This is a genomic window from Paenibacillus anaericanus (assembly GCF_003994475.1).
In the GTDB taxonomy this organism is placed as follows: domain Bacteria; phylum Bacillota; class Bacilli; order Paenibacillales; family Paenibacillaceae; genus Fontibacillus; species Fontibacillus anaericanus.
The window spans coordinates 115,344-173,014 of sequence record NZ_RZNY01000004.1 but is presented as its reverse complement, the minus strand read 5'-3'; the positions used below and the strand labels follow the sequence as shown (position 1 = coordinate 173,014).

The 57,671-nt window shown below is 42.1% G+C and carries 51 protein-coding genes and 1 pseudogene (1 of these 52 only partly in view); 45 read left to right on the top strand and 7 right to left on the bottom strand.

Going from position 1 to position 57,671, the window contains the following annotated elements:
- Positions 1 to 104 carry the 5' end (the start) of a MarR family winged helix-turn-helix transcriptional regulator gene (locus EJP82_RS07045; RefSeq protein WP_127191335.1) on the bottom strand. Its footprint begins 346 nt before the window's first position, so only the first 104 of its 450 coding nucleotides appear in the window; its start codon is at positions 102 to 104; its stop codon lies beyond the left edge, outside the window.
- 195 nt (positions 105 to 299) lie between these two features.
- On the opposite strand from EJP82_RS07045, the gene EJP82_RS07040 reads away from it, so the two are divergent.
- The 11 genes from EJP82_RS07040 (at position 300) to EJP82_RS06990 (ending at position 11,521) form a co-directional block, all read left to right on the top strand.
- Positions 300 to 1,049, top strand: coding sequence for a GTP pyrophosphokinase (locus EJP82_RS07040; protein ID WP_127191334.1), 750 nt, complete (start codon positions 300 to 302; stop codon positions 1,047 to 1,049).
- 89 nt (positions 1,050 to 1,138) lie between these two features.
- Positions 1,139 to 2,242, top strand: a complete 1,104-nt coding sequence (locus EJP82_RS07035; RefSeq protein WP_127191333.1) for a DNA alkylation repair protein — start codon at positions 1,139 to 1,141, stop codon at positions 2,240 to 2,242.
- A 103-nt stretch (positions 2,243 to 2,345) separates the two neighbouring features.
- Positions 2,346 to 3,185, top strand: a complete 840-nt coding sequence (locus tag EJP82_RS07030) for a DegV family protein (RefSeq protein ID WP_127191332.1) — start codon at positions 2,346 to 2,348, stop codon at positions 3,183 to 3,185.
- Positions 3,186 to 3,322: 137 nt separating this feature from the next.
- Complete coding sequence (locus EJP82_RS07025; protein ID WP_127191331.1) at positions 3,323 to 4,465, top strand: sensor histidine kinase; 1,143 nt, start codon at positions 3,323 to 3,325, stop codon at positions 4,463 to 4,465.
- Entirely contained in the window at positions 4,462 to 5,094 is a 633-nt protein-coding gene (locus EJP82_RS07020) for a response regulator (protein ID WP_127191330.1), read from the top strand. Before EJP82_RS07025 ends, EJP82_RS07020 begins: the two co-directional genes overlap by 4 nt.
- Before the next feature lie 118 nt (positions 5,095 to 5,212).
- On the top strand, positions 5,213 to 6,145 hold the full coding sequence (locus EJP82_RS07015; RefSeq protein ID WP_127191329.1) for an ABC transporter ATP-binding protein: 933 nt from the start codon (positions 5,213 to 5,215) through the stop codon (positions 6,143 to 6,145).
- Positions 6,146 to 6,197: 52 nt separating this feature from the next.
- A complete protein-coding gene (locus tag EJP82_RS07010; RefSeq protein WP_127191328.1) occupies positions 6,198 to 7,466 on the top strand; it encodes an ABC transporter permease in 1,269 nt (422 codons plus the stop codon).
- A complete protein-coding gene (locus EJP82_RS07005; protein WP_127191327.1) occupies positions 7,466 to 8,569 on the top strand; it encodes an ABC transporter permease in 1,104 nt (367 codons plus the stop codon). The genes EJP82_RS07010 and EJP82_RS07005 overlap by 1 nt, the downstream gene beginning before the upstream one ends.
- 197 nt (positions 8,570 to 8,766) lie before the next feature.
- Positions 8,767 to 9,279: a peptide-methionine (S)-S-oxide reductase MsrA gene (msrA, locus tag EJP82_RS07000; RefSeq protein WP_127191326.1), complete on the top strand. Its 513-nt coding sequence runs from the start codon at positions 8,767 to 8,769 to the stop codon at positions 9,277 to 9,279.
- 42 nt (positions 9,280 to 9,321) lie between these two features.
- On the top strand, positions 9,322 to 10,011 hold the full coding sequence (locus EJP82_RS06995; RefSeq protein WP_246054002.1) for an HAD family hydrolase: 690 nt from the start codon (positions 9,322 to 9,324) through the stop codon (positions 10,009 to 10,011).
- Positions 9,995 to 11,521, top strand: coding sequence for a prenyltransferase (locus EJP82_RS06990; RefSeq protein ID WP_170220143.1), 1,527 nt, complete (start codon positions 9,995 to 9,997; stop codon positions 11,519 to 11,521). Before EJP82_RS06995 ends, EJP82_RS06990 begins: the two co-directional genes overlap by 17 nt.
- A 143-nt stretch (positions 11,522 to 11,664) precedes the next feature.
- On the opposite strand, the gene EJP82_RS06985 is transcribed toward EJP82_RS06990, so the two are convergent.
- Positions 11,665 to 12,714, bottom strand: coding sequence for a 2,3-butanediol dehydrogenase (locus tag EJP82_RS06985; protein WP_127191323.1), 1,050 nt, complete (start codon positions 12,712 to 12,714; stop codon positions 11,665 to 11,667).
- Between the two features lie 284 nt (positions 12,715 to 12,998).
- Here EJP82_RS06985 and EJP82_RS06980 point away from each other — a divergent pair, with 284 nt between their 5' ends.
- Positions 12,999 to 14,027 (top strand): LacI family DNA-binding transcriptional regulator, encoded by a 1,029-nt coding sequence (locus EJP82_RS06980; RefSeq protein ID WP_127191322.1) that lies wholly within the window; start codon positions 12,999 to 13,001, stop codon positions 14,025 to 14,027.
- Between the two features lie 125 nt (positions 14,028 to 14,152).
- Here EJP82_RS06980 and EJP82_RS06975 read toward each other — a convergent pair whose 3' ends face one another.
- A complete protein-coding gene (locus EJP82_RS06975) occupies positions 14,153 to 14,515 on the bottom strand; it encodes an iron-sulfur cluster biosynthesis family protein (protein ID WP_342773675.1) in 363 nt (120 codons plus the stop codon).
- A gap of 218 nt (positions 14,516 to 14,733) precedes the next feature.
- On the opposite strand from EJP82_RS06975, the gene EJP82_RS06970 reads away from it, so the two are divergent.
- The 13 genes and pseudogenes from EJP82_RS06970 to EJP82_RS06910 all read left to right on the top strand — a co-directional run bounded on the left by EJP82_RS06970 (position 14,734) and on the right by EJP82_RS06910 (position 28,806).
- A complete protein-coding gene (locus EJP82_RS06970) occupies positions 14,734 to 15,540 on the top strand; it encodes a DUF427 domain-containing protein (protein WP_127191320.1) in 807 nt (268 codons plus the stop codon).
- A 153-nt stretch (positions 15,541 to 15,693) separates the two neighbouring features.
- A complete protein-coding gene (locus EJP82_RS06965; protein ID WP_127191319.1) occupies positions 15,694 to 16,431 on the top strand; it encodes an IclR family transcriptional regulator in 738 nt (245 codons plus the stop codon).
- Between the two features lie 255 nt (positions 16,432 to 16,686).
- Positions 16,687 to 17,424, top strand: a pseudogene (locus tag EJP82_RS06960) (ABC transporter ATP-binding protein); the annotation flags it as partial.
- A 48-nt stretch (positions 17,425 to 17,472) separates the two neighbouring features.
- The gene (locus EJP82_RS06955; RefSeq protein ID WP_127191317.1) at positions 17,473 to 18,123 is read left to right on the top strand and encodes an ABC transporter permease; all 651 of its coding nucleotides are present in this window, start codon (positions 17,473 to 17,475) and stop codon (positions 18,121 to 18,123) included.
- Positions 18,124 to 18,151: 28 nt separating this feature from the next.
- The gene (locus EJP82_RS06950; protein ID WP_127191316.1) at positions 18,152 to 19,087 is read left to right on the top strand and encodes an ABC transporter substrate-binding protein; all 936 of its coding nucleotides are present in this window, start codon (positions 18,152 to 18,154) and stop codon (positions 19,085 to 19,087) included.
- Between the two features lie 22 nt (positions 19,088 to 19,109).
- Complete coding sequence (locus EJP82_RS06945; protein WP_127191315.1) at positions 19,110 to 20,468, top strand: LLM class flavin-dependent oxidoreductase; 1,359 nt, start codon at positions 19,110 to 19,112, stop codon at positions 20,466 to 20,468.
- A gap of 9 nt (positions 20,469 to 20,477) precedes the next feature.
- Positions 20,478 to 22,148 carry a thiourocanate hydratase gene (locus EJP82_RS06940; RefSeq protein WP_127191314.1) on the top strand — a complete coding sequence of 557 codons (1,671 nt, stop codon included), beginning with the start codon at positions 20,478 to 20,480 and terminating at the stop codon, positions 22,146 to 22,148.
- The gene (locus EJP82_RS06935) at positions 22,141 to 23,250 is read left to right on the top strand and encodes a thiohydantoin desulfurase (protein WP_127191456.1); all 1,110 of its coding nucleotides are present in this window, start codon (positions 22,141 to 22,143) and stop codon (positions 23,248 to 23,250) included. Before EJP82_RS06940 ends, EJP82_RS06935 begins: the two co-directional genes overlap by 8 nt.
- Positions 23,243 to 24,772, top strand: a complete 1,530-nt coding sequence (locus tag EJP82_RS06930) for an HAL/PAL/TAL family ammonia-lyase (RefSeq protein ID WP_127191313.1) — start codon at positions 23,243 to 23,245, stop codon at positions 24,770 to 24,772. Before EJP82_RS06935 ends, EJP82_RS06930 begins: the two co-directional genes overlap by 8 nt.
- 302 nt (positions 24,773 to 25,074) lie before the next feature.
- On the top strand, positions 25,075 to 25,896 hold the full coding sequence (locus tag EJP82_RS06925) for a DUF427 domain-containing protein (RefSeq protein WP_127191312.1): 822 nt from the start codon (positions 25,075 to 25,077) through the stop codon (positions 25,894 to 25,896).
- Positions 25,897 to 25,924: 28 nt separating this feature from the next.
- Positions 25,925 to 26,836, top strand: a complete 912-nt coding sequence (locus tag EJP82_RS06920) for a DMT family transporter (protein ID WP_127191311.1) — start codon at positions 25,925 to 25,927, stop codon at positions 26,834 to 26,836.
- 376 nt (positions 26,837 to 27,212) lie between these two features.
- Positions 27,213 to 27,875, top strand: a complete 663-nt coding sequence (locus EJP82_RS06915) for a TVP38/TMEM64 family protein (protein ID WP_127191310.1) — start codon at positions 27,213 to 27,215, stop codon at positions 27,873 to 27,875.
- 178 nt (positions 27,876 to 28,053) lie between these two features.
- Positions 28,054 to 28,806, top strand: a complete 753-nt coding sequence (locus EJP82_RS06910; protein ID WP_127191309.1) for an HAD-IIB family hydrolase — start codon at positions 28,054 to 28,056, stop codon at positions 28,804 to 28,806.
- A gap of 195 nt (positions 28,807 to 29,001) precedes the next feature.
- On the opposite strand, the gene EJP82_RS06905 is transcribed toward EJP82_RS06910, so the two are convergent.
- Positions 29,002 to 29,940, bottom strand: coding sequence for a tyrosine-type recombinase/integrase (locus tag EJP82_RS06905; RefSeq protein WP_127191308.1), 939 nt, complete (start codon positions 29,938 to 29,940; stop codon positions 29,002 to 29,004).
- Positions 29,941 to 30,232: 292 nt separating this feature from the next.
- On the opposite strand from EJP82_RS06905, the gene EJP82_RS06900 reads away from it, so the two are divergent.
- From EJP82_RS06900 to EJP82_RS06875, 5 genes are all read left to right on the top strand, one after another.
- Entirely contained in the window at positions 30,233 to 31,687 is a 1,455-nt protein-coding gene (locus tag EJP82_RS06900; protein ID WP_127191307.1) for a glycogen synthase, read from the top strand.
- A 545-nt stretch (positions 31,688 to 32,232) separates the two neighbouring features.
- Positions 32,233 to 32,412, top strand: a complete 180-nt coding sequence (locus EJP82_RS06890; RefSeq protein ID WP_127191306.1) for a transcriptional regulator — start codon at positions 32,233 to 32,235, stop codon at positions 32,410 to 32,412.
- A 214-nt stretch (positions 32,413 to 32,626) separates the two neighbouring features.
- Positions 32,627 to 33,604 carry a carbohydrate kinase family protein gene (locus EJP82_RS06885; protein ID WP_127191455.1) on the top strand — a complete coding sequence of 326 codons (978 nt, stop codon included), beginning with the start codon at positions 32,627 to 32,629 and terminating at the stop codon, positions 33,602 to 33,604.
- Between the two features lie 181 nt (positions 33,605 to 33,785).
- Entirely contained in the window at positions 33,786 to 34,541 is a 756-nt protein-coding gene (locus EJP82_RS06880) for an N-acetyltransferase (RefSeq protein ID WP_127191305.1), read from the top strand.
- A 224-nt stretch (positions 34,542 to 34,765) separates the two neighbouring features.
- Positions 34,766 to 36,361, top strand: coding sequence for an alkaline phosphatase family protein (locus EJP82_RS06875; protein ID WP_425464326.1), 1,596 nt, complete (start codon positions 34,766 to 34,768; stop codon positions 36,359 to 36,361).
- Positions 36,362 to 36,510: 149 nt separating this feature from the next.
- Here EJP82_RS06875 and EJP82_RS06870 read toward each other — a convergent pair whose 3' ends face one another.
- Both EJP82_RS06870 and EJP82_RS06865 read right to left on the bottom strand, forming a co-directional pair.
- On the bottom strand, positions 36,511 to 37,446 hold the full coding sequence (locus tag EJP82_RS06870; RefSeq protein ID WP_246054000.1) for an alpha/beta hydrolase: 936 nt from the start codon (positions 37,444 to 37,446) through the stop codon (positions 36,511 to 36,513).
- A 77-nt stretch (positions 37,447 to 37,523) separates the two neighbouring features.
- Positions 37,524 to 38,855, bottom strand: a complete 1,332-nt coding sequence (locus EJP82_RS06865; RefSeq protein ID WP_127191303.1) for a metallophosphoesterase — start codon at positions 38,853 to 38,855, stop codon at positions 37,524 to 37,526.
- Between the two features lie 275 nt (positions 38,856 to 39,130).
- Here EJP82_RS06865 and EJP82_RS06860 point away from each other — a divergent pair, with 275 nt between their 5' ends.
- The 11 genes from EJP82_RS06860 (at position 39,131) to EJP82_RS06810 (ending at position 53,829) form a co-directional block, all read left to right on the top strand.
- Positions 39,131 to 39,856: a DUF421 domain-containing protein gene (locus tag EJP82_RS06860; RefSeq protein ID WP_127191302.1), complete on the top strand. Its 726-nt coding sequence runs from the start codon at positions 39,131 to 39,133 to the stop codon at positions 39,854 to 39,856.
- Positions 39,857 to 39,983: 127 nt separating this feature from the next.
- A complete protein-coding gene (locus EJP82_RS06855; protein ID WP_127191301.1) occupies positions 39,984 to 40,385 on the top strand; it encodes a CHRD domain-containing protein in 402 nt (133 codons plus the stop codon).
- Positions 40,386 to 40,749: 364 nt separating this feature from the next.
- Positions 40,750 to 41,316, top strand: coding sequence for a maltose acetyltransferase domain-containing protein (locus EJP82_RS06850; protein ID WP_127191300.1), 567 nt, complete (start codon positions 40,750 to 40,752; stop codon positions 41,314 to 41,316).
- A gap of 20 nt (positions 41,317 to 41,336) precedes the next feature.
- Positions 41,337 to 42,554: an MFS transporter gene (locus EJP82_RS06845; protein ID WP_127191299.1), complete on the top strand. Its 1,218-nt coding sequence runs from the start codon at positions 41,337 to 41,339 to the stop codon at positions 42,552 to 42,554.
- A 230-nt stretch (positions 42,555 to 42,784) separates the two neighbouring features.
- Entirely contained in the window at positions 42,785 to 44,230 is a 1,446-nt protein-coding gene (locus EJP82_RS06840) for an SWIM zinc finger family protein (protein WP_127191298.1), read from the top strand.
- 24 nt (positions 44,231 to 44,254) lie between these two features.
- Positions 44,255 to 45,988 (top strand): HEAT repeat domain-containing protein, encoded by a 1,734-nt coding sequence (locus EJP82_RS06835; protein ID WP_170220140.1) that lies wholly within the window; start codon positions 44,255 to 44,257, stop codon positions 45,986 to 45,988.
- Positions 45,989 to 46,009: 21 nt separating this feature from the next.
- On the top strand, positions 46,010 to 47,107 hold the full coding sequence (locus EJP82_RS06830; protein WP_127191296.1) for an AAA family ATPase: 1,098 nt from the start codon (positions 46,010 to 46,012) through the stop codon (positions 47,105 to 47,107).
- The gene (locus tag EJP82_RS06825; RefSeq protein ID WP_127191453.1) at positions 47,104 to 49,506 is read left to right on the top strand and encodes a DUF5682 family protein; all 2,403 of its coding nucleotides are present in this window, start codon (positions 47,104 to 47,106) and stop codon (positions 49,504 to 49,506) included. The genes EJP82_RS06830 and EJP82_RS06825 overlap by 4 nt, the downstream gene beginning before the upstream one ends.
- 3 nt (positions 49,507 to 49,509) lie before the next feature.
- Positions 49,510 to 50,733 carry a VWA domain-containing protein gene (locus tag EJP82_RS06820; RefSeq protein ID WP_127191295.1) on the top strand — a complete coding sequence of 408 codons (1,224 nt, stop codon included), beginning with the start codon at positions 49,510 to 49,512 and terminating at the stop codon, positions 50,731 to 50,733.
- 290 nt (positions 50,734 to 51,023) lie between these two features.
- Entirely contained in the window at positions 51,024 to 52,400 is a 1,377-nt protein-coding gene (nhaC, locus tag EJP82_RS06815; RefSeq protein ID WP_127191294.1) for a Na+/H+ antiporter NhaC, read from the top strand.
- A gap of 274 nt (positions 52,401 to 52,674) precedes the next feature.
- On the top strand, positions 52,675 to 53,829 hold the full coding sequence (locus EJP82_RS06810) for a D-alanyl-D-alanine carboxypeptidase family protein (protein WP_127191293.1): 1,155 nt from the start codon (positions 52,675 to 52,677) through the stop codon (positions 53,827 to 53,829).
- 87 nt (positions 53,830 to 53,916) lie between these two features.
- On the opposite strand, the gene EJP82_RS06805 is transcribed toward EJP82_RS06810, so the two are convergent.
- Positions 53,917 to 54,726, bottom strand: a complete 810-nt coding sequence (locus EJP82_RS06805) for a C40 family peptidase (protein WP_170220139.1) — start codon at positions 54,724 to 54,726, stop codon at positions 53,917 to 53,919.
- A 234-nt stretch (positions 54,727 to 54,960) separates the two neighbouring features.
- On the opposite strand from EJP82_RS06805, the gene EJP82_RS06800 reads away from it, so the two are divergent.
- From EJP82_RS06800 to EJP82_RS06785, 4 genes are all read left to right on the top strand, one after another.
- Positions 54,961 to 55,863, top strand: coding sequence for an SDR family oxidoreductase (locus tag EJP82_RS06800; RefSeq protein WP_127191291.1), 903 nt, complete (start codon positions 54,961 to 54,963; stop codon positions 55,861 to 55,863).
- A gap of 245 nt (positions 55,864 to 56,108) precedes the next feature.
- A complete protein-coding gene (locus EJP82_RS06795) occupies positions 56,109 to 56,618 on the top strand; it encodes a hypothetical protein (RefSeq protein WP_127191290.1) in 510 nt (169 codons plus the stop codon).
- A gap of 178 nt (positions 56,619 to 56,796) precedes the next feature.
- Positions 56,797 to 57,177 (top strand): hypothetical protein, encoded by a 381-nt coding sequence (locus tag EJP82_RS06790; protein ID WP_127191289.1) that lies wholly within the window; start codon positions 56,797 to 56,799, stop codon positions 57,175 to 57,177.
- Positions 57,155 to 57,640 carry a nitroreductase family protein gene (locus tag EJP82_RS06785; protein ID WP_127191288.1) on the top strand — a complete coding sequence of 162 codons (486 nt, stop codon included), beginning with the start codon at positions 57,155 to 57,157 and terminating at the stop codon, positions 57,638 to 57,640. Before EJP82_RS06790 ends, EJP82_RS06785 begins: the two co-directional genes overlap by 23 nt.
- Positions 57,641 to 57,671 lie beyond the last annotated feature (31 nt).

The following is a 57,671-nucleotide window of genomic DNA, read 5'->3' as shown; positions in this document are numbered from 1 at the left end:
CTTTGTACCAAGGACAGATCGCAACCCCCAACACTGCAACAAACTTTGTTGAGTAGGCCGAACCGACGAGTCATCAATTGAAACTGTTCACGTGCGTTATTCATAAAAATCACCTCATGCAATAGTTATAATCTATTTACTTGTAAAATGCAACTAAATATCAGTGCTGTTGATTTCATTTCAAGTTCTATTTAAAATAGAACATATGCTTTTTTTCACAAAGATAAATAGTGATAGGATAGAAGGACGAGATAGTTACTATATATTGTTTATGAACCACACTGAGAGGAAGGCAACAAATGAACCCGCTGCAAATCGAGAAAATAAAAGGTATGAGAACTGAAATTACCCGGTTTATGATGATGTATAAATTCGCTATAAATGAAATAGAGACTAAGATTGATATTTTAAAGGATGAATTTCATTTCTTGCATGACTATAATCCGATTGAAAACAGTAAATCCCGTGTTAAATCCTTTGAGAGTATTATGAAGAAATTATACAGAAAGGGTGGAGAACCTTCACTAACCTATATTAGAGAAAATATTAGAGACATCGCTGGAATACGTATAACGTGTTCATTTGTCTCTGACATTTACCGGATCAGCGATATGTTGAGTAATCAAAGTGATCTAACCATAGTAGAAGTTAAAGACTATATTAAAAATCCAAAACCAAATGGATACAAAAGTCTGCATGTTCTAGCAAAGGTTCCTATATTTATGTCTGATCGGCAGGAAGAAGTATATGTTGAGATTCAAATCCGCACGATGGCCATGGATTTCTGGGCAAGCTTAGAACATAAAATCTATTATAAATTTAATCAAGAGGTACCTGTAAGCTTTCTGGAAGAACTAAAAGAGGCAGCTGATTCTGCAGCTTCCCTGGATCAAAAAATGGAACGACTTCATCATGAGATTAATGCCATAAAGGTAGAGAAATCAGAGGAGGGAGATATCTTAAAAGAAATCAATCAGTTGCTGGTTAATAATCAGCAAATTTCAATACCGAAACAATTATTAGAATTGCTAAATGTGGAACAAAAGTAAGCTATTAAAGTGAAGCAAGTTGTATAATAGAAATATTGTGTGGTTAGCTCGATTTAATACAAAATTGCTTTAATAGTAGGAGGGCAACGATGCCGGAACCTTTAAAGGCCATGTACAACGAAGAGTTTCTGCGGGAATTTAGCAAGAAGATAGTTTCTGTCTACAGTTCCTTTGAGACGGACAAATTCATCGCTACGGTGATGGATGATACATGGGATGAGCTAGAGCTAAAGGCACGGATGCGGAGGATTGCGCAGACACTTGGAACACATCTGCCGGATCGGTATGAAGAGGCGCTGGACGTGTTGTTTGCGATTGATGAGAGTTGTGTTGGATTTCCATATTTGTTCTTTCCCGATTTCGTAGAGGTATTTGGTCAGGCGGAAGAGCACTGGGAACTTTCCATGAAAGCACTGGAACGATTCACTTCGAAGTCCTCTGCGGAATTTGCTGTAAGATCGTTCCTGCTGCGAGATCCGGAGCGTATGATGTCACAAATGATGATCTGGGCGAAACATTCAGATGAGCATGTACGTCGTCTAGCAAGTGAGGGATCAAGACCTCGTCTACCTTGGGGACAAGCACTTCCGATGTTCAAGCGTGATCCAGCGCCAGTACTTCCCGTACTGGAGTTATTGAAAGCAGATCCATCACTTTATGTCCGAAAGAGTGTTGCCAACAACCTTAACGATATAGCGAAGGATAACCTTTCGGTTGTTGTGGACATCGCTCAGCGCTGGAAAGGCGAACATCCGCATACCGATTGGATCGTGCGACATGGATGTCGAACCTTAATCCGCAAATCCGTGCCAGAGGTTATGGCGTTGTTTGGTTATGCGGAATCGGATGGTGCGACTTCGCTTACATCCATGGCTTCATTGACTGTGGAGCCGTCTGTACTTACGATTGGCGGGAGCTGTGAGCTACACTACGAACTTCGCATCCGTGAAGGAGATCAAGCGCATCTGCGTATTGAGTACGGGATCGACTTTGTGAAAGCAGGAGGACGTACATCACGTAAATCATTCTTACTAAGTGATAAGACTGTACCCGGCGGATCTCTGCTAAAGGGAACACGGACACATCGCTGGGCGGATCTGACGACTCGCCGTCATTATCCAGGTGAGCACCAGATTGTGCTACTGGTGAACGGGAGAGAAGTTGCTAGCACGATACTTCAATTAGAGGAATAGCTAAAATGGTTATTTCGATAGAAATTGATGATTAGTTGCAGCATGAGTTCTATGAATGATAATATTAACGATATATTGTTTGAATCATAAGGAGCGTATATGAATGGCGATCAAGATTATTACTGACAGTGGTTCCGACTTGCCTATTGAGTACATTAAGCGGTTTAATGTTTCCGTCGTAAATTTATCGGTACATTTCAATCATGAGAAGATGCCGGGAGATATGGACGCCGAAACTTTTTATCACAAAATGCGGGAATCAAAGGCTTTACCGACTACAGCTAGTCCAAGTCCGTTGGATTTCCTGGACAAGTTCAAAGAAGTAGAAGAAGGCACTGATATCTTGGTAATTTGCATGTCCTCTAACATTAGTAGTACGTACCAAACAGCTATGATGGCCTTGGACATGTACAGGGAAGAAGGACATACGAATCGAATAGAGATCATTGACTCCAAGACTTTCTCCGGGGGATTATCCTTAGTTGTTGGCTTGGCAGCCCAATGGGCTGAGTCGTGTAAAAACTTGACGGAGTTAAAAGAAAAGGTTGTGCACCAATGCAAGGAGGTCAAAGCCTTCTTTACGTTGGAAACCTTGGAGAACGTCATCAAGGGCGGACGTTTGAACCGCTTGTCGGGTGCAGTCGCTTCCGTGCTCAATATCAAATTACTCTTGAAAATTAGTGAAGAAGGCACGGTAGAAGTAGTCGAGAAGACGCGGGGCATGCAAAATGCGCTGAAAGCTCTGTTGGCACGTCTAGAAGAGAAACAACATGACTATGAAAAAGCGGTTATTGCCATCGTACACAGTAATTGTGAGAAACGGGCGCTTGAAATCAAAGATCGTATTCTTGAGAAGCATCCCTTTAAAGAAGTTTTATTCTCCAATATGGGACCCATCATGGGCACGTATGCGGGAGAAGGCGGCGTTGGTATCGCTTTTTAAATAAATTTTATATTTTTTAGAGAGTCGTACATGGGGGACATAACCTCTGTGTACGACTTTTTTTATGTAATAATATTTATAGTATCGATATTTTACCTAAAATATGGTTTGATGTCTGGAGGGGAAGGTGAAACATTATGCGATCTTTTTGGATTTGGTTTTCATTTCTAGCGATGGCTTGGTTTTGTGCCTTTGTAAATTTGACCCTAAGTGGAGTTGAACTGCCGTGGCGTATCGCTGGATGTGCAATGTTCTTCGCTGTGTATTTTATCTCCCCACTGTTTCGGCAACATTCTGTTGGACTTACAATCATTCTAAGCGTAGCTTCACTTATTGCTATAGTAACTCTGTGGCCTGCAAAAGACGGCGTTCCCAATCTCTATATTCTGCTTGTATATTCAATTATTGCCGGGGAAGCCGTATATCGGTTGTCACACCCTCGGGCTATAGTGATTGGACTTATTCTTATGCTAGGAGCATTGGGACCGTATTATTTGGGATATCCTGCCATTACTCCAATGTTTATCGTATTGTATAGCTTATTACTAGCTACGGCCTTGATCGTTTTTCATAAAATGTCGTCAAAGGAAGTTGAAGTATCAGCGTGGAATGAAGCACTGCTCAGCGAGTACCGTAAAATGAAACGTCGTATGATCTCAAACGAACAAGTGGTAAGGCAAGATGAACGTGCTCAAGTAGGACGAGATATTCATGATTCTGTTGGACATAAGCTAACGGCTCTATTGTTACAATTGGAAGTATTTCGCATGCAAGTGGACGACGAGGCCGCAGCCAAGGTGCAGGACTTGAAGGAATTAGCGAGAGAGAGCCTTGAAGAGACACGAAATGCGGTTAAAACCTTAAAGCATGAAGAGGTTGGTGGATTACCTGCGATTCTAAATTTGATTCGTAAGTTAGAGGCGGAGAACATCTTACGAGTGAACTTTACTGTCAAACACGGTGCACTTTCAGCTCCTATTAGCAATATACAATCCATTGCCGTCTATCGTGCAGTTCAGGAGTCTTTAACTAATATTATGAGACATAGTACCGCACGGGAAGCCGACGTGTTGTTCGAAGCCCCTGGTGGTGGTGTTTTTCGCTTTGAGGTTTCTAATGCCTTGACTGAGAGTAAGCCTTTCCGCGAAGGCTTTGGATTGCGATCTATGCGAGAACGTATGGAAACGGCAGGCGGACAAGTAGAAGTCATTCCCTATAAAGACCGATTTGTTGTGAGGGGTACGTTATCGATGGTGAAAAAGGGAGGTGCTGAGATATGATCCGGATCTTACTAACTGAGGATCAAGCGATGGTACGTCAAGGGTTGAAAATGATGATCGAAACAGATAGCGAAATGATCGTTACCGGAGAGGCCAGCAATGGGAAGGAAGCCCTTGAGTTATGTGAGCGAAATACCTTCGACATTATCGTACTGGATATCCGTATGCCGGAAATGAATGGTCTTGATGCAGCTAGAGTGATTCGGACACGTTGGCCACAGAGTAAGGTGCTCATGCTCACTACATTTAATGATTATCAATATGCGATGGAGGCGCTGAAGATAGGCGCTAATGGTTATATGCTGAAGGATGCCGATTCTGAGGCGCTTATTCGCTCCATCAGAAGCTGCTTGTCTGGTGGGCTTTCTTTACAGGAGGAGGTCGCAGCTAAGGTGATTCCTCAGCTACTTAAGCAGACGGCAGTAACTTCAGTCGATGCTTCGATTACCCCACGTGAATTGGTAATTATCCGACTTGTTGGAGAAGGACGAAGTAATCAGGAGATCGCTAACGAGTTGGCATTATCACTTGGAACGGTAAAAAATCATGTGAGTCAAATCATGGATAAGCTGGAGCTACGCGATAGAACACAATTAGCGATCTACGCCATCCGGCATAACGTGGTTTGAGAAAAAATGACTGAAGTCATGGTTTACATACAAAGAAGTGACGGAAGACAGTGGGAGCACTGTCTTTTTGTATATAAACTTTATACATAATCGCTAATCGGTTAAGGAGGTATGAAATATGCTGGAAACGATCGAGTTACGTAAGGTGTTCAAAGGGAAAACCGCTGTTGAAGAGGTGAGCTTATATTTGGAGAAGGGGGAATCCGTGGGGTTGCTCGGACCAAATGGAGCTGGGAAGTCTACAACGATTTCGATGATCTCATCCCTTTTGCTACCTACGAGTGGAGATGTTCGCTTAAATGGAAAAAGTGTAGTGAAAAATCCGCAGGACATTCGCAAGGTTCTTGGCGTGGTACCGCAGGAAATTGCCTTATATAATGAGCTGTCTGCTTATGAAAATCTTAAATTCTTTGGTCGAATCTACAAGCTGAAGGGGAACCACCTGGAATCTAAAATTCAAGAAGTGCTTGAAATGGTGGGCTTGCGAGAGCGGCAGAAAGAGTTGATCAAAGCATTCTCCGGTGGCATGAAACGGCGGATTAACATCGCCGCAGCCTTACTACATGACCCGCAAATCGTCATTATGGATGAGCCAACCGTTGGGATCGATCCACAGTCACGTAATCACATCTTGGAAACGGTCCGATTGTTGAACCGTGAGAAGGGGACAACAGTGCTGTACACGAGTCATTACATGGAAGAGGTTGAGCAACTGTGCAATCGGATGTACATCATGGACCATGGTCAGATTATTGCATCGGGAACCCAAGATGAGCTGCGACGCATTTTATCAGGAGAAGATACACTACTTATCCAGCTAAATGAACCATCTCCCGAATTAGTCCAAGAGCTCCTCGTATTGGACCCGGTTAGGCAAGTCGAAGAAACGGAATCAGGACTCAAGCTGATTGTCACGAAACAAAGCGGAATCCTTGCTCATGTTGTTCAAGTGGCAGAACGGCTCAGCGTGCAGATCGTGAACATTAATGTTTATACACCGAGTTTAGAAGATGTATTCCTGCAGCTGACTGGTCGTAAATTGAGGGATTAACCACTGGTAACATTGAGAATTAACCTTATGAATGGTTTGAGGAGGGGTTAAATTGGGACCGTTTTTCAAAAAAGATCTCTTAATTCTATGGAGAGAACGCTACGATACACTTGTTATGACGATCATATTTCTTATTATGATTATCATTCTAGGATATACGACATCAAGCTGGGTAGAGAAGAAGAACGAATCGCTGCAAATGACGGTTGCTATAGTTAATGAGGATAATGATCCGTCAGGACTTATTGCATTTAAGAATGCCATTGCATCATCTTCTTTAACCAGTGAAGCTCAGGCTTCGCTGGGACTCCAAGCGGAGCAACGACTTCCCGCGAAGTCTTTGATACAAATACTGGACAGTATCGATTTCGTGAAAAGCATACCGATGGATCAGGATGCAGCAATGCAAGCATTGAAAAATAAAGAGATCACGGCAATGATAAACATCCCTGCTGGTTTCACGCTGGCAACGTTAAATAAGATGCTCTTGGATGATGGAGAAGGCGGAAGCAAGATTACATTGACCGCAGATCAGCGGGGTTCGATGTCTGTAGATGTGCTACAGGATGTTGTCAATGAATTCATGCAACAGGTGAATCTTCAAACGGCGATTGATCATGCACTGGTTACAAAAGTGGATCAGTATAGCAAGATGGATCAAACTTTAACGTTAGGTGGTCGGGAGCAAATTGCCGGAATCGAGCCACTAGGCTCTTTTCAATATTATACATTTGCGATTAGTATTATCGCTTCACTTATATTAGCTCAAACCGTAGCCTTGAAGGCGATAACCGAGAAAAGAGAGCATGTGTTTAATCGCATTCTGGTGACGGGTAGTCATCCTGCTAGGTATTTGTTCGGTAAGGCAGGTTCAATCTTCTGTGTGACGTTCGTGCAATTTGCACTATTGATTGTTGCATCTCAATTTATATTCGATTTATTTCCGAATCGATCCATAAAGTTTTGGTTTGGTATGGTATTCATTTTAGTGTTGTATTCACTTTGTGTGGCTGCATTAACTATGTTGTTCACATCATTAACCTTCCGGATAAAAGAATCGGCAGCAACTGGAATTTTAACACTGATTATTATGGTCATTGGCTGCGCTGGAGGAAGCTTCACACCCATTTACATCTTACCTGATTGGATTAAGTACGTTGGAGAATGGACACCTAATGGCTTGTCATTATCCATCTTTATTAGTTGGATCCAGCATGATAACCTTGCTTCATTAACTGTTCCTTTCTTGAGACTTGGACTGCTCTGTATTGTAATGATTGTAATGAGTAGCTTGTTATTTCCAAGAAGGGGGCGGATCTAATGTTCACTGTTTTCTGGGCCCAATGGAGAAAAGAACGTCGTTCCCCGTTCATGCTCATCATCTTTTTAAGCCTAAGTATTGTAGGGACTGTACTTATGAGTATGACAACTAATAACAAGATGCTTATAGATGTGTTTGGTGTTCCAGAACTGACAACGGCGGAAGAAACAGCATGGATACAATTATTAAATCAAAGTGAAGCTTATCAATTCAAGATGAGAGCTGAACAGCCGTCGCGTGATGCGGTACGTGAAGGTCGGGCAGATGTAGCAATTAAATTATCAGAGAATAACTACAAGATTATTTCAGCGATTGAAAGTCCCAATGTGGTGCTCGTAGAGCAACATGTATTCCATGTGTTCGCGAAGGAAATGCAGATTCGGGAAGCATCTACGCATTCGGGAGATGAAAATCAGTTTAGAGCAGACGTAGAACATAACCTACAGAGACCTGCATTAACTTTACAAACACAGGCATGGGATGGTAATCCTATCGTCAAGTATGATATAAACTTACAGTTTCTTTTTGGGCTTACTTTATTTCTGGTTATCTACACCATTGGATTTAAGGTGACTGGAGTATTGATGGAGAAAACTACAGGTGTATGGAATCGAGTTATTTTGTCTCCGGTTCGCAAGACGGAAATGTATCTAGGGCATCTGATCTACAGCTTTTTGATTGGTTTTATACAAATTATTATTGTCTTCCTCATTTTCCACTATGGGTTTGGATATCAGCTGATGGAACATTTCGACATGATTTTGGTCATCTGCGCGACTTATATGTTTACTATGGTGGCCTTTGCAATGCTACTTGCTGGTGTAATGAGAACACCTGAACAGTTTAGTTCCCTCTTATCAGCAACCGTACCCATTATGCCTATGCTTGGTGGGATTTATGTCCCACCTGGGACAATTACGAATAAGTTTATTCTCGGGATATCTGAATTATTTCCACTGACACATGCTATGAAAGCTTTAACCGGAGTAGCGATGTTTAACGAAAGTTTGACCGATGTGGCTATGCCTATAGCCAAACTGCTATTCATTGGTGTAATTTGCATGGGTGTTGGGATCAATTTAATGGAACGGCGGAAGGCGTGACGTTACGTTATTCTATCCATAAAATGCATTACTCATAATGAGGATTCATTGCCCAAGGTCGCTTCTTTAGCGGCCTTTTATTGTTTTATTGTATCTTATGCTAAGTTATGGAAGAAAGCTTGAATTCGTATCTGTTTTGCTCCATATTTAATAGGAGTGGTAGAGAAAAAGGTAGAGTGGAAGGAGAGTTGGGAAGTATGGAAAAAGCAATGTTTGCTGGAGGATGCTTCTGGTGTATGGTTACACCCTTTGAAGAATTGCCGGGAATACTTGGCATAGAATCCGGATATGCCGGTGGAAAGAGTGAGAATCCAACCTATGAAGAAGTCAAGACTGGGACAACAGGTCACTATGAAGTCGTGCAAATCAGTTTTGATGCTACGCTTTTCCCATATGAGAAATTGCTTGAACTATACTGGCCTCAGATTGATCCAACCGATGCGGACGGACAGTTTCAAGATAGAGGGACCCAATATCGGACAGCTATATTTTATTATAATGACGAACAGCTTAACGCTGCGATTGAATCTAGGGATCAGCTTGCTGCAAGTGGAAGATTTGCAGAGCCGATTGTAACAGAGATTCTTCCAGCGCCTATCTTTTACCGTGCTGAAGAATATCATCAAGACTATCACAAGAAGAATCCTAAACATTATAAAGAAGATCGTGAGCAGTCCGGGAGAGATGGTTTTATTGATAAGCATTGGTAAGCAAGGATGATTCAATGAACATAAATGGGGGGAATTACAGCAGTGGAAAGACATATTAACAATATTTTATTCGATTTGGATGGAACCTTAACCGACCCTAAAGAGGGGATCACAAAGTGTGTAGAATATGCCTTGAATAAATTTGACATCCAGGTTGATCACATCGATCAGCTTATTCCTTATATTGGGCCTCCTTTATATGAATCTTTCGTAGAGCTAGGAGGATTATCTCCGGAAAATGCACATCTGGCTGTAGATTACTATCGGGAACGCTTTCGCGAGGTGGGGATGTTTGAGAATAGTGTCATTCCAGGATTTCCTGAGTTGCTTCAATATTTGCAGGACGAAGGTTATACCTTGTATGTCGCCACTTCCAAACCTACAGTGTTCGCCGAACAGATCTTGAAGCATTTCGAGATGGATCATTACTTCAAGCACATTGTAGGTAGTAATCTTGATGGGACACGTACGAAGAAGCAAGAGGTAATCCAATTTGTACTTGATGAGAATATAATCTCGCCAGAGAGTGCCATAATGATCGGAGATCGTGAGCATGACATTATCGGAGCTAAAGGCTGCGGTGTAGAGTCTATTGGTGTCTTATTCGGTTACGGTTCGGAAGAAGAGTTAAGAAATGCAGGGGCAGACCATATCGTAGGTAAGGTCGATGAAATTCGCGAAATCATATTGAATATTGGAAATGGAGATTGTAGTTATGGCAATACGAAGTAAACAACAAGTCATTGATTTTCTAATGGCTTCTGAAGTTGTGGCTGTTGGAACCTCGAATATGGGGTCACCACGTCAACGGATGATGCATTTTGCAGTGGATGATGATTTTAATATTTTTGTGACGAGTACAAAAGGCGATCCTAAAGTTATTCAATGGAGCAATATTCCTGAAACTGCACTTCTGATCCATCAAGGTGAGGAATTTATGAAGATGGAAGAATGCGAAATTCTAGGTAGAGCAGAAGTGTTAAGTGATCAAGCGGAGCGTGAACGTGCGGCGCTTTTGCTACAACATCGTTCTCCGATTGTGGCACAATTTATGGCGATAGATGCCATAGATCGGCTGGAATTTATCGTGATTAGACCGTTTACAGTTAAATATCGCTTCGTTCCTGAGATTCTACAGGGTGAACCGCCAACGGTATTTGAATTTGAAGAAAATCGGCTGAACTTCAGCTCATGGGATGATGTAAAAGCAAAAGCTAGAGTTTGGAAAGAGGCTATTCGTCCACTGTCCATGACAGCTTCCCTGATTCCAATCCTACTGGGTGGAGCACTTGCCTTATCGATCACGCATACCATTAACGCAGGACTATTTCTGCTCACCTTAATTGGAGCTTTAATGATTCAAGCAGGAACAAATATGATTAATGACTGGAAAGATGCTGAGCGGGATAGTGATAATAACACGGGGATGCGGCCTTTTACAGGCGGCTCAAGAATGATTCAGCTAGGATTAATATCTCGCGGGGATATGGGGTTCTTTGGACTATTGTTATTTGTCATAGCAACCTTAATAGGCGTTTATTTAGTGTTTATAAGTGGATGGGGGTTAATCCCACTTATTCTGTACGGAATTATTGCGGGGATGTTCTATACGAATGAAAAAGGAAAGTTCTCCTTTCTTAATATGGCACCTGGAATAGCGGAGTTATTAGTTGCAACTACCTACGGCGTATTTATGACCATGGGGGCTTATTATGTCCTGACAGGCCATTATTCGATACAGGTGTTCCTGATCTCGCTCCCCGTTGCTATATTCGTCTCGAATGTACTGCTAATTAATCAGTTCCCTGATGCTGAATCAGATACGAAGACGGGCAAGAACACGTTAGTGGTTCGCATAGGTAAACGTAAAGCTAGAAATGTATTGATTGCCTCTTTCATCGTGGGATATCTTATTGTTGCTATTCTTCCACTCGTGAACTACGCACCATACACACTATATATTTCGTTCCTTTCACTTCCGTTTGCATGGCAGGCGATTCGATACGCTTGGAAAAATTACGACAAAAATGCGGGAGATCTCATTCCAAGTAACGCACATACAGCAATCAATCATCTATTTAACGGACTATTGTTAGTCTTGGCGTTTCTATTGACTGAAGTAAATATCTTCGCTTCCATCGTTTATTCTATCGTGTCGCTCTTATTCGTCTTCTGGATTTGGAATTACATTGAAAGACAACGCAAAGTGATGAATGAATTCCGTAATGCATTTAAGAGGTAGTTACTGAGAAAGTGAACTTTACAATATGATCATATCAAAAAATACCAATACCGCCCTGAAGGCAGTGTTGGTATTTTTTTGATTATACGGATAGGTGTCTAATCATAAATAACGCGCTGTAGGACGCCTGAGATTCAAAATCACTATTTAGGAGTTACTAGGATTTTCACTTGATTCTTTTCCTTCAACAGCGCTTCAAATCCATGTTCGACCACTTCCGAAAGTTGGATTTTCTTCGTTACTAATTTGTCAGCAGGGAAGTAACCTTGTTCCATAAGGCTAATTACGGCAGGGAACACATTACGATAGCCGATAATTCCTGTCATGCTGCGTTCTTTGAGAACAATATTGTTAGGGTGAAGTGCAGCTTCCTTCTCAAAGATACTTACGATCATAATTTGTCCACCCAAATTCGTGGATTCAATAGCTTGTTTGAGAACCGGTGGAACCCCCGTTACTTCGAAAGCAACATCAACTCCGCCATTTGTACGTTGTTGTAGTTCTTCAACTACATCGTATTGTTTAGGATCAATCACAATGCCACCTAGTTCAGCAGCTTTGCTCTTTCGTTCTTCAGATAACTCAACCACATAAATTTCTGACGCACCAGATGCTTTCAGTGCCTCTATAACAAGCAGCCCGATCGGACCTGCACCAAAGACAACCGCTTTGTCACCGACCTTAAATTTACTTTGGCGGACCGCATGCAGTGCAACAGCAGAAGGTTCGACAAGCGCGCCTTGTTCATAGGATAAGCTATCTGGAATTTTGTGAACCATATGTTCGTCAGCAGCTACGTATTCAGAGAATCCGCCTCCGCCACCAGCGAGTCCAAGGAAGCCCATCTTATCGCAAAGGTTATATCTACCTTGTCGACATGCCGTACATTCCCCACAGGCAAAAATAGGCTCTACGACAACACGGTCGCCAACCTTTAATTTCGATACACCTGCCCCGATTTCGACGATTTGTCCAGAGAATTCGTGTCCCATCACGACGGGAGCTTTCTCGTCTGTTAGTGGATGTTCTGTATTTTCAGGAATAAAGATAGGGCCTGCAACATATTCGTGCAAGTCGCTCCCACAAATTCCGCACCATTCAATTTTGATTTTCACTTTACCGTTTAAAGCAGTTGGTTCTTCAATCGTTTCTAACCGTAGGTCTTTGACGCCATGCCATCTCAATGCTTGCATATATTCCATCTCCCGTTTATGAATTGATTTCTTAGTTAGATTCACGCAGAAAGGGAAACGTTTCCGTAACAAATATGTCACATTAATAGAGGAATGTCAAATCTAAATATATTAAAATGTGATATTTAATATAGTGAAAACCTTCACTAACACTGGGTTTATAGAGTAGAAAAGAGAGAATGCCTACAACTTGCTATAAAATTGTGGTATGATGTCAATAATAAATATCCTTCAAATTTAAGATTCAATATGGAAACGATTCCGATTAGGAGAGGACGTTAATTGTGCCTAACAAGAAGAAGGTTACGATCGAAGATGTTGCAAAACGGGCTGGGGTAGGTATCGCTACCGTATCTAGAGCCCTTAATGAAACAGGTGGAATTAGTGCCAAGACAAAAACACTAGTACTTCAAGTGATCGAAGAGATGGGATTTACCCCAAACACTTCGGCTCAAAGTTTGAAAGTACGTCATACCAAACAAATTGCCCTCGCGGTTCCTGATATTCGCAATGCGATTATTCCTGATATTGCTTGGTCCGTGGAACAAGTTGCCAAACAATTTAATTATCGTGTGATTCAAATTAATACCTCTGGAAATGCCAGAATGGAACTGGAGACGATTCGAGAAATTAAGAAATTACATGTAGATGGACTCATTATCATGCCACTAGCGTACCCGAAAACCATCGTGGAATTCATCAATAAATCCAGTGTTCCTGTCTCCGTTATTAACTATGGTAAGAGATTGGGAGATGAAGTGAAGGCAGACATCGTAAGTCTATCCAGAATGGAAGGTAAGATCGTGATGGAGCACTTACAACATATCGGCAGAACCCGAATTGCTTATGCCGGAGCGCAGAAAGAGGTCATTGAAGATCGATATTTCGCGTACGAGCAATCCGTCAAACACTTAGACGTCTCCTTGGTCTATTTTGGTGAGGATTTCTCCATTCAAACGGGGGTTAAAGCAGCCGATTACTTCTACAGTCTAAAGGATATGCCGGATGCTATTTATGCGGTGAACGATATGGTTGCGATCGGGATTGTAAATCGATTTAAGGAACTGGGGGTTTCTGTTCCAGAGGATGTCGCTGTTGTTGGGATTGACAACAATTTGTGGACTACATTAACAACCCCTCAGATTAGTTCTGTCTCCATTATGGGGAGCGAGGTGGCACGCGTGGCTACGCAACTACTCTTGAATCGGATTCTGGAGAACAAGGTGGGAGAATATGAAAGAGTACAGTTGGAACCCCGCCTTATTGTTCGAGAATCGAGTGTTTCCATTACCCGTAATAGCGTTCACCTTTAAAGGAGGATTTCGCCTTCTGATGTCCATTCAGGAAATCCTCCTTTAACAGTGAGGGTAACATCTTCCAAAACATAATGCTGCTTCCCACAATAGGTTCTGTCAATCACTGATTTTGGCTTTGTGCCTTATTTGATTAGACATTCTGTTGTGTTATTCAAAGTATGGTTGTCACCGCGGATGTCTCTGATGCGAATATTACTACTCAAGAGATTAGAGTCACTACTCAATTTAAAGGCAGGGTAATTCTCTTCAGCTTCAAGGCGCATGGTCTCATCAAGGTTGTGTTGCTGTTTAGGGTCGACTAGAAAAGGAACCAAGTTTGTTTCGATTTCTATATCGAACTGATCGGGCTTATCCGTAATCAGAATAACGATCACTCCGTTACAACCACAGCCTTCAGTATCATAAAATAGTTTGAAAAATCCAGGTCGATTTCCCAAGCTTTCCACTAATCTTTCCTTCGCCAAAGAGCCAATCTGAATTTTCATCTGTATTTCTCGCCCCTTCTAGAGTAGTTTTTACTTTGAAATTTAATTATACAACACATTGAAAAAAGGTGTATGATCGTAAGCACAGATAATATTTTATTATTCTTATTGGATAAGTTGGTAATATATATTGAATAATGTAATTTGTCGTGCTATTATCTGAATGCGATAATTCATTACTTGTATTTGAGATATCATTTTGAAGGAGGAGGAATTGAATGTCTAACAAGAAGAATCTTCAAGCAGATTTAAATCCAAGAAGAGTGCATGTGAAATTCGGTGGAGAAACGATTGCCGACAGTAAGAACGTCATTACGCTCCATGAGAGAGGTCATCTTCCGGTGTACTACTTTCCTGAATCAGATGTTCGCAAAGATCTATTTGTCGAATCCGATCACTCTACTGAATGTGGACTTAAAGGGACGGCATCGTATTGGAGTATCAAGGTTGGTGACCGAGTGGCTGAGAACGCAATCTGGAGTTATCAGAATCCGATAGCGGGGAGTGAGGCCATCAAAGGATACTATTCATTCTATTGGGATCAGGTGGATGCTTGGTTTGAAGAGGAAGAAGAGATCTTTGTTCACGCCCGTGATCCTTACAAACGTGTGGATGCGCTGCGGAGTTCGCGCCATATTCTAGTTGTTATTGATGGTGTAACCGTCGCAGAGAGCAATCGTCCTGTCATTGTATTTGAAACAGGTGTACCTGTACGTTACTACTTGCCGAAGGAAGATGTAAGGCAAGATCTTCTAAGCGAAACTACACTTCAAACAAGTTGCCCGTATAAAGGAACGGCTTCTTATTGGTCGGCGACTGTAAATGAAAAAATCCACGAGAATATCGTATGGAGCTACTTGAATCCTATCCCTGAGATTCCGAACATTAAAGAATATCTTTCATTTTATAATGAGCGTGTTGAAACCTACATCGATGGCGTAAAAGAAGGGGAAATCTCCTGGTATCGTTCCGCTCTGGATTTCTTTAATGCGAATGAGATTAAGATCCCGACAGTTACAGCATAGTATAAGCAGAATATGAATGAAGTATGGCTGACCTGAACACAGGAGGTCTTTTTTTTATTTGAACAAAATTACTTAGAATATATCGTGTTTATAAGAGAACACTTCATGTTATATATGGTTATACTAAAGTTTTAATTGGAGGGTACATACATTATGAATGGAACACAAACGCTGAGCAGAGCGCTTGACATATTGTTTGCTCTGTCTGAAGCCAATGATACATTGTCAGTCAGTGAAATCGCTGAGAAGGTATCTATTCCAGAAAGCACGACCTATCGGTTCATTCAAACGCTGGAACAGAACGGGATTGTGGAGCGGAAAGGGAAGAGTCAAATTGGCCTAGGCATGCGTATATTAGATTTGGCTAGAAGCTTAAGCCATCAAGCTCATCGTGAGTTATTACCGCTAGCGTTGCCTATTATGGAGCAATTAACAAGGCAAACGCGAGAAACATCGGTTTTGTTCGTCCGTTCAGGAATGAATTGTGTCTGTATACAAAATGTGCGCAGCCAAGGCCTTCTTCAATTTGCTGTTGAGAATGGCAGAGTACTGCCTTTGAATTCAGGGGGATCAGGGAAGTGTATCCTTGCTTATGAGAATGAACGATTCATTCAACGGGTTGTAGATACCCTTGAGACTTCCGAGGAACAACGTGTTCTAACTGAAGAATGTAAGGCTATCCGGGATCGAGGTTACAGCTTTACACACGGGGAAGTGGATCCAGATATTTTTGCCGTTGCTGCACCTGTGCTTGATGCGCATGGATTAGTTGTTGCTAGTTTATCGATCGCTGGGCCAAATTTCAAATGTAACGCAGATTATGATCAAGAAATATCGGGTTATGTAGTGGCTGCCGCTAACCAATTGTCACATAAACTAGGTAGATCATGACTAGGGATTAAGAGGAAATTGTATGAAGTTAATTCCGATAGGTTTACTCATAAATAATGATTGACAAAAGAAAACCCACACTATAATATTACATTACAATATTAAATTATCGAATGTTAATAATAAACGAGGCTGACCAAACAAATGGAGGTCTCATTTTCCTTGAACGAGGGAAATGAGGCCTTTTTTTGTCATAAATTCATACTAAAAACATGTGCATAGTCAGTTAAATTATTCAGGAGAAGAGTGATTGTGATGAGTGATCATGCAGCAGCAGTGGAATTCAAACAGGTTTCAAAGAACTATGGTTCAGGATATGTGTTGCAGAACTTTGACCTCATCATACAGAGCGGAAAAATCGTAACGATCATTGGACCTTCTGGTTGTGGGAAAACAACCCTACTTAAAATGATAAATCGATTAATTGAGCCAGAGGACGGTACCGTGCTAGTCGAAGGGAAAAATGTAAGTGGTCTAGATCCTGTTGAGTTAAGACGAGATATCGGCTATGTCATTCAACAAATCGGGTTATTTCCGCACATGACGATAGAGCAGAATATATCGATTGTTCCGAGACTTAAGGGAGAGAAGAAAAAAGCGCTACTTGCACGTACAGAGGAACTGCTGCAATTAATCGGACTCAGTCCAGAGCAATTCCGTTCCCGTTATCCTCATGAGTTAAGCGGAGGTCAGCAGCAAAGAATCGGAGTTGCACGTGCGCTTGCTGCGAATCCTTCGATCATTTTGATGGATGAACCATTTAGTGCTTTAGATCCCATCAGCCGCATTCAACTCCAGAAGGAGTTAATTAATCTAAACGAACGGGTTAAGAAAACCATTGTTTTCGTTACGCATGATATTGATGAAGCACTGAAAATAGCCGATCAGATCGTGTTACTAAAGGATGGACAGATCATTCAAACCGGTTCACCAGCAGAACTCCTTGATAAACCAGCGAATGATTTTGTGCGTGAATTTCTCGGGGTAGAGCGTTTCAATCAATATAGCATTTAATTCTTGGGCGAATAGGAGCTGCTTCATATGGATCAATTTTGGAATACCATTCAAGCGGATTGGCCGCTGATACTTGAAAAGACGGGTGAACACATCAATTTATCGCTCATTTCCGTGCTAATCGCCTGTGTGATCGCCATACCCGTTGGCATTGTACTTACTGCCTATAAACGACTTGCGAATACAGTCATTACAACCGTATCAGTTATTCAGACGATTCCTAGTCTTGCTTTATTCGGATTCATGATTCCGATCCTTGGTATTGGTACAAAGCCTGCAATTATCGCACTTACCCTGTATGCGTTACTGCCCATTCTTCAAAATACTTACGTAGGAATTAGTGGTGTGAATCCAGCGCTCATTGAAGCGGGAACCGGGATGGGGATGACCCGTTGGCAGATTTTATGGATGGTACAGCTCCCGATCGCTCGCAGTATTATCATGGCGGGTGTTAGGCTGGTCGCGGTACAAACCATTAGTTTAGCCACTATTGCTACTTATATTGCTGCCGGCGGACTTGGTGACATCATTACTCGCGGGATCTCGATGATTAATACGACAACGATTCTGGAAGGTGCTGTACCCGTCTCTTTATTAGTCATTATTGTTAATGTTCTTCTGCTAGGACTCAATCGGGTATTAACGCCGAAAGGCTTGCGTCAACATACAAAAAACTAAAGGTAAATGAGGAGAGGGGAAATTATTCATGAATTTATTTAAAAAGATCACAACGATTCGCCCTGGCGCTTGGTTACGCAGTTCTATCATCGCAGGACTATCTCTAGTATTGGTGTTGGCTATGACGGGTTGCGGCAAATCAGCATCATCTAGCGATACCATTACTGTAGCGACTAAAGGTTTTGCTGAATCAGATATTTTGGCAAATGCTATAGCCTTATTAATTGAGAATGACACGAAGCTCTCAACTAAAATTACTACACTGGATAACAATCTGCTATGGGAAGCGATTAAAGCGGGCGATGTTGATACCTATGTGGAATACACGGGAACCGCTCTACTCAATATTCTTAAAGAGAAGCCGGAGTATGATCCTCAGAAAGCATACGAAATTGTAAAAGAGAAATTGAAAGAAAAGAATCAAGTCGAAGTTCTTGAGCAAATCGGATTTAACGATACGTATGCACTCGTCTTACGCAAAGAGATTGCGGAGAAATTGAACATCAAGACAACATCCGAACTAGCTGCGAACGCTGGGGAACTTATATTTGGCACAAGCCAAGAGTTTCTGAAACGTGAAGATACATGGCCGCTTGTGCAGAAGGTCTATGATCCTAAATTTAAAGAAATCAAAACGATTCAGAATAATGCACTTGGCTACAAAGCTATTGAACAAGGTTTGATCGATGTGACCGATGTTTATACAACGGATAGCAAAATTCCAATTAGCAATTTTATCGTTTTAGAAGATGACAAACATGTGTTTGTTCCATACTTTGCGATTCCTGTTATCCGTGAAGAAACACTTAAGAAGCATCCTGAGTTGAAAGATATTATTAACAAGTTGGCTGGTAAAATTGATGACGTTGAAATGCAAAAACTGAATGGTGAAGTAGAACAGAAGCAAAGACCGGCGATAGATGTAGCTAGAGAATGGTTGAAGAACGAAGGCCTTATTAAGTAATAAGACGAAGGGGAGAAACATAATGGGAAACAATAATAGACAAATGACACTTGGAGCAATGATGTATTTCCCCGCAGGCGAACATATTTCAAGCTGGCGGCATCCGGAATCGGATGCTGCTGGGTTGCTTGATTTTAATTACTATAAACATATCGTACAAACAGCGGAACGAGGCAAGTTCGATATGTTCTTCTATGCGGATGAACTATATGTGTGGGATCGCTTTGAGTCCGGTATTGTCCAATCTAACAGTATCCGTCCTGAGCCTTTTACTTTACTCTCGACGCTTTCTGTCGTTACAGAGAAAATTGGACTCGCGGCAACGGTGTCGACTACCTATAACGAACCGTACCATATCGCGCGTAAACTAGCGACACTCGATCATTTGAGTGGGGGCCGGGCGGGATGGAACATCGTTACCTCACAGACGGATGAAGAAGCACGTAATTTCGGTAAGGATAAGCATTTGGAGCATGAGAACCGTTACGGACGAGCGGGTGAGTTCGTCGATGTTACTCAGGGGTTATGGGATAGTTGGGAAGATGATGCACTTCTTTTTGATAAGGAGTCAGGTAACTTTGCCGATAAAGACAAACTACACAACCTTGACTACAAAACGAGTGAGTTCTCTGTTCGTGGCCCGCTGAATGTATCACGTCCACCGCAAGGGTATCCAGTGCTTATTCAAGCAGGCGCTTCTGAGGCTGGGAAAGAGCTAGCAGCTGCATCAGCAGAGGTAGTATTTGCACCAGGTTCTGCCTTTGGTCCATTTGGAACCGTGGAGGACGGGGTTCAGTTATATGAGGATATTAAAGGGAGATTGGCTAAATACGGCAGGTCTCGTGATGAGCTTAAGATATTGCCAGGGTTTATGCCGATTATCGGTAGGACAGAAGAGGAAGCCGCCGAACGGTTGGCGATTGTTGAAGACTTGACCCCTGAGAAGCTTGGACTTGATCTGCTCTCTCATTACCTTGGTCAAGACATCTCGGGATATCCGCTGGATGAACCCCTTCCTTTTGTTCCACAGCTAGAAGGATTCAATCAAAGTAAAAGCAATCTTGCCCGGATTATTCAATTACTTGAACGTGAAAATTTGACGATACGTCAATTGTATAAACGCATTAATTCACGTGGGGTGGCGGGAACACCATCGCAAATTGCTGATCAAATGGAAGACTGGTTCGTTAGTGGCGCGGCAGATGGCTTCAATATTATGTTCCCACACCTTCCAGGTGGGTTAGATGACTTCGTGGATCTGGTTGTCCCAGAATTGCAGCGAAGAGGACTATTTAAGCAGGACTACACAGGAACCACGCTTCGTGAGCATCTAGGACTAACACGTCCCGTTAATCGTTATAGCACTGTTCAAACAAGCTAAACTGAGGTGATGAATGTGGAAAGAATTACAGCAGCAAGAGGGCTCACGCTTCGTTGTAAAGGTTGGAGACAAGAAGCACTCCTGCGCATGTTAGAGAACGTCTTGGAGAATGGGGAGAATCAGAAGGAACTCATTGTCTATGCCTCTCTAGGTAAGGCAGCTAGAAATTGGCCTTCCTATCATGCGATTGTAGATACGCTTAAGCAGTTGGAGGAAGATGAAACACTCGTTATTCAATCGGGCAAACCAATCGGTATATTCCGGACACATAAACAAGCCCCCTTAGTTGTGATGGCTAACTGTAATTTAGTAGGGAAATGGGCAACTAGTGAGAATTTCTATGATTTACAGGAGAAGGGCTTAATTATATGGGGTGGCTTAACGGCTGCAGCGTGGCAATATATTGGGTCGCAGGGTGTGATTCAAGGCACTTATGAGATTTTTCAAAGTATAGCTCGGATTCATTTCGGTGGAGATTTGCGAGGGCGTTTCATTCTGACGGCGGGTCTTGGTGGTATGGGCGGCGCACAACCGTTAGCAGGAACGATGGCGAATGCAGTTATTCTATGTGTTGAAGTATCGGAAGAACGAATCGACAAGCGGATTACGAATGGTTATTTGAAGCAAAAGACGAAAGACCTTGACGAAGGCTTGGAGTGGGTTACGGAAGCCATACACGATGGTCGAAGTCTATCAATTGGTTTACTAGGTAATGCCGCTGAGGTTTATCCAGAGCTAGTAAGCAAAGGGATCATTCCTGATATTGTGACGGATCAGACTTCTGCCCATGATTTGCTCTATGGATATGTTCCTAAGGGGTATACGCTTGACCAAGTGGTCGAGGTTCGTCAAAAAGCTCCAGCCAAATTACAAGATGATGCCGGGGCTTCGATTGCTGAAGAGGTTCGTGCTTTGCTTGCTTTCAAGGAACGGGGTGCAGTCGTCTTTGATAATGGGAATAACCTACGTACGCAGGCTGTTAAATATGGAGTGGAAAATGCCTTTGAGATTGATATTTTCACAGAAGCATTCCTTAGACCACTCTTCGCACGTGCCATTGGACCATTTCGGTGGATTGCTCTTAGTGGTAATCCCGAGGATATCCGAATCATTGATGACTATATTCTGCAAGAGTTCCGTGATAATGATGTCGTCACGAACTGGATTAGACTCGCTAATCAATATGTACCCATAGAAGGACTACCTGCTAGAATCGGTTGGTTCGGCCACGGAGATCGGACGAAATTGGCATTGGCCGTTAACCTAATGGTTAGAGAGGGGAAGTTATCAGGTCCGATTGCATTCTCTCGTGATCATCTGGATGCAGGTGCCATGGCTCATCCGAACATTATGACGGAGCGAATGAAGGATGGAAGCGATGCGATTGCCGATTGGCCGCTCTTGAATGCCATGATGAGTTGCTCATCGATGGCGGATCTAGTAGCGATACACTCTGGTGGCGGGGGATATGCCGGTTACATGACAAGTGCTGGAATCACGATTGTGGCGGATGGAACGGAGAACTCAGATGAGCGGATTCGTATCGCTCTTCATAATGACACCGGACTTGGCGTGCTTCGTTATGCTGATGCGGGGTATGAGGAATCATTAGATGAAGTTGCTAGAACAGGAATCCGGCGTATATCGACGGAGCGTTACGGAGGTAACTTATATGCGTGAATTAACGAAAGAGGATGTACTAGCAGCTGTTAAGGGGGGGTCTGTATTCGCTTCAGGTGGCGGGGGCTGGGTAGAGCATGGATTAGAAATTGGTGGAGCAGCTATAACACTTGGCAAGCCGAAACTCGTCTCCGTGGATGAATTGCCGGATGACGCCATTATTATAACCTGTACGGCAATTGGTGCTCCCGCCGGGACACAGTGGCAAATGCTTGGGAAGGATTATATTAAAGCAGTTCAATTAATCATTGATCACTATGAGGGGAAAGTCGTTGGTGTCATGACACCCCAGAACGGGATGTCTAGCACGATTAATGGGTGGCTACCCGCCGCAGCACTTGGATTGGTCGTAGTTGATGCAACGGGAGACATCCGTGCGCATCCGACAGGGAAAATGGGGTCACTTGGAATAGCTTCAAGTATCGATTTTGAGACAATTCAAGCGGTTGCCGGTGGGAAACCAGAGAATGGCAGCTATATTGAACTCGTTACGAAGGGCACTCCTGCTAGGACCTCGAATATTCTGCGGACGGCATCGGATATGGCCGGTGGGTTTATCGCAGCGGCGAGGCATCCACTCCCAGCTAAATATATTAAAGAGCATGCAGCTATCGGCGGTATAACGCTGGCAATTGAGCTTGGTCGCGCTATTCTAGAGGCAGAACCTCTTGGAGCGGACCATGTTCTAGAGACCATCTGCCAGAAAACTGGTGGCACCATCATCGGGAGGGGCAAGGTCGTGAGCAAGAACGTGGAATATTCAGGTGCCTTTGATATCGGTACGATTGAAGTAGAAGTTTCAGGTGGTAATTCACTGATACTTCATGTGATGAATGAATATATGGCGGTTGAGGACCAGAACAGTGTAAGGCTAAGCACTTTCCCCGATGTGATCACAACCTTTTCTCTAGAGACGGGCTTGCCCGTAAGTGTCGGGCACATCTATGAAGGACAGGAGATAGGCGTATTCGTCATCGATAGATCACTTATTCCACTAAGCTCTAGCGTGAAGGATCCTTCGGTCTACCCAGAGGTGGAACAGGCATTAGGGATTGAGTTGTATAATCTGGCATTTCCCGAGGCGGAAAAGATCCATGTCTAGTGTTCTCGTACTCGATGGACGGAGTCTGACTGTGCAAGATGTGTACACCGTTGCTTACGGGGGAAGACCTATTCAAATTGCGGAAGAAGCTATGGCAAGGGTAAGGGCGTCCCGTGAACTGATCTTCGAACTCGCAGATCAGGATGTTCCTGTATACGGTCTTAACCGTGGAGTAGGTTGGAACAAAGATAAAGTAATTGATAAGGAATTCTTCGAGCGATTTAATCGTAATCTGATTTTGTCACACTCGACAGGGGTTGGAGCGGAAGCGGCAGAAGAAGAAGTGCGGGCCGTCATGCTGGTCAGATTGAACTCACTGTTGCTAGGTTGTACAGGTGTGCAACCTGCGATAGTAGAGCGATATATGGAATTCCTTAATCTTGGGATTCATCCGGTACTCCCGCTTAAAGGTTCTGTTGGAGCAGCAGATATCACTACCCTATCACATATTGGGCTTGCCTTTATTGGCGAGGGTGAGGTGAAGGTGAACGGAGAGCGATTCACTACAGGGAGTGCGATGGATAAGGAAGGACTTAAGCCGCTCATACTTGGGCCTAAGGATGGGCTTGCTATCGTAAGCTCTAATGCACTTTCAGCAGGTACGGGTGCCCTAGCACTGCATGCATGCGAAGAATTGCTCGAGCTCGCTGATATCGTATATGCTCTATCACTCGAAGCATTGCGCGGCAATGTAAGTCCGCTTGATGAAGCCGTTCATCTAGTGAGACCTTATCAGGGACAGTTGAAAAGTGTAGCTCATGTAAGAGATATTCTTGAACAGAGTGATCTATGGGAGTCGAATCAAGCTGATTCTCTACAAGATCCTCTGAGCTTCCGTGGTGGATGTCAGATACATGGTGCTGCATATGATGCATTTCATTATACGAAGGAGCAACTCCAGATCCATCTGAATAGTTCCGATGATAATCCCTGTGTGCTACTTGAGGAGAAAAGGATTTTGTCCTGCGCTAATTTTGAGTCTGTATCTTGGACGTTGGGCTTCGAAATGCTAGGAAGTGCGCTACATCATGTGTCCAAAAATGCCTGTTACCGGACGATTAAACTAGGGACACCTTCGTTTACAGGATTGAGTCGGTTTCTGACGGCAGATGAGGACAAATCCATTGGCTACTGCACAGTCCAGAAGACGATAACAGCACTAGATGCGGAAATTCGCCATTTGTCTAATCCGGCTTCAGCGGATTATTTCTCATTAGCGGGTGATATAGAAGATCATGCGGCGAACTCGCCTTATGTAGTTGCAAAGACAAGAGATATTATCGATCGACTGTATTACATTATCGGAATTGAAGCTCTACATGCAGTGCAGGCCATTGATCTACGTAATGGATTAAAACTTGGAAGAGGGACAAAGGCTGCTTATGAATCCATTCGATCAGTTGTCCCGTTTCTAGCGGAGGATCGAAATTTAAGCATAGATATCGAGCAAACTTACCAGTTGTTTAAAAGCGGTAAGTTGTTAGCTAAAGTGAGAGATTCGAGCGTTTCGTTAGTGAATTAAGTATAAGAGGTTCAATAGTTTAAGTTTATTATATTTACTGCTCAATACTGTAATCATTGTTTGTAATTAGAAAAAGTATATGCAGATCATAGCGGAGAGGGCGGAATTGTCCTGAAGAAGCGAAGCGTTCGCCTTTGCCTCCAAATTTATACCGCTATAGCGATATATTCAAACAAATTTGGAGGCAACAGCGATCGTAAGGATAATCCGTCCGCGGAGCGGTTATATCTACGTTATATTTTTTCAAGCACTGATTTTGACATTGAGCTATATATACCAAATTAAATTAAGGAGCGATTACTATGGCTCATCATGATCCCCAATGGAATCTTAGAGATCATTATAGTGAGGACTGGCAGATTAGAGCTGAACGAAGTCCGAAATGGATTCGCGTGAAACTCGGTGATGTATATATTGCGGATAGTAAACGGGTTCTATCTATAACGGAGACGGGAAAGCTGCCTGTATACTATTTTCCAAAAGAAGATGTTCGAAGTGACCTCTTTGAAGTATCGGATTATCGAAAAGAGGATTCTAATAAGGGTGAAGCCACCTATTGGTCGATTAGAGTTGGCGATCGGGTTGTGGAAAATGCGGCTTGGAGTTATTTAAACCCACCTCAACTTAGTTCTATTCTTACAGGGTATGTCTCCTTCGTATGGAATAAGGCAGATGCATGGTTCGAGGAGGAAGAGGAGATATATGTTCATGCAAGGGACCCCTATACTAGAATCGATGCTCTTCCAAGCACGAGGCATATTAAAGTAGTTGTAGGTGGGCGGGTAATTGCGGAGAGTCGTTCATCCGTAGTCCTATTTGAAACGGGCTTGACTCCGCGGTTCTATTTGCCACAAGAGGATGTTAACTTCGATCATCTTGTGCCGTCAGATACGATAACTCGTTGCCCTTATAAAGGCGTGGCTTCCTATCATTCGATTCAAGTGGGTGGGAAAGAATATAGAGATGTAGTTTGGAGTTATGCCGAAGCTCTACCAGAGGTTCATGAAATTGCGGGTAGACTAAGCTTTTACAATGAAGAAGTAGATGCCATCTATATCGATGGGGAGAAATGGTCATTACAAAGTAAAGACCGTTTGCCATACAAGAAGGTTGGAGATAAATAATGAATTCGGTTTTCTCTAGCCTAGTGAAATGCGTCTAATGTCAGTTTATAAATCGGCTCGACTAGGACTTTTTGGAGTTGCAGTGCTTTGGGGTTGTAGCTATATCATGAGCGCTTATCTATTGAATTTCTTCTCTCCGACCTTCCTATCCTTCGCTCGCATGGGTTTGACTTGGCTTATCGTGATTGCTTTGCTCTATAGTAAAGGTGTGTTAAGAAGACCAACGAAGAAGGAATGGCTACTTATGGTGGCATCCTCCGTATTCGGCACTTTGATTCAACAACCTTTATATTTTAAAGGGCTTCAGCTATCATCTGCGGCAAATGCTTCACTTATCTATGCGGTAGCACCACTAGTTGCTGTGTTCATGGAAAGGATATTTCTCAAGACACCTTGGACGGCTGGCAAGCTTGCCGGAGGCATTCTTGGTATGATTGGTGTGGTTATCATCATCAGTTTTGGTGGTGGGAAATTCAGTTTATCGTCTGGAGACGTATATTTATTAATCGCTATGCTAGGTATGACGATTAGCATGATGTATACTCCGATTATAGCCAAGACGCTGTCACTGACCTCTATTAACATCATCTCAGGAGGACTAAGTATTGCCTTGATGGCGCCTGTTGCTGGTCTAGATGTGTTTAGCGGTAACTTAATCGTCAGTAGCAGCGTCACAATATGGCTGATATTGCTGGTACTGGCCTTGATCACGGCAACCTCTAATATATGGTGGACACGTGGTGTAGCGATTACGGGGCCTGGAACAGCAGCTATGTTCATGAATATCCCACCCTTTATTTCCTTGGTCGCGGGTCACTACCTATTAGGAGATGCGATTCATGGAGCTCAATTAATTGGAGGGGTTCTAATTCTGTTTGGCGTTTTTGTATCTAACCGAAATTTTTCAGGAGATAGTGTACAAGTTAGTCACACGAGATAACCAGGAAATAAACAAATCGATAATTTCTATACATTAAAAGAAGCGAAGAAGGGTTATTTCTATCTTTGCTTCTTTGTCGTTTTCTAGATTATCTTTCCTTCGTATCGGTCCAGTTGATTTTCAGTTTATGTAAGGTGTTATGATAAAAGGTAAATATTCATCCTTACTTTGCTTAAGGGGAATATCTAGGGAATAGACTATGAAGGAGCTGGAATAAGTTGAATTTAACCTACTCATAGTAGGGGTTACTCTTGATAGTAGTTTATTGGTTAAGTATATTAGAATGTAATAGTTAATGTGATTAATTATATGGATGTAGATGGATTCGCTGTGTAAGTAAAAGGAGGGGACTTCAATTCGCAAAAAATCATTACGCATGATCTCCTTTGTCATCCTAATAATTGTTCTAATTATTTTATTTAAATCAGATGGTTTTTCGACTTTACTTCAGGTTGATTTAAACCAGATCCGTAAAATGTCCAATGGGAACCTTTTTCTCATTTTGCTCATTATGCTGGGTATTATGGTTGTCCAGAATTTATTTACAATCATTCCTTTAATTCTAGTGATCTCAGTTAATATCTCCTTGTTCGGATTCGTAAATGGTTATTTGTGGAGTTGGGTAAGTAGTGTAATCGGAGGAATATTGGCTTTCTTGATGGCGCGTTATTGGTTTCAAGACCTACTACTAAAACATCTTAACCCTAAATATCAAAAGTGGACCAAGGTTGAAAACAAGGGCTTTTTATTTGTGTTTTTAGGCAGAGTATTTCCCTTTGCACCTACTAGTTTGATCAATATTGCGGCGGGTGTTAGTGCGGTTCCTTTAAGGCCATTTATAATAGGTACAATAACCGGAAATATGATTTTTTTCTTCGCTATCTCTTTGATTGTCAAAGGGCTATGGTCTGTCCAACTTGAAAATAATGTCTTACTGATCTTAGGTGCTATCATTGTTCTATTGGTATTGATCCTATGGAGAATTAGATCGAAGCGTATCAAGAGGACTAGGGGAGAGACAAGTGAATTTGGAGGTTAAGGAACATCGGAGTCTATAAAATAATAAAAAGATCAAAGGAATGGGGAAGATCTCCATTCCTTATTCATATCTTAGACCTTTCGAAAGTACATCCAAACGTTTACTCCTTTTTGGACATCTGTCCTTTTTATTATACTGGAAGCTGTTATGATTAGATAAAAAAGAGGAGGCTAATCCGATGAAAATGGTGTTTGATTTAGATGGAACAATTTGCTTTAAAGGTAAGCCTTTAAGTGAAGATATGGTACAGGTCTTAGACTCCTTGGTGGGTCAAGGACATGAAATAGTCTTTGCCTCAGCCAGACCTATACGAGATTTGTTACCAATATTACCGGCACATATGCAACAGTTTCCGATGACAGGTGGGAATGGTGCATTTGTGGCAACGGGTGGAGAGATCATTTCAACGATTCATTTCGATAAACAGCTAGCTGACAAGATCGTTAGGTTATTGAGAACTTACGAGGCCGATTATTTAGTTGATAGCAAGTGGGATTATGCTTATACAGGTCATAACGAGCATCCGATATGGCGAAATGTGGACCCTGAGCAACGTGCGAAAAATGTACCTTTAGATGAGCTAAATGAAATTGTGAAAGTAGTAATTCTACATAGCTTAAATGAGCAGCAATTGCTAGAGGAGTTGCAGCAATTACCGCTCGTAATCTATATACACGGTAATGAAGGTATTATTGATATCAGCCCGCAAGGTGTCGATAAATGGGCAGGACTTCAAGAGCTTAGCATCGAACCGCAACAATATATTGCCTTTGGTAATGATGCAAATGATATGTCGATGTTCAAACATGCGATGCGTTCCGTTTGTGTTGGAGAACATCCTGCCCTCATGCAAGTCGCTACAGATAAAGTGGTTAATGAAGAACAACAAGTCATTCTAAAAATTAAGGAACTTATGTTAGAACTTGATTAATATAGTAGTTGTTATGGAATCATACATAAAAATACACATAATGGAACCCACTCCCGAGCAGAGTGGGTTTATATGTTTTAAATAAATATTTCAGGGTCCACAGTATAAAGTTGGTTAAAACAGTATAACTCTACCAATTAGGTTAACATAATAAAAGTTATGGTAACCTAATCGCAAAAAGAGAACGATTTTTCATTAATTCTCCTTTTGAATAAAAACAGGTAGCGCCGGACGAACATTGCCCATCGCTTTTCTTTTAGCTTCATCGAACACATGCGTGTAGATTTGCGTAGTAGATATATCTTCATGACCAAGAAGTTCTTGGACCGCCCGTAGATCTGCGCCGTTGCGTAAGAGGTCTGTGGCGAAGGAGTGTCTTAATTTATGTGCGGATAGCTTCATTCCTTGTAATTGAGGAAACTCTTCAATTAATGAGTTAAATGTTTTCTCAGAAATGGTTTGTACCATACGTTTGCTAATTCTCCGACCAAACTGCGAAATGAAGAAGGCCATCTCATCTTTTTTTCCCTTAGGTGGAATTCGCTCAGAAAGACAAAGTTGTAGTAGTTGAGTCAACTCCGGGGGGAGGGGGATATAACGCCACTTTTCGCCTTTTCCTAGTACACCAATCTCCGATCGCTCAAAATTAACGTCTATAGTGTTTAATCGGACGATTTCACTTACTCGAAGCCCAGCATAAGACATCAAAGCGATGATGGACACATCGCGCACTAAATATTTGCCTTTCACTTGCTGCATAGATGCATCCAGGTATTGCTTCTCGAGAAACGTTGGTTTTCGTTTCTTTTCGACCTTTGCCTTTTCAATGTCCATCGTAGGGTTATGTTTGGTTACATTAAATTTAATCATCACTTTGAAAAAGAGGCGGATAGCCGATTGACATCTATTCCGGTATCTGGCACCTGCACCTGATTCTCTCACATTAGAGAGATGCTCCATAATATCGATATCTGAAACCTCTGGAATAACTTTTCCATGTAAATGATGTAGAAAATGTTTCAGATCATGCATATATGCTTTTTGGGTGTCTTTCGAATATTCACGGTCCTTCATGTAAATCAAAAATAGGTGAATTTCGCGCTCATATGGCTCTAAAGTTGTTGGATCTATCATCGAATCCCGCCTATTCAATCGATTTGAAGTTAAATTGCATTAAATATAGATTTAATGCAATTATATCAGCTATTAAATTATAAGAATACCCCGTAGAAGAGAGATAGGCATGAATGCCCATGGATATAAAAATTCAACCCCTAAAAATTAATTCTCAAGACTTGTACATTAATGAAATGGGAGGTATAATCTGGAAAATACTTTTTGTAAGTTTGCTAGTGTTGTTGATATACAGCCTATTAAAGCCTACTTAGACTTGCACAATATAATAACTCTGGGGAGGAATTGTAAAATGAACAATACGCCAAAAGTGTTATACCTTTCGACGGAAGTATTCCCATTTGCCAAAACAGGGGGATTAGCGGATGTTTCATCCTTTTTACCGAAGTCGCTTCGGGAACAGGGATATGATGTGCGAATCATGATGCCCAAGTTCCGAGGTATTGAGGAGAAATACGGTCATGAACTTAAATTTATTCAATCTTATTCAATTCAGTTTGCTGGTAAAAAGGTAACCTATAGCTTGGAACGTATCGATTATAATGGGAACATTATCTATTTTATCGACAATCCGTTTTACTTCAATCGTGAGCGAATCTATGATTACGACGATGAAATGGAAAGGTTTGTTTTCTTTTGTAAAGCAGCGTTAGAGTCACTCCCCATGTTATCATTCACGCCTGATATTCTACACTGTAACGATTGGTTAACCGGATTTATACCTTTTTTCTTAAGAACTCAGTATGGCCAATTGGAATTCTATAAGGGTATGAAATCACTATTTACGATCCATGCGTTATTGTATCAAGGTGTCTTCAATAAGAAACTGACTACGGAAATTCTGAATGTGGACTGGGATTTCTTTGTTGAACAAGGACTAGACTACTATGACCAGGTCAATTGTATGAAGGTAGGGATCATGTTGGCTGATGTAGTGAGCACGGTGAGTCCAAGTTACGCTAAAGAGATTAGCAAAATTTCGCCAATGAATATCGAACCTCTAACAGAGACGTTGCATAAGCGTAGAAGAAATCTGCATGGCATACTGAATGGTATTGATCTGGATGAGAATAATCCGGCTGCGGATAAGCGGTTATTTGCAAACTTTGATGCACAGCATATGGAAGGCAAGGCAGAGAATAAGAAGAGATTGCAGGAAGCGTTTGGCCTTCCGGTTAGATCGGATGTACCTATCGTAGCGATCATTTCTAGATTGGAAATAACCAAAGGGCTCTATTTGATCGAAAAATCATATCATGAACTTCTGAAGGAAGACTTGCAATTTATCGTTATTGGTGATGGCATTCCATATTATGATTATTTGTTCAAGCACATAAAGGAGTCTTTTCCAGACAAGATGTATTATTCAACCTATAGCGACGATATCGCCTACAAAACCTATGCAGCATCGGATATATTCCTAATGCCTTCATACACAGAAGCCTGCGGCATCAGCCAATTGATTGGAATGAGATATGGCACCGTACCTATTATACGGGAGACCGGTGGCCTGCGTGATACAGTACAACAATATGATGAATCCACAGGAGAAGGGACTGGATTTACGTTCAAATACGCGAGTCAATGGGTCATGCTTGATACTATCCGCAAGGCAATCGAGCTTTATCATAAGAAGGATATATGGAATAAGCTAGTGAACAGGGTTATGACTCAATCGGTAGGGTGGGAGGACTCAACAAAAGAATACATCAAGCTTTATGAAAGTATGGCTACTGTTCGAATATAGCATGTATAGTGAGGCCAATTAAAAGTAGAAAGACAACATTAAAGTTATGATAACGGCACCTGTAGAGGTGCTTTTTCTCTTATCGAGAGGAATTTTTGAGATTTATTTTTTGAATACCTGACAATTTTATTATCTAAAAGCTTGCGATTTCCAAGCATTTAGATATCCTGAAGGAAACTCGCCTTGTGATCGCAGAAAGAACCGGTTAATCCGTTTATTATCTGAAATAGTTGGAGAGTAGATAAAAGATTAACTTGACAAGATCATGTTAATTATGATCTTAATCTGCGAATATCTAATTGTTAACATAACTAATATTATGTTAACTAGATCGATTCTATCTAAGATATTAAGTTTCAATTTGAAAAATAGGTGTTTAGTCTATGGGTAACAGTTTATTCCACCCCCTTTAATTATCCAAAATGATGTCAAAACTAAACTTTGAGCCATAAAAACACAAAAATGAACATTTTTCGAACAGACTATGCTAGGGAACGAATGTTTGATAATCTATTATGTAAAATAGTGGGACGGAGGTGACAGTTATGAGTGTAAAGGAAAAGGTTCTGGAAACGATGAAAGCTGCAGGAAAGCCTGTCAGTGCAGGGGAAGTGGAGCAACTGTCTGGACTAGATCGCAAGGAAATTGATAAGGCATTCAAAGAACTGAAGAAGGATGAAGCGATTACTTCTCCAATTCGTTGTAAATGGGAGCCTGTTCAATAAACTTAATAGTAGAAGAAAAAGGGACTGGAGTTTGAAAAATTCTCCGATCTCTTTTTTTAGTTACTCGTGGGGATAAATAATGACTCACACACGCGGCAAAGATTACAAACGTTATTCGCGAATGTAAGTATTGGAATTTGAAAGACATTTGGAAATCATAACATAGATGGATTCTGTAGCATGGGATAAGGGGGAACTAAAGTTGATTGAAGGGATGCAGGATCGTCGTGAACACCAACAAATTCTTTGTATCGGAGAATTGTTAATAGACTTCTTCTGTAGTGATATAGGTGTTAATTTGGCTGAAGGATCACATTTTATTAAACAAGCTGGTGGCGCACCAGCTAATGTTGCGGCCGCGATTGCTCGCCTCGGTGGAGTTGCTGCTTTTGCCGGTAAAGTGGGTAGTGATCCATTCGGTGATTTCTTAATTCAGACCTTAAATGGAGTGAAAGTAAACACAGATCTGATTGTTCGAGACACATCGGCGCTTACGACAATGGCCTACGTTTCATTACAAAGTGATGGTGAACGTGATTTTATGTTTAATCGCGGTGCGGATGGCAATTTTGTAACGCAAGATCTTCCTCTTGCTAAGCTGCGTGAAGCAGCCATCGTTCATTTCGGTTCAGCTACGGCGATGTTAGGTGGAGATTACTTAGAAGCTTACTTTGACTTCATGATCAAAGCCCGTGAAGAGAAGCAGTTTGTTTCTTTCGATCCGAACTACAGAAGTAGCCTATGGGGTAACAGGATGGAAGAATTCATCAATCTAGCTTCCAAGGGAATCTCTCTTGCTGATTTTGTAAAAGTGAGCGAAGAAGAGTTGCAGCTCATTAGTGGCTCTGAGGATCTTAATGTAGGCGTAACGGAACTTCATCGTCTGGGAGCGAAGGTTATCGCAGTAACATTAAGTAAGAACGGTACGTTGATCTCGAATGGGACTGATCATGCTACGATACCTAGTATCTCTATTAAATCTATTGATTCTACAGGTGCTGGTGATGCGTTCGTTGGCGCGGTTCTTGTACAACTCTCTCAAATCTCTAATCAGGGCATAGCGCATCTTACCTTTGAGGATTGGAAAGTCATGATTCATTTTGCAAATCAAGTAGGTGCGATCGTGTGTACGAAGGTAGGTGCCATTGCCGCATTACCAACCTATGATGAAGTAGTGGAATGGAATCAATAATATTAGAATTCGATGAAGTAAAGCAAATGATAAATGTAAAGGTAAATAGTGTATAATTAAAAAAGAACATAAGAACCATTCGATTAGATAACATCAGGTGCGGGTTGCTTGATGTTTTTTTTGTAATATAAGGATTAAGTATAAGTTTTATTATAATTACTATAATGAGGGTGTGAAAAAGATGGAATATATGCACATAACGAGAGAGAACATCGATCATGAACATATTTGCTGTGCATTGGGAGCAAAACAATATGAACATGCCGTTCTAGAGAAGAAGCAATGGTTATGTGAACGTATGGAAGAAGGATTGGTTTTCTATCGATTGAATGAGCGTGCGAAGGTATTTATTGAATACTTGCCTGCAGAAAAAGCATGGATTCCTATAGATGCTCCTAATTATATGTACATAAATTGTCTATGGGTCTCTGGTAGATACAAGGATAACGGACATGGAAAACAGTTGTTAGAAAAGTGCAAAGAGGACGCGATGGCGCAAGGAATGGATGGAATTGTACATATCGTAGGTAAGAAAAAGATGCCTTATTTGAGTGATAAACCGTATTTTGAGCATCTGGGTTTTCAAGTTGTGGATCGAGCAGAGCCTTATTATGAGTTGGTTGCTCTAAAGTGGAACGAACAGGCTCCGCTGCCTGCTTTTAAAAGTTCAGTAAAGAATGCTGTTGCTGCAGGAGAAGGAATTCATGTATATTACACTGCTCAATGTCCTTTTGCGGTTGGAATTTTGGAGGATCTAAGGGGAGTTGCCAGTGAAAAAGGAGTTGCCTTTCATACTCATCATTTGAGAACAAGAGAAGAAGCACAGCAGGGACCAGCCATTTGGACTACGTTTAGTATGTTTAATAATGGTAAATTTCTAACGCATGAGATAATGAGTCCCAATAAATTTGAAAAGCTACTTCATAACTTGAAATAAGTCAAAAAGCATAGTCAAAAAGCCTTATTACTATAGAAAGTAGTAAGGCTTTTTGACGTGGTTTCTTATTGCCAATAAGTCTATTGGGTACAGGTAGATTAATTATTGTTGAAAGCGTTCGTTGTTGTAATACTAATGTACTCCTCGTTATTCAATGATATTTCTGTATAAAAAGTGGATAATGGAACAGCATATACATATTAAGCACTTTATGGATTAGGTTGGTGATCTTCATTCATACGAAAAAAATGGGTCTGTTTCTGCTGATGATACTGATTGTGGTATTTGGATGCCAAAGACAGGAAATAACACATAAAGAACAAGATTTAGTTAGAGTAAAATCCATAAACGGTGAAGATAAAAAGAAAGTCATCTTACTTGTGGTCGATTCTTTAATGGCTCAAGCTATTGATAAAGGTATAGCGCAAAAAGAACTTCCTACCATACAGTTTCTGATCGAACATGGCCAATATTCTAAGGATATGGTCAGTTCTTTTCCTACCATGTCCGTGACGATTGATAGTTCTCTACTAACGGGAAGATATCCGGATGGTCATCGTGTGCCTGGTTTGACATGGTATTCGACAAAAGAAAAGAAACTCATCAATTATGGAACTGGACCGATGGAGGTCATCAAACATGGAGTAGACCCGGTATTGTTTGATGCGTTAGTCAACTTGAACGGCAGTCACTTAAACCAACAACTTCCCACCATCTACGAGGACTTGGCCCGACGCGGGATGAAATCCGGTAGTATTAACGGTTTGATTTATCGGGGTACCGTAGATCATACTTTAACCATTCCACCCTGGATACAAGTTCCTACTTCTTTACCAAAAACGATTCCTGTAAAAGGACCAGATTATTTAGCGCTGGGTTCATTATCCGATCCGCTAGAAGGTATAAAAAAGTTGCCTGACGGTTTAACCGACCGTATGGGTTTAAATAATCAATTTTCTATATCAACTGTCAATTATTTGGTGAAAGAAAACAAGTTACCCGATTTTTTATATGTTTATCTACCTGATTTAGATCAAAAAATTCATAAAAATGGCCCTTCAAATCAAAATGGAATGAAGGAATTAGATAGACAACTTCAATCTTTATTACAAAGTTTTGGCTCCCCGGAAGAGGCTTTGAACCAAGCGATTTTTATTATCGTTGGAGATAGTGGAATGACACAAATCTTGCCTGCCCGAGATAACCCGGTTATCGATTTGCCTTCCTTATTCAACGACTATAAATTGTTGCGTCAGGGCGAATCAATAACAGACGAAACGGAAATCGTTCTCGCCGTCAATGAAACCATGGCTTATGTCTATAAACTTAAAGCGGATAAGCTAAAAGACATTGCGTATTTATTAAAAGAAGAACCTCGCATCGATTTCATTGCATGGAAAGAACAGGAGTGGATTTACGCCATTCAAGGTAAAACCTCCAAAGAAATCAGATTTAAAACCAATGGAAAGCTGATCGATCCTTATCAACAAAAATGGGTGATCGAACAAGATGCAGAGGTGTTGGATTTGAAAATAGACTCTCAGCATCATACATTGAACTATGGTCAGTACCCTGATGTATTGCAACGGTTATCCGGAGCTTTACATTCTCACCCCGGAGAGTTTTTAGTTGTCACCGCAAAGCCTGGTTATGAACTGGCAGACAGAAACTCACCAACACACAAAGGAGGTGGGGGTCATGGATCTCTAGGACAATCGGAATCGCTGATTCCCCTTATCGTTAGTGGAACTGATCAAAAGCCGCAATACTTGCGGATCATTGATTTAAAATCATTTCTGCTTAAGCTTCTAACTAAATAGCGATTAATGACATTGTTTCGGACTTGGGCTGAAGCAGAGCTCGTTAAAATGCTCACGGAAAGAGCGAAGCAGTAAGTATATTAAGGTTTAAACTACAAAAGGAACTGTGCTGTTAATTTCCACTCAGCACAGTTCCTTAACTTCTAGATCTACTTCACATAGTTTCCTATAAATTGGGTTACTTCACGATCATAGCCTACGGGGTCAACTCGTCTGGCCTTGCCGTGGCCTGCTCCTGGTACGACAAATAACTTCTTGTCCGTTGGACCGTTCTCATATAGTGTATACACCATTTCGGATGGGACGAATAGATCGGAGTCGCCATGTATGAATAGGATCGGTGTTTTAGATTTTTTGATTTGATCAAGGGCAGAAGCTTCGTTAAAGGTATAACCCGCCCGAATTTTGGTTAATAAACTGGTTAATTGAACGATCGGGAACGATGGTAGATGATACATACGTTTCAATTGGTAGCTTAGTTCATCTGTAACTGAAGTATAACCGCAATCTTCGACAATCGCCTTAACGTTGGGAGGGAGGTTTTCACCACTAGTCATCATGACTGTCGCTCCTCCCATGGACACGCCATGAAGTACGATTTGTGAATCGTTACCTGTATGTTCGATGACTTTATTGATCCATTTGACGTAATCCTTACGTTCTGGCCAACCGAATCCGATATAATTTCCTTCGCTTTTCCCATGTCCGCGGGCGTCTGGAAGAAGTACGTTATAACCTAGCACATCTCGGTACATTTTAGTATATCCGCTCATTTGTTCAGGTAGCCCAGAGTATCCGTGGGCAAGTATGACGGTCCGATCTGTCGGCTGCTTAGCTTCCAGATAATACGCATGAAGCTGAAGCCCATCACCCGATGTTATGCTCCAATCTTCAAAAGCTTGTTCAGTCCACCATGCACTAGTGTCTTCTAGTGGTTGCCCTACATCCGAACCAGCTGCTAGATCTGGATTGCCATCTAGGAAAGCCTTATCCGCACTAGCAATAGCTACATGATAGAAGTAAAAGCTGGCTGACCCAATAATGATTAGTAACAGTACAATTATTGAAATAATTATGATGAACACCCTTTGATTAATAGTATGAATTCAATCATTATATAGTAACAAATTCCACATAGAGTAACAATAAAAGTTACTAGATTCTAATTAGAAGGGTCAAGCGATAACTTAAGCTGCGTGTTCTCTTTGTCACTATTAAGCATACTTAGCACATAACTTTTCAGGAACTGTGAATTTGCTTTTTTCCATAGTTCTACACCCTCTGAATTTTTGATTGATTCTCCAATTTTACTCGCGTTACCCGAGAAATATAATAGATTCAGCTCTGCCATGGATTTGGCCATTTCTGTTTTCTCAGCTTCAGTATACCCTTGGTCACCTAGAGCTTTATATGCTTTTCTATAGGAATCTTCATAAAAGAAATCTTTGGCGTACGAGTTAAAGTGGAGTAAATCCTGATTATTAATTCCTACTTCCGCACTCCATTTTTCCACATCTACTTGTTTTGTCTGATACTCTACAGCCGCCTCGTCAGGGGAGTAATGAAGGACCCCATACTGGTGTGGATAAACAGTAAAGGCGCTTGTAGCGATATCATAGACATTCTGCTCAGACTGAATATCCTGGATGTGAATATGACCTGATAACACTAGAGATAGATTAGACTTTACAAGGACATCAAGTACCTCATCGGCATTATTTAATGTGAACCCTGCACTTGAAATGTCACTATGATCAATCAAGTTATGGTGCATGACGGTGATTATATTAGCATTTTTATCCTTTGCTAGTTGGCTGTTTGTTTCAATCCACGCCAGCGTTTCCTTGGAAACTTCGCCGTCTGTTTGGGGGATTTTCATGATCACGTTGTTGTCATATTTGCTAGTATCCAGCATTAACAGCCATAAATCATCAGATATTTGCGCGATATAGCTAAGTGAATCAGGATCTCTGGATATCGCTTCCTCATACCCAAAGTTTTCGTAAATGGATGTGAATTCCTTAGGGGTTATATAGTCTGTTACGTACTGACCATCTGTTTTAAAACTCCGTGCCCACGGATTCAAAATATCATGATTGCCTGGAATGACATATACGCTTGTTCCTGCGTCTTCAATTCGTTTAAGTTTATTTGCTAACTCAAGATGACTCTTCTTTTCACCATTGTTTGTTAAATCGCCGCTGAGAATGACGACATCTGGCTTCGCATGGATGACATCATTTACAAAGGAATCGGCCAATTGATCTGAATAATTGAGTAATTTGGAATCTCCATTCTTAATATAGTCCTGAAAGGCTTGCCCATTATCGTGCAGGTCAGGGTTCAAATAGTGGAGGTCTGTCGCTACAAATAGATCTAATTCCCGCGATCCTTTGGACTGCGTTAAATCAGCTGGGTTCCTATCGTTGTTGCAACCAGTTATAGCAAGAAAAGAGAGGGATAATAACATGGTTGTTATAAATTTCACTTTCATAATGACCTCCAAAAAAAGTATGTCTTTAGCATTACTTATGTACCATTATATCACTTGTAATCTAACTAGTTACATCAGATAACACATTATAATCCATAGGAGAGAATCGTACCATAATAAAAGAGATACTAAGTCTCTAAACCGCTATCAATATGATCGAACAAGTATTCAGAAGACTTTTAAGCTAGTAACTAAAGGGGGATTGTGAATAGAGTTTGGAATAAGAGGGAATCCTATTTTATAACTTTTGGATTTTTGGGGAAGGGTTGAAAAGATTGGATTTTTTCGAAAGTAAAGAATCGTTAACAAACATGGAATGGATCTTAAGAGGCATTGTTGGTTTTGTCTTTTTACTCCTTGTAGCTAAACTGATGGGGCAGCGTTCCATTTCTCAATTAAGGTTTCTCGACTTCATTATAGCGTTGACCCTTGGAAATATTATAGCTCACCCTCTTTCCGATGAGGAATTAGGATTAAAAGGATCCATGATCACTACCATTGTACTAATCGTGTTATATGTAACAGCGACGTGGTTGAGTCTGAAAATTCCAATTTTCAAACGATATCTTGATCCATTACCTATTACTCTCATCAAAAACGGACTCATTCAGTTTGATAACCTATCTAAAGCAAGGATATCTATTGATTTTTTATTCTCTGAGCTTAGAAAGGAAAAAGTAGAGGACATACAAAAGGTATCCCTTGCAGTTTGGGAGCCAGGTGGAACAATATCCGTGTTCATGGATACTCAATACCAACCGGTTACTCCGGCAGATATGAAATTAAAAACCCAACCATTTTCTATCTCAAGGCCGATCATCATAGATGGAATAATCGATATGTCTCTTCTTCGGGAAATTGGAAAAGATCTTGAATGGCTTAATATCAAATTAGCACGCACAAACGCGGATATCAGCGATGTGATGTTAGCAACAGTTAACGAAAATGAAAACGTACGGATCTATTTAAAACAAACGAAGAGAAGGGGAGCTCCGTTTTGATTAAAGCTTAAAATCTATTGAGAATCTCATGCTATTCAAATACTTCTAAGAAACAAAGGCTAATATACAATCCGACCTCTCTATTCCGAATACATTAGAGTATCGTAAAAGAGAGGAGTGAAAACTTATCAGAACCTTTAGAGCTTTCTTAAATGGACGCAACGAGGTACCACCTGTGAAAACTATTGCAACGGGGAATGCGGTTTTTAAGCTAAGTGCTAACGGCACTCAACTAAGATTCCAATTTGTCGTCAATAATATCAATCAGATTACTCAAACTCATATCCATCTTGGACGTAGGGGGAAAAACGGTCCCGTTGTCGCTTTTTTGTTCGGACCGAGTAATTTCGGCATTTCAGTAAAACGTGGCGTTGTGAGGGGGGTCCTGAACAAAAGCGATCTGGTTGGTCCTCTACAAGGAAAAACTATCCTTGATTTAGTCCGGGAGATCGAAAGAGGCAACACTTACGTCAACGTGCATACCGTGCAGCATCCGGACGGTGAAATTCGGGGACAAATCGTCAAATAATTGAAAGATATCGATACAAAAGAGGACATTATACCCCATTTACGGATTGGGTTACGATAGAAAGAAAATTGGGTCATAAAATGTTGACATAAAATAATCTAAATAAAGAAGCTGACACTGGTAATCAACCGGCATCAGCTTCTTTATTTTTAGGCTCGATGATCAAATTCGTGTATCCACCTATATCGATAACATTGAAATCACTATATAAGATAAATTCCGTATCTCCGCCGCGCCAAGTAAAATTAGGCCAATAGTATGAGGGATCCGGAATAGAATAAATTGATTAGACAAGAGTAAAATGATGATTTATAATGACACTTATTAAATCAATTTAATAAGTAAAGAGGAAGGACATACAACCATGACTACAAAATCAGAAAAACAAAAAATGTTGGATGGAGAGTTGTATTTAGCCTCAGATCCACAATTGTCGCAGGAAAATAAACACGCAAGAAAATTGACACGTTTGTATAACCAAACTACAGAAGAAGAAAGTGAGCTTCGAATCAAAATATTAAAGGAACTTTTCGGATCGACGGGTGAATTCCTGAGCGTGGAGCCAAATTTTCGTTGTGATTATGGGTACAACATCCATGTTGGAGATAAATTCTTTGCTAACTATGACTGTACAATCCTGGATGTATGCGAAGTGCGTATTGGAGATAATTGTATGTTGGCTCCTGGTGTACATATCTACACGGCTACACATCCGCTGAATCCTTTCGAACGTATAGCTGGGCCTGAGTATGGCAAACCCGTAACCATTGGAAATAACGTATGGATTGGTGGGAGAGCAGTGATTAATCCAGGGGTCACCATTGGAGACAATGTTGTTATTGCTTCAGGAGCGGTTGTGACCAAGGATGTTCCAGATAATATGATTGTTGGTGGAAATCCGGCGCAAATAATTAGAGCTATCGAACTTTAAGAGGAGGAAAAGAAGAGGTTATGGCAACTTGGTTTCTTATTATTATATATCTAGCGTTTATTAGTCTAGGGCTTCCGGATTCTCTACTTGGCTCGGCTTGGCCAGTAATGTGGCCTGAAATTGGAGCTTCTTTTGGATCAGCCGGAATCTTGTCTATGGTCGTTGCTGGAGGCACTATCGTATCCAGTCTGGCAAGTGGAAGTATCACTCACAAAATAGGAGCAGGCAAGATTACGCTCATTAGCTGCTGCTTGACCGCAGGTGCATTACTTGGATATTCGTTTGCACCTTCATTAGTATGGCTTATTATCTTTGCCATTCCGCTTGGTCTTGGAGCGGGTGCTGTTGATGCAACACTCAATAATTATGTGGCAGAGCATTATAAGGCACATCATATGAATTGGTTGCATTGTTTTTGGGGTGTTGGTGCAACAGCAGGACCCATTATTATGTCTTATTATATTGCAGACCAGAACTCTTGGAGAAGCGGTTACGCTACCGTAGCGTTGATCCAGTTCGGACTTGTTATTATATTGTTTATTACACTACCCTTATGGAAACGTGTTGCTTCAATAAGAGAAGCCGACTTAACTCAAACCAAACCGGACGACAACCAAATGGATAGTATTTCTGTAGAGGATGGGAAGAAACCCGCGCAAAAAGTGCTAAAGATTAAAGGTGTTAAACACTCGCTAGTTGCATTTTTATTTTATTGTGGTGTAGAGGCTACGGTAGGATTGTGGGGAGCTAGCTATTTGGTAGGGGCAAGAGACATAACAGCTGGAACCGCTGCCGTGTGGATATCCTTATACTACGGTGGAATTACGATAGGCAGGCTAGTTACTGGCTTCGTGACTCTTAAAATAAGAAATCGTGTCCTAATCCTGATCGGTCAGCTTACGGCTATACTGGGTGGAGTCATTTTGGTTCTTCCGTTACCCATCCCGTTTTCATTAGCCGGATTAATTCTTATTGGTTTAGGACTTGCGCCAATCTATCCTGGACTTCTTCATGAAACTCCAACTCGGTTTGGTAGAGAAAATTCCGCCAAGTTGATGGGATATCAAATGGCATTGGCTTACACAGGAACGACATTTCTTCCTCCCATTTTTGGGATGTTAGCTTCACAAATCAGTATTCGTGTATTTCCGATTATCGTACTTATTTTCCTTCTATGTATGATTTTAAGTTCAGAGAGAGTGAACCGAATTTTGAAGAAAAGGGTTTTAAAAGGATAACCTAATGATATCAACGCATTCTATTAGCATTAATTTGATTTCAAGGCCGTATTTTACGGTTACCGTTGGTAACCCCGAAATACGGGCTTTTTTCGTTTTTAACAGGTTAAAATAACCGTTTTATTTAGATACGCGTGTTCTATTTCTTGTCGGTTTTTCGTATTTTAAGAGGTAATTGCAAATAAATGTGGAAGTTAATTCTTATCAAAACTATAAGTGAGAGGTAGAAGATGAATCAAATAACAGAGTCCTATGTAGACAGTCTGGCACTGAATAGCAATGCAATTAAGAATGGTAAGGATTTAGTCAAGAAGGACAAATTGTCCAAGTTATGCAGCTCCCCTGATCAGACCTTTATGTTTGGCGAGTGTAAAGGGAGTGGAAGTACTCCATATATCTGTTCCGTTGACTTCATTAAAGCAGATGCCCCGGTATTCCGTTGTTCTTGTCCTAGTCGGCAGTTTCCCTGCAAACACAATTTAGGATTAATGTATGCCTATACAATGGGCAAACCGTTTGAAACCACAGACATTCCTCAAGATATTGTGGACAAAAGGGAGAACGCCGAGAAGCGTGAAGAGAAGAAAAAAGAAGCGGTTAGCGGGGACAATGTAAATGTAAAGAAACGTAAACCGAATAAAGCAGCTTTGGTGAAAAAAGTAACTGCTCAACTAGAAGGAATCGGCATATTGGAGAAACTGATTCTAAAGCTTATCCAGTCTGGACTCGGCAGCATTGACAAAAAGATGATTCAAACGTTGGAAGAGCAGGCGAAGCAACTGGGTAACTATTATATCCCTGGTGCACAGACAGCATTACGAGAAATGCTCTTGCTGCTAAAGTCCGACGTTGACAGAGAAACAACCTATTCTCTTGCGATGGAACATTTGAATATCCTTTATTCACTTGTGAAGAAAAGCAAGGACTACCTACAGAGCAAAATAGATAATCCAGATCCAGAGGTAATGATGGATACTGACTCCACACTCGAAGAATGGATCGGGCACGCCTGGCAATTGGTAGAGTTACGAGAGTGTGGCCGGGTTCAAGCAGATGCCGAACTTCGGCAGTTGTTCTTCCGCTCTTATACGGATGAAGCCCGGGGTGAGTATGTCGACGAAGGATGTTGGATGGAGCTTCTAACCGGTAACCTTCGCATGACACGCACATTCCGACCTTACCGTACATCTAAATTTATCCGGGAGGAAGACTCCTTCTATGATGTGCTAAAAGTCAAAGAACTCTTCATCTATCCTGGAGATTTGAATCCCCGCGTGCGTTGGGAAGATGCGACGATCCAGCAGCCAGAGGAGCTGGATTATGATAGAATGCGATCGCATGCATGTAAATCTATCCCCGAGGCGGTCAAACAGGTTAAAAATCAGATCAAAACCCCGCTCGCTGATAAACATCCGGTTGTGCTTTTAGAATATGCGGATATAGCATGCGATGAGGCAGGATTCTTGCTTGTAGATAAACAGGGTAAGCAGCTACGACTTGCAGATATATCGTGGCTGAATCATCCGACAACACCCTTACTATCGTGGATAAACCAACAGCATGTTAGTAATCACGCAATGTTGGTGATGTTTGAGCATGACTTGGAACGTAATCAATTATTGGCTCAGCCGTTAAGCATCATTACAAGTGATAATATAATTCGTTTGTTGTACTGATTAACAAGATTAGGAGACATGTTTATGAGCATAAATATACTGTTTGAACTGCAGCATGAGCTGCGCCGGCTGTACATTGCGGGAAGTGGCATGGCGGAAGGAGATTTGAGACTCGCTAAAATAGTACCACAGCTGGAGAAATTGGGAGAAACCGCTCCCATATTCAATAGATTTGCACAAGCTGTAAATGAGCTTATAACGTCGGAAAGAACGGATGCAGCATCAAAGCTGCTGGAACTAGGTACGCTACTGCATTCCGTTCTATACACACAGGGTAAGACAGAGGGTGCAGGAGAAGTATCTCCTTTGGTTGGTACGAACATCAAAGCGGATACCTCCGTTCCTTACAAGAAGATTGCTCCTTTGATCGAAGCATTAACACAAAAGGGTCAAGGCAGACTGGAGCAGATCCACCAAGCATATAATGAAGGATTGTTCCACGACTTCCGTGTGATTTCCGCGGCAGTAACTGCTCTGGATGACAGTTACGCAGAAATTCCAGAGTTTCTTTTTCACAAAGTGATTTCCCAGTATGGAACCGATGCTCTTCCTATGCTGAAACAGCAGTTTCAGTTGCAAGGAGGCAAAGGACACGCTCGCAGACTTCAGTTAATTCACAATATAGAGGGAAAAATTGAAATTGATCTGTATCTCCAAGCTGCGACTATAGGATCTGTCGAAGTTCGTACCGCCGGTATTGAGATACTGGGAGAATATCCGGAACAGGAACAGTTCTTGCTAGACCAGGCCGGTGATAAGAAGAAAGAAATTCGGCGAGCTGCTTTGAACGCTTTATCCAAGCTTGGTTCGGATAAAGCACAGGACTGTCTGTTCGAAGCTTTGACATCCAAGGATCATGAATTGGCAGCTGAGCCGATCCGGCTGTGCGGATCGGATAACTTGATCCATCGTGTCATCCGTCATACTGAAGATGTGCTTGATGGAGTTCTTGCAGGCACGGAGAAAGACGAGCCAGAACAACGGCTCATTTCATACATGACAAGTTTGGAAGAGTCTTCATCGAACGAACTGTTTGTACTGCTGCAGAAGATCCTATCCGTTCCCGCTGAGAGAACAGCTGAGTTGGATCGATTACAAGAAGTGGCTGTGCAAATGCTCTTGAATCTCGGCCATTCGGAGGCTTATGCATTCACCGCTGGGCTGCAGCAGGCATATAACCGCAGATTTATTGGTTATAGCTTCCGTGCAGCGGTATACAGTCTTCCACCGGAAGAGGTATACGAGAGGTACGCTCCCGAGTTACACAATAAACGAACTTCGGCTGCGAAGGAACTACTGCGAACGCTGGGGATGATTACGGCAGATATCACGGATCAGATGAGCGGTAATTCTTCCAAAGAAACATGGGACCCAAGATGGGTTCATTTATTGATAAAACTGGATGAGAAAGAGCTTGTCACCCGGTTCGCATTTCATTCCGATGCTGCAGTCATCTCGTATCTTTCCAAGCAGTGTGCTGCTCATCCGAAATTCCAGGATTATGTTACGGTCGATATGCTGCTGGCGCTCTTCAAACTCAGTGATGATCATGTACCAGAAATGGTGATGGATATTTTGGAGCGAGATAAAACGAGTCACTTTTATTACTTAAACCGTGCTCAGACAGCGCTTCTATCTCAACTACCTCCCGTCTATGCGGATAGACTGCGACAGTTCGCTGAAACAATTAGGTACGAGAGTGTCAAACAACAGGTGTTGGATATCGCGGATCGTGTAGTAGCAAACAATCTTAATTGAGTAGGGAGAGGAACGCGGAAGATGACAAGGGATAATGATCAGAATGTGTTAAGGCTTCCTTCGGAAAAATTGTACAGTGAGGAACTAGAAGCGTTGAAAAAAACGGATAAGGACCCAAAGCCTGCGGGTTGGCAGCTTTCACCTAAGGCTGTTCTTACTTACATAACCGGAGGTAAGGCGGGAGATAAGGAAATAACACCTAAATATATAGGAAATAAAAGACTGGTTGAGATAGCGATAGCCACGCTACTAACTGATAGGGCTTTATTGCTCATTGGTGAGCCAGGAACAGCCAAATCGTGGCTGTCTGAGAATCTAACAGCCGCCATTCATGGCGATTCTTCTAAGGTCATCCAAGGTACGGCCGGTACAACGGAAGAGCAGATCCGATATTCCTGGAATTATGCCATGTTGCTAGCGCAGGGTCCATCGGATCAGGCTCTGATCAAGAGTCCTATTTTTCGCGCAATGGAAACCGGAGGGATTGCCCGGTTTGAAGAAATTTCTCGCTGCGCGTCTGAAGTGCAAGATGCACTCATTTCCATTTTATCTGAGAAGACGGTGTCTATTCCCGAACTTGGCCTTGAGGTGCCAGCAGCACGGGGATTTTCGATCATTGCCACGGCGAATACACGCGACCGTGGGGTGAACGAAATGTCTGCAGCGCTCAAACGGCGGTTCAACATTATCGTACTGCCAGCGCCAGCGGATATTGAAACTGAGATTGATATCGTACGCAAGCGTGTGAGTGAAATATCAGCGAATTACGCTTTGACAGCATCCATGCCTGAAGATGAGGTAGTGCGTAAGGTTGTCACTATTTTCCGTGAACTTCGCAGTGGTATGACGATGGATGGCAAGGAAAAGGTGAAACCGACAAGCAGTGTTATTTCAACGGCAGAAGCCATTTCACTGTTGACCGGAAGTATGGCGCTGGCAGCCAGTTTTGGCAGCGGGACCATCCAGGAGGAAGATATCGCTGCAGGACTGCAGGGAGCCATCGTGAAAGATGAAGAGAAGGACCGTCTTGTATGGAAAGAATATTTGGACAATGTGATGAAGAAGCGAGGATCGTCATGGCGGAGCCTGTACAACGCTTGTTCGGAGATGAACGGATGAACGACCGGCAGCCATTCCATGTTTTCGGGATCCGGCACTTATCTCCTGCTGGCGCTTATCATTTACGCGCTTTTCTAGCAGAGAAGAAGCCGACCGCCGTTCTTGTGGAAGGTCCGGGAGATGCCAGCGAATATATTTCACAGTTGGTTGCCCGCAATGTGGTACCTCCTGTTGCCCTTTTGGCTTATACGGATCAGTTGCCGGTACGGACACTTTTGTATCCCTATGCGGTATATTCCCCTGAGTATCAGGCTTTCCTTTGGTCAGAACAGAACGGTGTCCATGCTGAGTTTATCGATTTACCTTCAGATATTTCGCTGTCTTTGTATGAAATGCGAAGAGAGGGATTAAACGGTAGTTCAAACAATGATCCAGGTAATGAAGACGAAAATGACATAGACAATGACTCTGTACACAATGCTAACAACGGAGAAGAAGAGGTCCTCCCGGCAGGTGGCGACATCCGTAGCTATGCGAGAAGGCAGCATGACCTGTATGAGCAAATCGCCGCTCTTGCGGGGGAGTCGGATTATGAGTCATATTGGGAACGTTATTTCGAACATGAAACGGGCGGGGAGACTTATCGTGAGGCGATACATCATTATTCCGCACAAATGAGGGAAATGACGGAACAACATGAATGGGAACTTGCACCAGCGGAAGCTGCGTATAACGAAATTCGTGAAGCCTATATGCGTCGCAGAATCAATGAGGTTCTGGATGCTGGACATGATCCGGATAAAGTCGTTGTTGTGACAGGAGCACATCATGTATCCGCTTTGCGGGCGGATTTGCCTTCCATGAGCGACGCGCAGTTGGCAAACCTTCCGCGGAGTGCTACCAAAATTACACTCATGCCATACTCCTATTACAAGCTGTCAACACAGTCAGGTTATGGGGCGGGAAATCATGCGCCCGCCTATTATGAACTGTTCTGGAGATGTCTGCAGCGTAATGAACTTAACAAGCTGTCTTCGCTATATCTCACTCATGTAGTCACTCATATGCGTAAGCATGGAACGTATCGTTCAACCGCGTCGGTTATTGAGGGGGTTAGGCTAGCTGAGGCGCTTGCCTCGCTGCATAACGGTAGGTTTCCAACGTGGAAGGACCTGCGGGATGCGGTGATGATAAGTCTCGGTAACGGCGAGCTGTCCACTGTCGCTGAGGCTTTGGCCCGGACCGATATAGGTACAGTAATTGGTAGTCTTCCAGATGGCGTAAGTCAGACACCGGTCCAGGATGACTTAAAGCGTGAATTGAAACGGCTCAAGTTGGAGAAGTACAAATCAGTGGTTGCCACTGACCTCGCACTTGATCTGCGTGAGAATCATCGGGTCAAGTCAGATAACGCGGCGTTCCTTGACTTGAACCGTTCTGTATTACTTCATCGGCTTGAGCTTATGGGTATCAGTTTTGCCAGGAAACAAAGAAGCCGACAAGATTCCGCCACGTGGGCAGAACAATGGGTGCTCCAGTGGACTCCGGAGGCTGAAATTCAGACGGTGGAATCCACATTAAAAGGGGAGACCGTCGAGTTAGCGGCTGCCTTTGTACTACATGAAAAATTGCTTGAGTGCACCAGTATAGTGGAAGCATCACAAATTATCCGTATCGCTTGCGATTGCGACCTATCTTCCATCATGGAGGAGGCTAGAATGACGCTGCAGCGACTGGCTGTCGATGTGGGTAATTTCTCCGAGATAGCCACTTCAGCTTATGAGCTGTCCGTATTGATTCAATACGGCTCGATACGCCTCATTGAGACGGGGACATTGATCCCGCTTCTTCAGCAATTATTTCTACGCGGAGCACTGTTGCTAGTGGACACTGCATTATGCAGTGAAGAAGCGGCTAAGAACAATATAAGTGCAATAAATGCATTGCATACGATTGCTCAAGAGCATTTTGAGGTGGTTGACGATCAATTATGGCGTCAGAAACTAGAAGAACTATCCTCGCGTGATGACCGGAACGCTAGGATGTCGGGTTATGCTTTCGCCATATTGCTCGAACGAAATGAAGTGTCAGAGAACCAATGTGCACAAGAGGTATCTAGGCGGCTATCTCCTGGTATTCCTGCTGATCTTGGTGCAGGCTGGTTTGAAGGCTTGGCTTTGAGAAACCGATATGCTTTACTATCCCGTATCTTTCTGTGGAAGCAGCTCGATGAGTATATTCATTCACTTGAGCATGATCAATTTCAACGTTCCTTGGTGTTTTTACGCAGGGCATTCAGCACTTTTGAGCCAAGGGAAAAGGCATCTATAGCAGAACTGATGGGCGATCTGTGGGGAAGCGGAGCGTTGGAGACAGGGGAATTGCTTCAGCAGCCGCTTAGTGAGGAAGAAAAGGAGAAAATCGATGAACTCAATGATTTCGATTTTGGGGATTTGTAAGTTATGACGATGAATCATGAGGAGCAGGTAAAAAGATGGAGGTTGATTCTTGGGGCAGATGCTGAGCCGAAGCTACAATCCTATGGAACAACTATCGGCCCTCTGCTCGATGAGGAATCAAGGTTAATGGATGAAGCGCTGGCAGCTATTTATGATGGAACATCTGGGTTAAGTGGTATGGATTCTAGCGGTTCAGGATCCGCCGGGGGCCGAAAGTCAGCAAGCTTGGGGGCATCTTCCCCCAAGCTCGCCAAATGGCTCGGTGATATCCGGTCATTTTTCCCGCCAGATGTTGTATCTATTATTCAGGCAGATGCCATTGAACGGAAGGGGTTAACTCAGCTCCTGTTCGAACCTGAACTACTGTCTCAAGTGAAGCCTGATATCCAGATGGTGGCGACATTGATGTCATTAAAAGGACATATTCCTGAGAAGACAAAAGATACAGCGCGGCAACTCGTAAAAGCGGTGGTAGAGGAAATAACCAAACGACTCGCCGATGATATGCGCCGGGCTGTAACGGGGGCATTGAATCGGAGGCAACACTCGCCGCTACCGTCAGCTTCTGGACTCGACTGGAATACGACCATCCGTAAAAATTTGAAACATTATAATATGGACCGACAGCTACTCATACCGGAAAAGGTTTACTTTTTCGACCGAGCGCGCAGAAGTAAGGAGTGGACCGTCATTCTGGATATTGACCAAAGCGGCTCCATGGCGAATTCTGTTATCTATGCATCGATTGTGGGTTCGATTTTTGCCAGCATGCCTTCTTTAGACACTAAAGTCATCGTATTTGATACGGAAGTCGTTGACCTTAGCGAGCAGTGTGCCGAGGATCCGGTTGACATGTTATTCGGCGTACAGCTTGGTGGTGGAACAGACATTAACAAATCGGTAGCTTACTGTGAACAGTTTATTGCAGAACCAAAAAAGACTATTTTCATTCTCGTTTCTGACCTATACGAGGGAGGTAATCGATCTGAACTGCTACGCAGAATGGCAGAGTTGCAGCAAGCAGGAGTGAAGGCAGTTTGTCTGCTCGCTCTATCAGATCAAGGAATACCAAGTTACGATGATGCTGTAGCTAAGAAGTTGGCGTCCTTTGGCATTCCATGTTTCGGTTGCTCGCCAGATCGGCTTCCTGAATTAATTGAAGGAGCATTGAAGGGATTAGACCTAAATGAGATGGCAAATCGGATAGGCGAAGCGAAAAACCTATAAACAAGGTAGCTTAACAGCCCGGAATATTCCATCGGAGTCACTTGGAATTTCCGGGCTATGTAATTTACAACGACTGTCCATTTGGATGAATAATCCTGCTTTGGATGTACATAACATTGACGCTATTCCTATTTATCGTTTATATTAACCTATGCTTCAATGCGCAAAAGCCAAAAAGCATAAAAGCGAAAAAGATGATTACCCTATCCTACAAGATATTATCGAAGCGATATATAAGGATTTGAATCAATCTTCAAAAGCTACAACAATGTATAAGGAGCCTCATGATCATGGACCGACAGCTTAGTTTCTCAAAAAGCATCATTCTTATTGTCTTTATTCTAGCATTTCTATTTGTATCTATCTTTCTCTTAAAAGCGGAACCGCATCTCCCGCTTCTCGCAACAACCGTTGGCACAGCCACGCTATTACGCCTATTCGGCTTTACTTGGCAGAAGCTCGAATCCGCCATCATTCAAGGCATTCAAACGGCCATTATGCCGGTTCTCATCCTTTCGCTCATCGGTATACTGATTGCCGTGTGGATGATGAGTGGTACAGTGCCGACGCTTTTATACTATGGTATGGATTATATTAACCCGCATTATTTTGCGGTGAGTGCGTTATATGTCACGATCGTCGTCTCTATGTTCACGGGAAGCTCCTTCACTACAGTCAGTACGATTGGCGTCGCCTTCATGGGGATTGCCTTAACGACGGGGGTTTCTCCGGCCTTGGCTGCAGGAGCGGTCGTTTGTGGTGCTTGTTTTGGTGATAAGATGTCACCATTATCCGATACAACGAATTTTGCCCCTGCGGTGGCGGGTATATCTTTATTCACACATATTCGCAACATGGTGTACACAACGGTTCCGGCGCTTGTCGTGACTACGGTCTTTTTCCTGCTCGTGCCAACAACCGATACTATCGATTTATCATCATTACAACAAATTAAACTTGCCTTACAAGATGGATTTCATATTCATTGGTTAACGTTGATTTCGCCGCTTGCTGTTATTGCCTGCTCCATCAAGAAGGTTCCGATTATCCCAACGCTAATCGTTGGTATTGTCACTGGACTTCTAGTGACTGCCTTCATTCAGCAACAAACGGCAGTGGATGTCTGGTTCAGCGTGATGCAGAGCGGCTACCAGAGCTCTATCACCAATGAAACAGTCGCTTCCATCGTAAATCGCGGTGGCTTGCAATCAATGATGTGGTCCGTATCTCTGATTTTAATCGCTTTATCATTAGGAGGACTGTTACAGCATTGCGGCGTTATCGAAGCCTTCTTCCATAAAGTCATTCAACCACTGAAGCGTAAAAGTAGCATTGTACTGATGACAGGTGCATCATCTATTGCGGTTAACGGTATGACAGGAGAGCAATATCTCTCGATCCTTCTGCCTGGTCAAATGTTCAAGGATGAGTACACCCGTAGAGATATTCCAGCGAAGACACTATCTCGTACACTGGAAGATTGCGGGACACTCGTTAATCCATTGATTCCATGGGGCGTCAGCGGTGCTTTTTTCGCAGCTACACTTGGTGTTCCGGTAATCGAATATGTACCCTATGCAACCTTCTTGTGGTTAAGCCCGTTATTTACGTTTGCCTATGCATTGATACCTAGATTGCAAAGGAACTCGTTAGGTAGGGATAAGTGATTTAATTGAGTTTAATACAAAAAAGACGTGATGGTTTCCACAACCATCACGTCTTTTTTTACACTATCTTGATTTAGCGACTTTTGCATAGGTTCAACTGTTTTACTTCATAATTAATAGAAGTGATAAAAAAATTGTGTCAGTGATAATATACCTTGAGTTAATTCGCAGTACTAGGTAAGATCAAATATTAGATAATTGATTAATGTGCTGAACCATTAATAGAGAATGATACATAGTAACTGAACTCTATAACAAGAAAAGGATTTGCTAAATGAAAAGATTCTTTGCATTATTATTAATGTTGACCATCATTTTTAGTTTCCAAAAGCAGGCTTATGCTATGGAAATCAAGGCGATTCAGCCGCTTAATAGTGAATCAGTAATTTTGATCGATGGAACTACAGGAACTATTTTATTTGAACAAGATAGCGAAAAGTTGATGTATCCCGCAAGTATCACCAAAATTGTTACAGGAATCATCGCGATTGAAGAAGGAAATATAAAAGATATTGTAACCGTTAGCAAGAATGCGAGAAATATTGACGGTACAAGAGTGTACTTACTCGAAGGTGAACAGGTTCCAATGTTAAAGCTTATACAAGGCATGCTAATTAATTCAGGCAACGATGCAGCAACCGCTATTGCCGAACATATTGATGGAAGTGAAGCGCAATTTGCAGAACGAATGAATCAATTTATTAGGGACAAGATAGGTACTCGAAATACTACATTTCAAAATCCGCATGGGCTGTTCGATGTAAACCATGTAACAACAGCTTACGATATGGCGATTATCACACAATACGCGATGAATAATCCATTGTTTCGATCTATAGTCGGTACCAAGAGTCTGGAGTGGATAGGCGAGGGATGGGAGACAACAATCTTTAATCACAATCGACTTTTGTGGCGTTATGAAGGGACAACTGGCGTGAAGAATGGTTATGTTCTTCAGTCCGGTTATACATTGGTTGCCTCTGCCATGAGGGATGGCTCGGAATGGATCGCGGTTACTTTAAATGCGGGTTCAGCAGAGTTAGCCTATAGCGATATGGAGAACCTCTTTGATTATGGATTTAACAACTATCAAACCAATCAGTATACAGTAGATCCTTTATTGATTCAGAAATACCAAGATCGGTTTCAGGTTCCGGATCAATTAGTTTTTACAAGTAAGAAATCCGAATCATTCAAAGTTGAATTAAATGAAAATAATGGTCAGCTCGTAGTGATGGACTCGAACGATAATCAAGTTTATTCCAAACAATTAATCCCGTTAATTACAAGTCAACACATAATAGACAAGCTAAGAGGTCCATTGAACGAGGAGAGCAAATCCTTTCTCGCAGCTAAAAGTATTTCCATAGCGATACCTGTGTTACTAATCCTTCTATTTGTTAGAAAAAGGAAGAGGGAGAAGAGGTAACATTTGCTAAAGCTAGCATGGCTACAAATAATATTTCAGCACCCTCTAGATTCTTAGAGGGTGTTTTTTTTGCTGCATAATAGGTGTTTACAGCTCATCTGGATTCATACCATAGACCTGTTTAAGCTCTAAGAGTGGGCTATCTGCAATACTTCTTGGTGTGATAAGCCTGCCACCATTGCTGTCCAAGTCGTAACCAAACTGACGGTAAGCTTCCCACACCAGGTGAGCACAATGTGTTTCCTTTAACATATTATCAGGGTGCTTGGCAGTCCATATCCCTGCTCCAAAACCATAGGGTACGCCACTGAGCCGTTTGACCGCTTCCTGTGCAATTGTACGCCTATCTTCAGCAGAGCTGTCTTTTAAGCGAAAGACAAGAAAACTCGGGTATTTTTCCCATTTCCCAATGGTTTGGATACCGGAATTCTCCCCCAGGACGGCTGACTCCAACGTCTTTCCTTTGTTCGCATCTACCACGATTGCCGCATGTCCATTCCGCCAGCCAAAGGTGAGTGAGTTTTGAGTGATCAAGATGTCTCCATCTTCAAGTGCAATCATCTCGGTTCCCGCTATATATTTACCATTTTCGTCTACTACGAATTCTTCTTTTGATATCGGACTATTTTTTTCGCGAACTAGTAGAGGAGTGGTGAAGAATTGATTTTGCATTCGATAAATCGTATTCTCATTTCCTGTAGCAAGAAGATTGTCAACCACTGGACGACCAAGTCCAGATTGCTTGAGTAGGATCTCGTAGTCATTCTCACTCAGAACTTCCTTCGTTAGAATTGTAGATAAATCGACCTTAGTGTAATCGGGCGTCCAATGGGCGGACGGTTCAGCTGCAAGTGTCCAGCGTTGCAGGGAGACTATCAACACAAGTACTACGCCCATTCCTATCAAAACCCTCATACGCCAACGCCTTTTCTTTCGCGGAGTCTTGCTCAATTCACTTCCCTCACTCTCTAGCTGTAGCTTTCATCATTATCATAGGCCAAGAACAAGGGAAATAATCGTATTTTTAGTCTAGCACGTTTAAATATTCCCGATCTCGGTTACAAAAAGAGAAGAGTGTTACTTTTGGACAACTACTGAATACAAACTTAGAACCAAGAGGAGGAATTGACTATGCGAGATCAAGACCAATACTCGATGCAGGATCCAACAACACAATTTCCGAAAGCAACAGCAGAATGGAAGCAGAAACAGCCGGAACCAGGACTACAAAAGAAAATGTCCCCCGTACCTGATGCAGGGGAGACAAGCTACAGCGGAACTGGAAGATTAAAGGGACGTAAAGCTGTGGTTACAGGGGCCGACAGTGGAATTGGCCGTGCGACAGCGATTGCTTTTGCACGTGAAGGTGCAGATGTGCTACTGTCATACTTGCCGGAGGAAGAGGCGGATGCTCAAGAGGTGGTCAAATTACTCGAAGAAGAGGGCAGGAAAGTCATAGCCATTCCTGGTGACCTGAAGGACGAGCAATTTTGCGAGCAACTGATTGCGGCTGCGGTGGAAAAACTAGGCGGAATCGATATTCTTGCCAACGTGGCTGGCAAGCAGCAGTTCGTGGAGGAGATTGCAGATCTAACAACCGAACAATTCGATGCCACATTCAAGACCAATGTATATTCTCTATTCTGGCTCTGTAAGGCTGCGGTACAACATATGAAGCCGGGCAGTTCAATCATTAATACTTCTTCAATTCAAGCTTATAAACCATCACCCATTCTATTAGATTATGCTACTACGAAATCGGCAATTAACACCTTTAGTAAAGCCCTCGCACAGCAAGTTGCGAGCAAGGGGATTCGAGTAAACGTTGTGGCACCAGGTCCCGTATGGACACCGCTGCAAGTAGCGGGTGGACAACCAACAGAGAAGTTGGCACACTTCGGTGAGAATACGCCGCTTGGTCGACCAGGACTACCTGTAGAAATGGCTCCGGCTTATGTGTTCTTGGCCAGTCAGGAATCGAGTTATATCAGTGGGGAAACCCTTAATGCTAATGGTGGTACGCCAACGCCTTAAACCGTATCATCATTAAATAAAAAAAGCGTGCGCTGTAATAAGAACTAACCCGTCTGAACAAAGACGGGTTTTTTAGTTGGAGGGATCCTTTGACTGGTTATGACCTTAAGAGTCGCTATATTAGCGGCTTTTTTTGATTTAAGGGTACACGTTGTTGTCCCGCCTTGAATCCTTGGTTGCAAGTTAGAGCAACAAAATCTCTATATTTCTCGTTTATTTCATTGAGGGAAGAAGGAGGAAAATATGTGAAACTAAAATACATTCTACTGCCATGTGTTATGGTAATTGCTTTGACAGGATGTTTTAACGGATCAATTGAAAACAAACCCAGTCAAAAAGAAGTAGTGGAGGAATACACAGAAGGAAATGAACTGACAAGTATGGCCAAAATAACATTGGAAGACTTCAAAATAGCTTTGCAGGCAGAAGGACTTGAATTAATAACCGTTGAAGACGGTTATGATTGGTTGTTGAACAATAATAAACCGAATAACTTTACAGTAGGTAATCCTATCGAAAATATAGACCCAACTAAATTAGAGCAGGTTTCAATTTATGTTTTTGAATCAGAACATGCACGCAAAAAAGGGTTGGAAGATTTTAATAAACAAAGGGAAAAATATGACATGATGATTCCTCGTATTTATGAAGCAGAAAATGTGATGCTATTTTATTGGGCACATGCTGATATGGATAAACCTGCGAAATACGAACCACAATTTCAAAAAGCAATTAAAAAATTGAAGTTAGAATAAAGAGTGCGCACATCACTTATCGATAAGAGCTTGTTAACACAAGCTCTTATTTTTTTGCATCATTGATGTGATGTGGATTACCAAAATAATCTTGACAGGAATAGACGACTTCGTATACATTTGTATACAACTAGATCAATGTATACGTTTGTATACACAATATAGAGGAGGAAAAAATATGCGAGAAGGATTTAAAGGTAAGCACCACGGTCATAGGGAACACAGAGAACACAGAGGTTTAGAGCACATGGATAAACATGGTCACAAAGAGTCTTGCGAACCTCATCCAAAAAGCGCACAAACCTTTCGCCGCGGCAGAGCTACAGCATTCTTGGATAAGCTTAATGTGAATCGTGCTACTTTGCAGCGGCAATTAAATGAGCCTGAGCTAGAATCGATCAAACAAGTCATTAGCGGTGAATTAAAAGCAACTGAAGCGATTATTGAAGAGTTTATCCATATGTTTCAGCTTCATGAGATATCTTCGGAAGATAGAACTTCTAACAATAATAAAAACGATGGAGATGGAATAAAAAATGACAATAACCAATTTAATTAAGACTCGTAGAACGATAAAAATGTTTAAGCCGGATCCGATTGGTGAAAGTGATCTGATGAATTGGCTCGAAGCTGCAAGTTACGCGCCTAATCATCGCATGACCGAACCTTGGGAGCTTCTTTTTCTTGGACCAGATACCAGAGCGAAATTAAATCATAAAACAGACTTTGGTAGCGCCCCTGTAGTTTTTGCCATATTATCCAAACCTGCCGCAACTTCGTTCGAACGTGATGAGAATGTCATGGCTTCTTCATGTTTCGCACAAAATTTCTTATTGGCTGCTCATGAAGCGGGTGTAGGTTCATATTGGGCTTCTTTGGGCGCTTTACCCCATAATCGTGACATTCTTGGTGTGCCGAAAGATTATGATGTTATTGGTATATTTGGAGTGGGATATCCTGCGGAAGTTCCAAATGCCAAACCAAGAACGCCTATTATGTCAAAAATCACTTATCTGTCCTAAACTAAACACCTGTTGGTTGGATTAATTATTT

Bases quoted from the DNA above. Each gene is read 5' to 3' on its own strand.
- EJP82_RS06890 (WP_127191306.1), top strand. From the start codon at position 32,233: ATGAGTGTAAAGGAAAAGGTTCTGGAAACGATGAAAGCTGCAGGAAAG.
- EJP82_RS06865 (WP_127191303.1), bottom strand. From the start codon at position 38,855: ATGAAAGTGAAATTTATAACAACCATGTTATTATCCCTCTCTTTTCTT.
- EJP82_RS06800 (WP_127191291.1), top strand. From the start codon at position 54,961: ATGCGAGATCAAGACCAATACTCGATGCAGGATCCAACAACACAATTT.
- EJP82_RS06905 (WP_127191308.1), bottom strand. From the start codon at position 29,940: ATGATAGATCCAACAACTTTAGAGCCATATGAGCGCGAAATTCACCTA.
- EJP82_RS06835 (WP_170220140.1), top strand. From the start codon at position 44,255: ATGAGCATAAATATACTGTTTGAACTGCAGCATGAGCTGCGCCGGCTG.
- EJP82_RS06970 (WP_127191320.1), top strand. From the start codon at position 14,734: ATGTCTAACAAGAAGAATCTTCAAGCAGATTTAAATCCAAGAAGAGTG.
- EJP82_RS06840 (WP_127191298.1), top strand. From the start codon at position 42,785: ATGAATCAAATAACAGAGTCCTATGTAGACAGTCTGGCACTGAATAGC.
- EJP82_RS06965 (WP_127191319.1), top strand. From the start codon at position 15,694: ATGAATGGAACACAAACGCTGAGCAGAGCGCTTGACATATTGTTTGCT.
- EJP82_RS06955 (WP_127191317.1), top strand. From the start codon at position 17,473: ATGGATCAATTTTGGAATACCATTCAAGCGGATTGGCCGCTGATACTT.
- EJP82_RS06935 (WP_127191456.1), top strand. From the start codon at position 22,141: ATGCGTGAATTAACGAAAGAGGATGTACTAGCAGCTGTTAAGGGGGGG.
- EJP82_RS06820 (WP_127191295.1), top strand. From the start codon at position 49,510: ATGACGATGAATCATGAGGAGCAGGTAAAAAGATGGAGGTTGATTCTT.
- EJP82_RS06900 (WP_127191307.1), top strand. From the start codon at position 30,233: ATGAACAATACGCCAAAAGTGTTATACCTTTCGACGGAAGTATTCCCA.
- EJP82_RS06950 (WP_127191316.1), top strand. From the start codon at position 18,152: ATGAATTTATTTAAAAAGATCACAACGATTCGCCCTGGCGCTTGGTTA.
- EJP82_RS06845 (WP_127191299.1), top strand. From the start codon at position 41,337: ATGGCAACTTGGTTTCTTATTATTATATATCTAGCGTTTATTAGTCTA.
- EJP82_RS06785 (WP_127191288.1), top strand. From the start codon at position 57,155: ATGACAATAACCAATTTAATTAAGACTCGTAGAACGATAAAAATGTTT.
- EJP82_RS07005 (WP_127191327.1), top strand. From the start codon at position 7,466: ATGTTCACTGTTTTCTGGGCCCAATGGAGAAAAGAACGTCGTTCCCCG.
- EJP82_RS06850 (WP_127191300.1), top strand. From the start codon at position 40,750: ATGACTACAAAATCAGAAAAACAAAAAATGTTGGATGGAGAGTTGTAT.
- EJP82_RS07025 (WP_127191331.1), top strand. From the start codon at position 3,323: ATGCGATCTTTTTGGATTTGGTTTTCATTTCTAGCGATGGCTTGGTTT.
- EJP82_RS06915 (WP_127191310.1), top strand. From the start codon at position 27,213: ATGATCTCCTTTGTCATCCTAATAATTGTTCTAATTATTTTATTTAAA.
- EJP82_RS06825 (WP_127191453.1), top strand. From the start codon at position 47,104: ATGAACGACCGGCAGCCATTCCATGTTTTCGGGATCCGGCACTTATCT.
- EJP82_RS06790 (WP_127191289.1), top strand. From the start codon at position 56,797: ATGCGAGAAGGATTTAAAGGTAAGCACCACGGTCATAGGGAACACAGA.
- EJP82_RS07020 (WP_127191330.1), top strand. From the start codon at position 4,462: ATGATCCGGATCTTACTAACTGAGGATCAAGCGATGGTACGTCAAGGG.
- EJP82_RS06940 (WP_127191314.1), top strand. From the start codon at position 20,478: ATGAATGTGGAAAGAATTACAGCAGCAAGAGGGCTCACGCTTCGTTGT.
- EJP82_RS06925 (WP_127191312.1), top strand. From the start codon at position 25,075: ATGGCTCATCATGATCCCCAATGGAATCTTAGAGATCATTATAGTGAG.
- EJP82_RS06805 (WP_170220139.1), bottom strand. From the start codon at position 54,726: ATGGGCGTAGTACTTGTGTTGATAGTCTCCCTGCAACGCTGGACACTT.
- EJP82_RS06880 (WP_127191305.1), top strand. From the start codon at position 33,786: ATGGAATATATGCACATAACGAGAGAGAACATCGATCATGAACATATT.
- EJP82_RS06910 (WP_127191309.1), top strand. From the start codon at position 28,054: ATGAAAATGGTGTTTGATTTAGATGGAACAATTTGCTTTAAAGGTAAG.
- EJP82_RS06945 (WP_127191315.1), top strand. From the start codon at position 19,110: ATGGGAAACAATAATAGACAAATGACACTTGGAGCAATGATGTATTTC.
- EJP82_RS06885 (WP_127191455.1), top strand. From the start codon at position 32,627: ATGCAGGATCGTCGTGAACACCAACAAATTCTTTGTATCGGAGAATTG.
- EJP82_RS06920 (WP_127191311.1), top strand. From the start codon at position 25,925: ATGCGTCTAATGTCAGTTTATAAATCGGCTCGACTAGGACTTTTTGGA.
- EJP82_RS06975 (WP_342773675.1), bottom strand. From the start codon at position 14,515: ATGAAAATTCAGATTGGCTCTTTGGCGAAGGAAAGATTAGTGGAAAGC.
- nhaC (WP_127191294.1), top strand. From the start codon at position 51,024: ATGGACCGACAGCTTAGTTTCTCAAAAAGCATCATTCTTATTGTCTTT.
- EJP82_RS06990 (WP_170220143.1), top strand. From the start codon at position 9,995: ATGGCAATACGAAGTAAACAACAAGTCATTGATTTTCTAATGGCTTCT.
- EJP82_RS07040 (WP_127191334.1), top strand. From the start codon at position 300: ATGAACCCGCTGCAAATCGAGAAAATAAAAGGTATGAGAACTGAAATT.
- EJP82_RS06830 (WP_127191296.1), top strand. From the start codon at position 46,010: ATGACAAGGGATAATGATCAGAATGTGTTAAGGCTTCCTTCGGAAAAA.
- EJP82_RS06930 (WP_127191313.1), top strand. From the start codon at position 23,243: ATGTCTAGTGTTCTCGTACTCGATGGACGGAGTCTGACTGTGCAAGAT.
- EJP82_RS06810 (WP_127191293.1), top strand. From the start codon at position 52,675: ATGAAAAGATTCTTTGCATTATTATTAATGTTGACCATCATTTTTAGT.
- EJP82_RS06985 (WP_127191323.1), bottom strand. From the start codon at position 12,714: ATGCAAGCATTGAGATGGCATGGCGTCAAAGACCTACGGTTAGAAACG.
- msrA (WP_127191326.1), top strand. From the start codon at position 8,767: ATGGAAAAAGCAATGTTTGCTGGAGGATGCTTCTGGTGTATGGTTACA.
- EJP82_RS07035 (WP_127191333.1), top strand. From the start codon at position 1,139: ATGCCGGAACCTTTAAAGGCCATGTACAACGAAGAGTTTCTGCGGGAA.
- EJP82_RS07030 (WP_127191332.1), top strand. From the start codon at position 2,346: ATGGCGATCAAGATTATTACTGACAGTGGTTCCGACTTGCCTATTGAG.
- EJP82_RS07015 (WP_127191329.1), top strand. From the start codon at position 5,213: ATGCTGGAAACGATCGAGTTACGTAAGGTGTTCAAAGGGAAAACCGCT.